Origin of the sequence: Duganella lactea (assembly GCF_009857505.1) — a bacterium.
Classification (GTDB): Bacteria; Pseudomonadota; Gammaproteobacteria; order Burkholderiales; family Burkholderiaceae_D; genus Rugamonas; species Rugamonas lactea.
Window position 1 is genome coordinate 1 of the sequence record NZ_WWCP01000013.1, and the last position, 57,671, is coordinate 57,671.

The window sequence follows — 57,671 nt, forward strand, 5'->3', positions numbered from 1 at the left end:
TATCGAGCGCGGCGGCGGCGCCGGTGACGGCGCCGACTTCGCGCTGTTCCACGCCGGCGCCACGCTGATGGCGCTGCGCGCGGCGCACATCCAGGAGGCGCTGCCGTTCGCCCGGGTGCAGCGCACCGTCGGCACCGGCGCGCGCGTCGGCATGCTCGACGTGCCGCTGGCGGGCGGACGCCAGCAGGTGGTGTGGGTGTTCGACCTGGCGCTGCTGGTGAGCGGCGCGGCCACCATCGTCGGCGACCACAGCCAGGTGATGCTGGTGCGCCACGGCGACGCCCTGGTCGGCCTGCTGGTCGACGAGCTGCACTCGGTGCAGCCATTCGCCGCCGCCGACCTGAGCGCCTCGCCGCTGGTGGCCGGCGAGGCGGCGCTGGCGCCGCGGCTGATCCAGGCCAACCAGGGCGCGCTGCTGATCCAGGAAATCGACGTCGAACGGCTGTTCGCCCGGCTGCGGACGTAGCCGTCGCGCAACAGCGGCGCCGATTTCCACCGTTCGTCGCAAAAGGGTCGGCGCGGCGTCGCAAGTTCAGTAAAATCCTCCTGTCGCTGTGACCCAGCATTCGCCATCGCCACGAGGAATCCCCATGCGCCGCTCCCCCGCCGCCCTGCCGCTCGGCCTGATCATCTGCCTGATCGCCTGCCTGAGCGCCGGCCTGCTCGCCCCCCACGCCGCCGGCGCCGCCGACAGCGAGCGCCAGGTGGCGCCGTTCATCGCCATCCACGCCAAGGGCGCGTTCGCCATGACGGTCGAGGTGGGCCGGCCGCAGTCGCTGCGCATCAGTGGCGAGGAGCGCTTCCTGGCCGCCGTGCAGACCACGGTGGTCGACAACGAGCTGCGGATCACGCTGCCGGAAAAAACCTATACCGGCACGCAAAAGGACCCGCGCATCACCATCAGCGTGCCATCGCTGAGCCGGGTCAAGGTGGAGGGCGCCGGCGAGACCGTGCTGCACCAGCTGCGCGGCGAGCGGGTCGACATCGGCTACCTGGGCGCCGGCCGCCTGGCCGCCGACGGCAAGGTCAAGTACCTGCGCCTGAACGCCAGGGGCGTCGGCGAGGTCGACGCCGGCCAGTTGCAGGCCGAGCGGGTCGACGTCAACTTCGAGGGCCTGGGCAACGTCAGCGTCCGCGCCAGCGTGCTGCTCAACGCGGTGGCCAAGGGCATCGGCAACCTGACCTACTACGGCCACCCGCCGACGGTCAACCAATCGGTGAGCGGGATCGGCAACGTCAAGGCCGGCGACTGAGCCGCCCGCGCCCGCGCCCCCACCTCCCCCACCCGCCACCGATGGCCGTCGCCAACGACCTCGCCCACTGGCGCGCGCAAATCTTCGCCCGGCTGCTGCTGGTGGTGTTCGTGCTGGGCCTGCTCACCGCCGTGCCCAGCGCGCTGCTGGCCGCCAGCGAGGGCCTGTGGTCGATCGCCGTGATCGACCTGGTGGCGCTGGTCTGGATCGGCGTCATCTGGCGCTGGCGCCGCCTGTCCTACACCACCCGCGTGGCGCACTTCATCAGCGTCGCCTACCTGGTCGGCGCGGCGCTGCTGCTCAAGGTCGGCCCGGTCAGCCAGATCTACCTGCTGGCGGTGCCGGTGCTGGCGGCGCTGCTGCTGGGCCTGCGCCCGGCGCTGTGGATGCTGGCGCTGTCCGGGCTGACGGTGATGGTGCTGGGCTACCAGGACCACCCGGTGCCGCCGTTGCCCGGCCTGCCCGACTACGCCTTCCTGCGCGCCGCCATCCTGTCGGTCAACTTCATGTTCATGACCGCCGTGCTGACGCTGTCGTGCGCGGTGCTGCTGCAGCACCTGGAGCGCTCGTTCGACCAGCTGTCGGCGCTCAACGCCGAGCAACGCCTGACCGCCGCCGCGCTGGCGCGCCTGAACGACATGGTGCTGATCGCCGAGGTCGCGCCGGGCGCCGGCCAGCACATCATCTTCGTCAACGACGCCTTCGAGCGCCGCAGCGGCTACGCGCGCGCCGAGGTGCTGGGGCGCGACCTGCGCCTGCTGCGCGGCCCCGCCACCGAGCAAAGCGTGATCGACGCCATCGACCAGGCGATGGCGCAACGCCAGACGGTGCGCGCCGAGCTGCTGAACTACAGCAAGAGCGGCGAGGCCTACTGGGTCGAGACCGAACTGGTGCCGCTGGCCGACGCCGGCGGCGTCAACACCCACTGGGTGGCGGTCGAGCGCGACATCACCGAACGCCGCAAGGCGGAACAGGCGATCCACCGGCTGGCCTTCTACGACGTGCTGACCGGCCTGCCCAACCGGCGCCTGCTGATGGACCGCATCAACCAATTACAGGCCGGCTGCGCCCGCAGCGGCGGCGCCGCCGCCGTCATGTTCATCGACCTCGACCGCTTCAAGACCATCAACGACGCCCGCGGCCACGCCACCGGCGACGCGCTGCTGTGCCAGGCCGCCAACCGCCTCGGCGCGCTGATGCGCCAGGCCGACACCGTCGCCCGCATCGGCGGCGACGAGTTCGTGGTGCTGCTGGCGCATCTGGCGCCCGGACCCGGCGAGGCCACGCGCGCGGCGCTGACGGTGGCCGAGAAAATCCGCGCCGCACTGGGCCGGGACTGCGCCATCGGCGGCCAGGTCTACAACTGCACCGCCAGCATCGGCGTCACGCTGCTGCCCAAGGCCGGCACGCCGGCGCAAAGCGCGCAAGACCTGCTGCGCGAAGCCGACACCGCCATGTACCGCGCCAAGTCGCAGGGCCGCAACGGCATCGCCTTCTTCGAGCACGCAATGCAGGCTGAGCTTGAGCAGCGGCTGACGCTGGAGCGCGACCTGGCCGCCGCGCTGGCCGCCGGCCATCTGCAGATGCACGTGCAGCCGCAGGTCGACCGCGCCGGCCGCCCGGTCGGCGGTGAACTGCTGATGCGCTGGCCGCGGGCCGACGGCGCCAGCGTGCCGCCGCACGTGTTCATCCCGGTGGCCGAAGAATCCGGCCTGATCGTCGCGCTCGGCGCGTGGGCGCTGCGCCAGGCCTGCGCGGCGGTGCTGCGGCTGCAGGCGGCCGGGCTGGCGATGCCGCTGTCGGTCAACGTCAGCCCGACCCAGTTCCGCCAGCCCGACTTCGTCGCCCAGGTGCGCCAGGTGCTGGCCGACACCGGCGCGCCGGCGCGGCTGCTGGTGCTGGAGGTGACCGAGGGACTGCTGATCGACAAGATGGACGACACCATCGGCCGCATGCACCAGCTGACGGCGCTGGGGCTGCGCTTCTCGATCGACGACTTCGGCACCGGCTACTCCAGCATGGCCTACCTGAAGAAAATGCCGCTGTACGAGCTGAAGATCGACCGCAGCTTCATCCAGGACACGCCGCACGACGCCAACAGCCGGGCGCTGGTGCAATCGATGCTGGCGATGGCCGGCCACCTCGGGCTGCGGGTGGTGGCCGAGGGCGTCGAGACGCGCGCCCAGGCCGACTTCCTGACGGCCCACGACTGCGCCTGCCTGCAAGGCTATCTGTACGCGCGGCCGATGCCGCTCGACGCGCTGATCGCGCTGCTGGGCCGCGTCAGTTCACTACCGTGACGCGCTTGCCGCTGAGATTGCGCTGGGCCGGATTGCCGTACACCGTCACCGCGCCCGAGCCGTTGGCGTAGGCCACCAGCGACTGCGTGACGGTGGCCGAGATGCCGCCCGAGCCATTGCTGCTCAGGTCCGCGCTCTGGCTGGTCAGGCCGGCCAGGTCGGCGCTGCCGGAGCCGTTCAGGCGCACCGTCATGCTGCGCACGTTGCCGCTGGCCTGGGCGCCGCCCGAGCCGCGCAGGTCCAGACTGAGCGCCTCGCCGTTGACGCGGCCCAGGTCCAGCCGGCCGGAGCCGTTCAGGCGCGCGCTGGCGCTGCCGCTTTCCAGCGCCGACGCGTTCAGGCCGCCGGAACCGTTGAGTCGCGCATCCAGCCGCGCCACCCGGCCGGCCAGGCGCACGCCGCGCGAACCGTTGAGCGACAACTCCAGCGGCGCGCCGTTCAGGCCATCGACCGTCAGCGACCCGGAACCGTTGGCGCTCAGATGGCGCAGCACCGGCGTGCTGTAGAGCACGCGCAGCGGCTGGCTGGTGCGGATGCTGCCATCGATCCACACCCGCAGCGTGCCGCCGCTGGCGTCGGTGCGCACCAGCGGCACGATATTGCTGTCGCCCTCGATCTGCAAGGCGGTCTGCTGGCCGACCCGCACCTCGACCTGCATCGGGCCGTTGACCTCGAAGCCGTCGAGCGTGGCCACCTGGCGCTGCTCGACCAGCGGCTGGCCATCGCCCTGCACCGCGTTGGCGCTGAAGCTGGAACGGTAGCCGCCGTCGCCGCCGTCCGGCACGACGATGACGGCGCAACCGGCGACGATGGAAAGAGTGGCGAGAGCGATCAGGGTGCGGCGCATGATGGTCAGTCCTGGAAGTGATAGTGTGGCCACTATAGCCAAACGACCAGCCGCGCGCGGCGTCGATGCGACCAACGGTCGAAAAGCGGGGCTGAAACGCGCAAACAGCGGTGTTACCATAGCGGCCATGAATACTTCCGACCTGCACGACCTGCGCGACCGCACGCGCCAGTTCGCCCGCGAACGCGACTGGGCGCCCTTCCACACGCCGAAAAACCTGGCCATGGCCCTGTCGGTCGAGGTGGCCGAAGTGGTCGAACACTTCCAGTGGCTGCCGACCGGCAACGAACTGAGCGACGCCGGCCGCGCCGCCGTGCGCCACGAGCTGGCCGACGTGCTGCTCTACCTGGTGCAGCTGGCCGACCGGCTGGAGGTCGACCTGCACGCCGCCGCCGTCGACAAGATGGCGCTCAACGCCATCAAGTATCCGGCCGAGCGCTGTCCGCCGCTGGTTCGCTGAGCTCCGGCGGCTCGGCCATATCGAGCTTTTCATGGGTGAAGGCGCGGCGGCGGGCCAGCTCGCGCGCCAGCGCACGGTCGGCGCGGTCGGCGGCGCGGTCGATCGCCACGTACAAATCCTCCTCGGTGTTCTCGATCACCACGGTCTTGCCGTGATCAAGGCTGATCTGAATCTTGCAGCGCTTGTCGCGGCCGCCGCGCGGGCCGTTGATGTCGGACAACCAGACCGCCAGCCGGCGCGTCAGCGCCCAGCCGACCGAGGTTTTCAGGCGGCGGTGGACATAGGCCCGCAGGCCCTCGGTCAGAACCAGACCGTTCGATTGTATGGCGATATGCATGATCAGCGCTCCTCTTCTCGGTGGATGACAGCACCAAGATAGGGACGCCGGACCGGCAAACAACTCGAATATTCCTGATTAACACATCGAATAAATCGATGGTTGCTCAGCGTGGCAAGCCGAGCGCCTGGCGCACCTGCGCCGCGATGATCGACCACGACGGCGACGCCGGCGCCACCTCGTCGTAATGGCTGCCACCCGGCAACACCAACACCTCGGCCGCGTCGCCGGCCGCCTGTGCGCGGCGGGCGTAATCCTGGCCCACGCGCAGCGGCGCGATGTCGTCATGCTCGCCGTGGATCAGCACCGTGCGCACGCCGGCCGGCAGCAGCTCGGCCGGCGAGGTGTCGCTGAAAATGTCGGGCCGCGCCGCGCTGGCCACGCCGGCCAGCTGCGCCATGTCGCGCTCGCAACTGGACTTGATCAGCGCCTGCTCGCGGCGCAGGTCGGCCAGCCCGCCCAGGCTGATCACCACCGGCACCGGCAGCGGATCGGCCACATACAAGGGACTGCCGCGCGGCAGCCTGGCGCGCGCGGCGGCCCACTGCGCCAGATGGCCGCCGGCCGAATGGCCGATCAACACCACCCGCGACAAATCGAGCCGGTGCTCCGGCGCCAGCGCGCGCAGGCGGTCCAGCGCGGTCGCCACGTCCTGATACATGCCGGGATAGCCGCCGCCCGGCTCGTCATAGCGGCGGTACTCGACATTCCACACCGCCACGCCCTGCGCCGCCAGCTCGCCGGCCATGGCGCGCATCTGCACGATGCCGCCGAACGCCTGGGTCCAGCAGCCGCCATGGATGATCACCGCCACAGGGAACGGCCCGGCGCCGGCCGGCAGGAACAGCTCGGCGAACTGCGACGGCGCCGCGCCATACGCCACATGGCGCGCCGGCGCCGGCCCGTTCAGGGCCAGATAGTCCTGCAAGGTCATCGGCGCGGCCGCGCCGGCGGCGCCGGCATTGCCCGCGATCGCCGCCGCCAGCAATGTCCTGCGTAGTTTTTTCAACATCCGGCCTCTCCCTCTATCAACAGTAACAGCAGTCCAGACAAACCGCCCGATGCCGCATGCTACACTTAAACCGGTGACGCTCGCCAGAGCGCCGCCGCGCTGGTGCGCCAGAGCTCCTCACCACCATCAATTCGCCAACATGAATCACCGCATCGCGCTTTCCATCGGCATCGCCAACTACAACGAACCCGTCCACCAGCTTGGAAACGCCGGCAACGACGCCGTGCTGATGGCCAAGACGCTGACGTCGCGCGGCTTCGACACCACGCTGTGTCCCGATCCGGATCAGCCCCAGTTGCTCGCGGCGCTCGACACCCTCGAGGCCAGGTGCGCGGCCCTGGCGCTGGAGGGCAAAGAGGTGTTTTGCGTGGTCTACTATGCCGGGCACGGGGTGGAAATGAACGGCAACGGCTATGTGATGCCGGCGGACTTTCCCGCCGAGCTGCAACCATCCACGCTGTCGCACTATGGCGTTTCTCTACTCAACATTCTGAGCAAAATGACCGCCGCCGCCGGCCCCAAGTTGCTGGTGCTGGACGCGTGCCGCGAATCGCTCGCGCACTGGAACAGCTTTGATATGAACCGGTTCGCCGAAAATGTGGCGGCGGACCGCAGCACATTCGGCGCCGCACTCGACGCCACCAATGTTGTTATCGCCTACTCGACCTCATCGGGCGCCATTGCCAGCGATGGCAAAGGGCAAAACAGCCACTATTGTGAACAGCTCGCGGAGCTGCTGCTGCGGCATGACCTGTCGATCACCGAGATGCTGACCGAGGTCGGGCAGCGCGTCATCATGCGCTCGGCCACGCGGCAACGGCCGTGGTACACCTCCAGCCTGCTAAAGCGCTACAAACTCAGCGACTTGCCGCACTATCAGCTGACGCAGGCGGTTCCGGTGAACACCGCGATCGATTACGCTGCGCGCATCCACGAGAGACAACTGGACATGACGGTGATCCTGCACAATCAGCGCCATGTCACGCTTGCCGATGAATTCGAGCGCCGGCGGCTGCTCAACGCGAAATCGGCCATCCAGGCCATCGCCGTGCATGGCGAGCAGCTGTTCGTCAAGACCGCCAACAACCAAGTGACCATATGGAGCGGCGACGGCAACGCTCCGGTCGTCATCAAGGTGCCGCGGGATGACACCTTCGGCATCGAAGTCTCTCCGCGGGGCACCGCATTTGCCATCTACGGCATGCGCTGCTTCCAGCTGTTTGTCCTCGACGACAGCCACTGGCGTTGCGCGCATCAGCTACAAGGCCCCAATATGAGCTACTACGGCGCCGTCTTCCCGAGCGAGCGCGAGGTGTTCATCTGCAACGGCAAGGGCGAGATCAGCCGTTTTGACGCCTCCGGGCCGACCACGCTGCGGCACGACATCACCACGGACATTCACGGGCCGATCTACGATTTGGCGGTGCTACCTGGCGCGCGGTTGCTTGCGGCCAGTTGCTGCGGTGGGCAGGTTCTGTATTTCAACCTGGCGACCCTCGCGCTGTCCGGGCGTACCACGCTCGGACGCGTTGGCGACAACCGTTCCGTCAATTATGCCGCGCTGCGCGAGATCGGCGCCAGCGACAGCGAGGCGCTGGCGATCCTGGACCGCCGCGACGTTCTGCTCGACGACAGTGGCACGGAATGGGAAGCGGAGGACGACAGCGCCAACAGCTATGAGGATAAACTGAAATACTGCGTCCGCATCGCGCATCTGGACCATAACCTGCTGTGCTGCGTCGCGGTCGCGGATGCGCGTGTTCTGGCGATCGGCTCCGAACATGGCTTTGTGTTTATGCTGGACATCCGCAACGGCGCCGTCTTCCAGACCCTCGACATCGGCGGCGGGCGCGGCACGAAGTTGCAGTGGCTATGCGCCGCTGCCAGCGGCGTCGCCGCGCTGTCGGCCGACGGCGTCATGCTGACGTACCACAGCGTGCCGGCATTCTGAAAAAAAAAGCCGCCCCGAAGGGCGGCCCAAAAAGATCCAAGCCCCCGCTTAGAACTTGTAGTTGGCGCGCGCGTAGTAGTAGCCGCCATTGATGCCGAACGGCGAGAACGTCGCCAGCACGTGCACCGCCGCGTTGTCGCCGGCCGCGCGCTGGTCCGCCAGCAAGGCCGGATTGACGCCATTCGGATACACGTTGAACAGATTGTTCGCCCCCACCGCCACCGACCAGGCGTTGCTGATCTTGTAGCCCACTTCCAGATCGGTGATGGCCTTCGGCTTGATCTCGGTCAGGTGGTACACCGAGCCATCCTCGCTGCCCCACTCCGACGACTTGCCGTAGATCGCCTCGCGCAGGTTGACGGTCCAGTTACCGATCTTCCACAGCGCGCCCAGGTTGGCGCGCAGTTTCGGCGACGCCGTCTCCAGGTCCGAGATCGCCGTTTTGTCGAGCAGCGTTTGCGGCAGCAGCTGCGCCGGCGCCTGGTTGACCTTGGTCACCTCCACCTTGTTGTAGTTGGCGGCGATCGACCAGTCCACCTTGCCGGCCTTGCCGTAGTTGCTGTTGATCGTGGTGACGAACTCCAGCCCGCGGCTGCGGGTGTTGACCGCGTTCGAGAAGATGTTGATGCCGGTCTGGCTGACCGTGTTATCGAGCACGTTGCCGTTGGCGCGGATCGCCGCGATCACCGCCGGCGAGTTGGTGCCGCCGCCGGAGCCGTACAGCGCGCCCGAACCGACGATGCGGTCGCGGATCTTGATCTGGTACAGGTCCAGCGTCATCTGCACATTGGCGGCCGGATTGAGCACCATGCCCACGCTGATGTTGGTCGAGCGTTCCGGCTTGAGGCCATCGACGCCCACCAGTTTGGCGCCGGCCGAATTCGGCGCCAGCTGCACGAAGGCCGACGTCGGGCCGACGTTGGTGGCCGAATAGTAGGACTCGGCCAGCGTCGGCGCGCGGAAGCCGTTGGAGAAGGTGCCGCGCAGCGCCGCCGCCGGCGAGAAGTCGTAACGGCTGGTCAGCTTGCCGACCTTGGCGTTGCCGAAATCGCTGAAGTGCTCATAGCGGCCGGCCAGGTCGACCGTCAGATCCTGCACCGGGCTGCCGGCGAAGTCGAGGTAAGCGGCCTGGTTGGTGCGGCGATGGCTGCCGGCGTCGGTCAGCGAGAAGCCCGGATACGACTGCGAACCCTCCTTGTAGCGCGACGCCTCGTCGCCGGCCTCGATCTCATACTTGTCGATGCGGTGCTCGATGCCGCCGGCGATATTGAGCGGCTTGGCCCAGCCGATATTGAACTCCTGGCTGGCCTCCAGCGTCGTGGTCAGCTGGCTGGCGATGAAGGCGCCGGCCTTGAACACGGTCGGCGTGTAGCCGGTATCGTTGAACAGCGACACGTTGCCCGAATCGGCGACGCCGATGCGCGACTTGTCGCGGCCATAGGTCGAGCTCAGGTCGACGTTCCAGCCACCCAGCTTGCTCTTGACGCCGACCGTCAGCGCCATATCCTCCTCGCGCATGGTCTCTTTCGGTGAGAAGCCGGTCGGGTAGATCTTCGGCAGGCGGCTCGGCAGGCGATAGTTCTCGAACGCGCGCGCCTCCTTGCGGCCGGCGGTGGCGATCGCGTACAGCTGGCTGTCCGGCGCGAAATCCCAGCCGAAGTTGGCCGCCATCACGTTCAGGTGATACTGGGCGTCGCCGGAAATGTGGTTCACATGCGGATAGTCGGGATGCTGGAACATGCCCGGATAGGCCGCCATATTGGCCGGGTTGACCACCCGCGGATCGAGGCCGCCGCGGTCGCTGTAGCCGTGGTACTTGGATTCCGCCGTCAGGCTCAGATAGGCGTCGGCGAACGGCTCGACGCCGATGTTGGCCGAGCCGCTCAGCGTGCGCCCGCCACCATCCACGTAGCCGCCGCCGGTGGCGGCGGCGGTGCCGCCACTGTTATTGGATTTGAGGATGATGTTGACCACGCCGGCGATCGCGTCCGAACCATATTGCGCCGCCGCGCCATCCTGCAGCACCTCGATATGATCGATGGCCGCCACCGGAATGTAGTTCAGGTCGGCCGCCGCGCCACCCTGGTACGGGCCACCCAGCACCGCCAGGTTCGAGGTGCCGTGACGGCGCTTGCCGTTGATCAGCACCAGCGTGTTGTTCGGGCTCAGGCCACGCAGGCGCGCCGACAGCGTCAGGTTGGCGGTGTCGCCACCGAAGGCCTGGGCGTTGAACGACGGCAGATTCTGCGCCAGCGCCTGGATCAGGTCCGGCTGGCCGGTGCGCTGCAGCGACGCCGCGTCCAGCACCTGGATCGGCGAGGCGCTGTTCTCCACTTTCAGGCCGCTGGTGCGGGTGCCGGTAACGATCACCGCGCCGGCGTTGGGCGTGGCGGCGTCCGCCGCCGGTTCGACATCTTCCGCCCAGGCGCCGAACGCCAGGGTGGACAACACGGCGGCAACGCCGATCTTGAGTGTGGCTTTTTGCATATTTTTAATCCCCATTTTTTAAAAGAAAAACCAAGTAAGCCCTCAACTGCCGATTATTTTTTCGCCGCGACCACTTCGATCTCCACCAGCCAGCCCGGATTGCTCAGCCCCGCCACCTGCACCACGGCGCGCGCCGGCAGGTTGGGCTGGGCGCCGCCGAAGTACTGCGTGTACGCCTCCATGAAGCCCTTGGTGTCGGCCTTGCCGCCATTGGCCGGATCGCCGACCAGGAACACCTGCATCTTCACCACGTCCGACATCTCCAGCTTCATGCCCTGCAGGATTTCCTTGATCTTTTTGAGCACCGTCTCCGACTGCGTCTTGGTGTCGCCGAAGGCCGCGATCGTGTCGCCCGCCACCTCCTTGTTGACTACCGCCGGCACCTGGCCGCTGATGAAATGGATGGTGGCGGTGGGCGGAATCGTCACCGCCAGCGCGATCGGAAAGTCCGAGTTGGGAATCTTGTGGCGCACGATGTCGCCCTTCGGTGCGGCGCCGGCGCTGCCAAAAGCGGCGCTGATCAACAAGGCTGCGAATACTTTTTTCATGCTGGCTCTCTCTCGGTGTTGTTGGTGTTTTTAAATGTTGTTTAGTGCTTGTTGGACATGGCGGTATCGCCAAAGCTCTCGACGCCCAGCGCCGTGCGCAGCGTGCCGACCTCGCTCTCACTCAGCGCGGCGGCCTTGTTGCCCCAGCTGCTGCGCACAAAGGTCAGCACGCTGGCGATATCGCGGTCGCTGAGCGAGCCGCTGAAGTCCGGCATGCCGCCGCGTCCCTTCAGCAGCACGCTGGCGACGTCGCCGCCCTGGCCCTGCACGAACTTGCTGCCGGCCAGCGCCGGGAAGGCGCCGGGGATGCCCTTGCCGCTGGCCTGATGGCAGGCCGCGCAGTTTTTCAGGAACAGCGCCTTGCCGTCGCCCGCCGCCTCCTGCGCCCGCACCGGCGATGTCGCCGCCGCCGCCAGCGCCGCCACCAGCAGTGCCGCCGCCTTGATCAACGTGTGCTTCATGCGCTGGCCCTCTCATGGATCTTGGCGATCTGCTGCCATGCCGATTCGATGGCGCCGGCCTGCCAGCCGGTCAGATAGCTCAGGTGCTCGCCGGCCAGCAGAATGCGGCCCTCGCCCTCCAGCAAGGTCGGGTAGGCGGCGGCGCGGGTCTTCTCGGTCCACTCGGCCCAGCCGCCCAGGTTGTACTGCACCCGGTGCCAGGCCACCGAGAAGGCGCTGTCGAAGTTCTCGGTGTACTGCGGGAAGATCTTCTGTCCCGCCGCCAGCGCGAACTCGGCGCGCTCCTTCGGCGACAAGGCGCTGACCTCGATCGCCTGCGTCTGATACTGGTAATAGCCGAGCAGCACGCCCTTCTGCTTCTGGAAGCCATAGGACGGCATCGAGATCGTGTTGATGCCTTTCAGGTCGGTCATATTGTGGCCGCCGTAGATGTGGTCATCCTCCTCCCAGAAGCGGCGCTTCATCTGCAGGCCGATCTTGCCCACCGGCGCATACGCCACCGAGGCCACCGCCTGCTTGAACTGGTCCGAGAAATCGGTGTCGATCCGGCGCAGCACCGACAGCGGAATGGTGCACAGGCAGTAGTCGGCGCTGATCGAGCCGCCCTTGCCGCTGCCGGTATCCTTGAAGGTGACGGTCACGCCCTCGGCGTTCTGGCGCAGCGTCTGCACCTCGGTCTTGTAGCGGATGTTGCGGCCGACGCGCTTCTCGAACGCCTTGGCGATGGCGTCCATGCCGCCCACCGGCTGGAACATGGTCGCCTGCATCGGAAAGTCGTGCACCGCGCTGTACACCGCGCCCAGTTTCGACGCCAGCAGATCCTTGAAGCCCAGCGGATCGGTGGCCACGCCCGGATTCATGCCGGCGCCCGGATTGGTGGCCCAGCCACGGCCGCTGCGGCCCTTGTATTTCAGGTCGCCGGCCGACAGCGCGCCCTCGTGCTGCAGATAGTCCAGCAGCAGGCGCTGATCATCGGCGGTCAGCTCCTGGTCCAGCGCATGGTTCTTGACCGACTTGGCCAGCAGCTCAGCCACGTTGCCGCGCATGTCGGCCTTAATTTCCTTGATGCGCACCCGCTTGCCGGCCAGCGGTCCGGCGTTTTCCGAATACGCGTAGGCGTGATCGTTTTCGTTGACCATCACCTCCAGCGGCACCTCGAACAGCTTGGTGTAGTGCAGCGTCGAACGGTGGAACAGCGGAATGCGCCACGGACCGTGATTGATGTACTGACCCTGGTCGAACGCACAGGTCTGCTTTTCGCCGCCCAACTCGGTCAGGCTGAAACCCTTGCGCGCCGTCTGGCAACGGCCGCCGGCAAAGGCGCGCGCTTCCAGAATCTGCACCTTGTAGCCCAGCTTCTCCAGCTCAAAGGCGGCGGTCATGCCGGCCAGGCCGGCGCCCAGGATCAGCACCTTCTTGCCCTTGCCGCTGCCGCTCAGCACCGGCGGCGCCGACGCGGTGGAGGCGATGCCCATGCCCCAGGCGTTCATGGTATTCAATAGCAAGCCGGTGCCGCCAACGGCCGCCGCCCGGTACAGAAAATCCCTTCTGGTAAATGACATAAACGATTTATACTGTTTTACATTCTGTTCCATCTTCTTCCTCACCAGTCTGCTCAATAACTCTTCTTTAGCAAGCGGCGTGCCACGGATGTGCAAAAAATAAACACTTTTCGGCAACTGCGGCAATCACGTAGGAACGCCATAAACGATATAAAACAATGTGTTTTCGTGCGCCATGAAAAACCCGTCCGCGCGCCCGGCGCCGGGGCGCGGGCGACAAACTTTATTCAATGACGGGAAACCGACGAAAAAAAAGCGCCGCACCTTAACGATGCAGCGCACAAAGGTGGAACGTCAGTTAAGCGACGAAACTGGCGTAGCTCGGCGTGCTGCCGCGCGATGGTGCGGGGGCCGGGGCGGCCGCCACCAGTTGGCACGGATGGAACTGCATCGGCGTGGCCGGGTCCAGCAGGTACACGGTCTCCAGGCTGGCCGGATCGTAGGCCACCTTGACGCTCCAGCCACCACGCAGACGCGCGCGCTCAAACCAGCGTTCGCCGGCGGCGCGCGCGCAGGTGTACACGCCGCCGTGCAGCACGATACCCTCGGCCGTCACGCTGGCCTGCGCCACCGGCATCAGGCTGCAGCGGATCAGGTGTTCCGGATAGACCTTCAGGCCGCCGCCGCGATGCCGCACGCCCCAGTCCCACAGGCGGCGCGGCGTGGCGCCATCGGCGTTGGCCAGCGACTGCCGGTTGTTGTAGTACAGGATGCAGTCGATGACGATGCGGGTAAACTGGTTGATATCCAGCACACCATCGAGCCGGCATGGCGCGCCGGGCGCGTCCGGCGCCAGCAGGCCGAAACGCTTGTCCAGCAGCGCGCGCCAGTCGGACGGGCCATCCTCCACCGCCACGCAGCGCATATTGAAGTTGTTGAGCAGCGCGTCGCCGCTCCAGCCCCGCGTCAGCGCGGTGTTGGCGAACAGCGTCTCCGGCAAGTGCTGGCAGGGCCACAGCTCGGGCCCGATGGCGCGCCCGAACTGACCGGCGTAGCGCACCTTGTCGGCACCGCAGTGCGCCAGCGCCAGCATGGCGTGCTGCCACTGCGGCTCGCCCATGCCCACATACAGCCCGCACACCATGCGGCTGAAGCTGTCCGTCACCACGTACACCAAGGGCCGGCCGACCACCTGCTGGCGGTCCTCGCGCGACACCAGCCGCACGTCGGCGCGCACCGCGTCCAGATAGAAGCCGGCGCCGGGGCGGCCGGATGGCAAGGTGTCCGGGTTCAGCGCCGGCGCCACCGCCTGCCCCGCCAGCGTGGCAGGCGCCTGACGGCGCACCACTTCCGGCGGCCGGTCGTCGTCCTGATCGAGCCAGTAATTGAACTGACCGAAACTCGGCACCTCCTTCGCCACGCTGCCCGGCGTGGTGTGCACCCGGCCGGCGTCGTCGATACGACGCTCGATGAAGAAATCGTCCAGCATCTGCTGGTAGGCGGCCAGCCGCGAAAAGCGTTCGCCGCTGGCCGCGTGGCGCGCCGTGGCCACGCGGAACACGCGGCGGATCTCCTCGTCCGCGTTCAGGCCGGGACCGGCGTCGGCGTGGTTCTTGCGCGGGCGTCCGCGCTTGACGCCCGCCGACGCCCGCCGCACCTTGCCGCGCCCGCCCGAGTTGCCGTAGTCCGGCAGCAGCGCGTTGGGCGTCTGCCCGCGCTGCCAGTAGCGGCGCAGATAGCGGTAAATGGTGGGATGCGACACGCCATGCTCGGCGATCGCGTTGGCGATCAGCTGGCCGCGCAGGCGCGCCTCGTAGATGGCCGGCTCCTGCGCCACCAGCGGCGCGATGATGCGCCAGGCGCGCGCCCGCAGTTGCAGGTGCTTGGGCGGCAGCAGTTCCTGACTGACCACCATCAGATAGGGATCGGCCGGCAGCACGCGCGCGTGGCCGGCCAGGATATCGGCGTGCAGCACCGACAGTTGGATCATCTCGACATCCGCCGACAACGCCGCCACGTCGAAGACATAGGCGTGGCTTTGCCCTGGGGCGATCCACAGGATGCGGACGGTGCGCGGCGACGGATGCGTGTAGTGCAGCAGGTCGTTGCGCAGCAGCATCAGCGCGCCTTGAACTTGAATGCGGTCATTGGTTCTGCTCCCACGCTTGATTTTTTCGGTTTGAAGGCGCTGATGCCGCCGCCCTTTATCACGTACGTGCTGTCACATATGCAATAAGCGGGCCAGCGGCTTTCAGCGGGGAAAGCCGCTGGCTAGCAGTCGGCAAGCCTTGTTCTGGTGCGATCCAGCACCAGCGTGGGGATAGAAAAAGGGGCCTTGCGGCCCCTTGTTGGTGATTAGTACTTTTTGCCTTTCGGCTTGGCGCCCGGCGCCGGTTTCTTCGGCGGCGTATGCTTGGCCGATTCCGGCGGCATGCGGTCGACCTGGCTGATCTTCAGCTGCGCGCCGCCGACCCAGACCTTGCCCAGGCTCTTGAACATATCGTCCGGCATGCCGTCCGGCAGTTCCAGCATCGAGTGGTGCTCGAAGATCTCGATGCGGCCGATGTACTTCGCTTCCAGCCCGGTCTCGTTAGCGATGGCGCCGACGATGTTGGCCGGCGTGATCTCATTGGCGCGGCCCACCTCGACACGGAAGGCGCTCATCGGCACCGACAGCTTGCCCGGTTTTTCCTTTTTCTTCTTGGCCGGCGCGTCCTCCACCTCATCGGCAACGGCGGCGGCGCGCACGGTGCGGTCCAGCGGCGAGCCAGCCGGTTTTTCAGCGCGAACCGGTTTGTCGGCGCGCGCCGGCTTGGCGGCAGGGGCCGAAGCCGGGGAAGACGTCTGCGCCGGCGCCCCCTGGCCATCGACGCTGATGCGCAGCGCCTGGCCGGCCACGCGGATGCCGGCCATCATTTCCAGCGCCTCGCGGCTCAGCGAGTCCGGCATGTCCAGCACCGTGAAGTCGTCGAAGATCTCGATACGGCCGATGTTCTTCGAGTCGATGCCGCCCTCGTTGGCGATGGCGCCGACGATGTTGCCCGGCTTGACACCATGCTGGTAGCCGACTTCGATGCGGTAAGTGCGCATGCCCGGCTCGGAGTCACGCGCGATGCGCTCCTTCTTGGCGAAACGTTCGCCGCGCTCCGGACGCTCAAAGCGCTCGCCGCGCTCGAAGCGGTCGCCACGGTCACCACGATCCGGACGGTCGAAGTCCTGGCGTGCCGGACGTTCTTCCCACTGCGTCTGTTGTTTCTTGTCCAGCAACAGCGGCACGTCGCCGCGCGCCAGCTTGGCCAGCGCGGCGGCGATTTCCACCGCCGGCACATTGTGCTCCTGTTCAAAGTCCTCGATCAGCGACTGGAACAGTTCCAGGCCGCCCTCGGCCAGCGTATCGGTGATCTGCTGTTTGAACTTGGCGATCCGCACATCGTTGACCGCCTGGATGGTCGGCAGCTCCAGCTGGCTGATCGGCTGACGGGTCGAACGCTCGATCATCTTCAGCAAGCCTTTTTCGCGCGGCGTGATGAACAGGATCGCCTCGCCGCTGCGGCCGGCGCGGCCGGTGCGGCCGATGCGGTGGGTGTAGCTTTCCGGATCGTGCGGCACGTCGTAGTTGACCACGTGCGAAATGCGCTCGACGTCCAGGCCGCGGGCGGCAACATCGGTCGCCACCAGGATATCGATCTTGCCGTCCTTGAGCATCTGCACGGTGCGCTCGCGCTGTGCCTGCTGAATGTCGCCGTTGATGGCGGCCGCCGAGAAGCCGCGCGCCTGCAGTTTCTGCGCCAGCTCCTCGGTGCCCAGCTTGGTGCGCGAGAAGATGATCATGCCATCGAAGTTCTCGGCTTCCAGGATGCGGGTCAGCGCGTCGAGCTTGTGCATGCCGGACACCAGCCAGTAGCGCTGGCGGATATTCTCGTTGGTGCCGGTCTTGGCGGCGACCGTCACTTCCTTCGGCTGATTCAGGTAGGTGTTGGCGATGCGGCGGATGGCCGACGGCATGGTGGCCGAGAACAGCGCGGTCTGGCGCGACGCCGGCGTCTCTTGCAGGATGCGCTCGACGTCGTCGATGAAGCCCATGCGCAGCATTTCGTCGGCCTCGTCCAGCACCAGCGTTTTCAGCTTGGACAGGTCGAGCGAGCCTTTATCCAGGTGATCGATGACGCGGCCCGGCGTGCCGACCACGACGTGCACGCCGCGGCGCAGCGCCGACAGCTGCGGGCCGTAGCTCTGGCCGCCGTAGATCGGCAGCACGTGGAAGCCGGGAATGTGCTTGGCGTAGGTCTGAAACGCCTCGGCGACCTGGATCGCCAGTTCGCGCGTTGGCGCCAGCACCAGCGCCTGCGGCGCGGTCTGTTTGATATCGATGCGCGCCAGCACCGGCAGCGCGAAAGCGGCGGTCTTGCCGGTGCCGGTTTGGGCCTGGCCCAGCACGTCGCGGTTGTCCAGCAGCAGCGGAATGGTCGCCGCCTGAATCGGCGAAGGGGTCTCGTAACCGACGTCGCTCAGCGCTTTGAGCAGCGGCGCGCCCAGATTGAGGTCGGAAAACAGGGTAATAGGGGAAGTTGGGTCAGACATGGCGTCACTCAAAAAAATTGTTCGAATCGCCGAATTGCGAAAGAAATTTGTGCGTAGTTTACTCTGTCTGAGCGGAACAAGCGCTTTTTTGCATGAAATGCCCCACAAATGACCGAATCACAACGTCGTTCCGGCGCAGGCCGGAACCCATGCCGCGCGGGAATCACGACAGGCAAAAAAAAAGGAAGACGGAGTTGGAATCCGTCTTCCCTCTTGCGCCGCCCAGGCCCTGAGGGTCCGGGGCGGCGCGTCAAGCACCAGGCTTAATTACTTGCTGGCGGCGGGTGCCGAAGCGGCTGGCGCCGGGGTCGATGCCGAAGCCGATGCCGAAGCGGCGGCTTTTTCTTTCTTGTGGTGCTTCATTTTCTTGGCCGGCGCGCTGGCGGCAGGCGCGGCGGCGGCAGCGGCGGCTGGTGCCGACGCCGAGGCGGAGGCCGAAGCGGCGGGAGCCTGGGCGAAAGCAGCGGAAGCGAACAGGCCGGCGATCAGGGTAGCGATGACTTTTTTCATGATTCAATCCTTTAAATTAATTTATACAATTTATAACGTTAATTTACTGCTTACTTGACTGCTTACTTGACTGCTTACTTGGTTGCTGGTGCTGGCGCAGCGGCTGCTGGTGCGGCTTCTGCGGTTTTGGATTCTTTGGCTTTGTGGTGAGCCTTCTTCTTGGCGGCAGGTTTCGCTTCGGCTTTTTGCGTCACGGCCGGCTTGGTGTCAGCGGCGGCAGGGGTGGCGGCAGGCGTTTGTGCGAAGGCTGCGGTTGCGAACAGGCCGGCGATCAGAGAGGCGATTACTTTGTTCATGATGAATTCCTTTTCGAGGTTTCGGCATCGGGACAATCCCGTGTCGCATGAGCAAAAAACGCGGCGTCGAAATGTCGCGTTGACCGGAATTACAAATGCTTACAATCAACGCTTGTCGTCTTTCCGCAGCGCGGCCAAGGCGATTTTCTCCACCAGCCCCGGCGCGATCAATTTCAGCCAGCGTCCCAGCTTGCCCTTGGCCGACATCACCACCTCGCGCCGGCGCACCGCCATGCCGTCGATGATCAGCGCCGCGCACCGCTCCACCGACATGGCGCTATCTTCTTTCAGGCTGCTGTGTCCCAGCTGGCCGCCGGCCGCGTTGTAGCCGCGGTGACGGATCCGCGTCGCCACCACGCCCGGATAGGCGGTGGTCACACTGACGCCGGCTGGCTTCAATTCCGCGCGCAGCGCCTCGAAGAAGCCGCCCATGGCGAACTTGGTGGCGCTGTAGGCGGTGCGTCCCGGCACGCCCACCAGCCCGGCCAGCGACGACACCGCGACGACGCGCCCGCGCGACTGCTTCAAATAAGGAAGCGCCGCATGCGTGCACCACACGCTGCCCCACAGGTTAATCCGCATCAGCTCCTCGTACCAGGCCAGGTCCTCCACCTCCTCGAACAGCGCGTGCGCCGAGCGGCCGGCGTTGTTGATCAGCGCGGAGATGGCGCCGAAGCGGGCGACGGCGGCGGCGATCAGCGCCACACACTGCGCCTGCACCGAGACGTCGGTCGGCACCACCAGCGTCTGCGCGCCCGACGCCGCGCACTGCGCCGCCACCTGCTCCAGCATCGCCGCATTGCGCGCCGCCAGCACCAGCGCCACCCTGGCGCCATGCCGGCGCGCCAGTTGCCGCGCGATTTCCGCGCCGATGCCGTCCGAGGCGCCCGTGATGATGATCGTGTTCATGTCTCTCCTTTATTGTCGGTATGCAGTAAGATTACCGCCTTCCGCCCCCACTATGGAGTAAACATGCGTCTTCCCGTTCTCGCCCTCGCCGCCGGCATGGCCTTGCAGGCCCACGCCCAACCACCCGTGGTGGCCGAGGCGCCGCTGCGCGCCCACCTGTCGCTGCTGGCGGACGACCTGTTCGAAGGCCGCGGCACCGGCCAGCGCGGCGGCGACCTCACCGTGCGCTATCTGGAAACGCAGGCGGCGGTGCTCGGCCTCAAGCCGCTGGCCGACGGCACCTATCGCCAACTGGTGAAAGCCGAGGGCACCAAGCTGCTGCCGGGCAGTGTTGCCCGCTTCAGCGCCGCCGGCGGCAAAACGCTGACGCCGGCCATCGGCACCGAGATCCTGATCGGCACCATGAGCGGCAAGGAAGACGTCACCCTCGACGCGCCGCTGGTGTTCGTCGGCTACGGCGCCATCGCACCGGAAGAAAAATGGGACGACTACAAGGGCGTCGACGTCAAGGGCAAGATCCTGGTCATGATGGTCAACGACCCGCAGCCGACCGCCGAGGAACCGAACCGCTTCGCCGGCAAGGCCTACACCTACTACGGCCGCTGGATGTACAAGTATGAGGAGGCGCTGCGCCAGGGCGCCGCCGGCGCGCTGCTGATCCACACCACGCCGTCGGCCTCCTACGGCTGGAGCGTGCCGGCCACCAGCTTCGCGCACGAGCGCTTCCACCTGGCCGGCAGCGGCAACCAGCTCGAAGGCTGGCTGCAGGAAGACACGGCGCGCGCGCTGTTCGCCGCCGGCGGCTTCGATCTGGACCAGTTGCGCGCCAACGCCGAGCGCCGTGACTTCCGCCCGGTCGATCTGAAGCTGACCATGCACGCGCAAATGCAAAGCAAGATCCGCCAGATCGAGCAGTACAACGTGGTCGGCATCGTGCCGGGCGCCGATCCGAAACTCAAGTCGGAAGCGGTGATCTACTCGGCGCACTGGGACCACCTGGGGATCGACCCGGACCAGCAAGGCGACAACATCTGGAACGGCGCCATCGACAACGGTTCCGGCGTGGCCGCGCTGCTGGCCATGGCGCAGGCGGCGGTCAAGCAGCCGGCCAAACGCACGCAGATCTTCCTGTGGCCGGCCGGCGAGGAAACCGGCTTCCTCGGCAGCACCGCCTACATCCGCGATCCGGCCTGGCCGCTGAACAAGACCAGCGCCGACCTGAACCTCGATTCGATGAACTTCGTCGGCAAGACGCGCGACATCGGCGTCGCCGGCGCCGAGCGCAGCAGCCTGTACGAGGCGGCCGGCGTGGTGGCCAGCAAGATGGGCATGAAGCTGGCGCCGGCCATTCCCGACCTGTCGGGCGCCTACTTCCGCGCCGACCACTTCTCGTTCGCCAAGGCCGGCGTGCCGGCGTTCAACGTCGGCTCGGCGGTGTTCTCCGGCGACGGCCACTTCGACTTCGTGCAAGACCAGCGGAAAAACAGCGCGCGCCTGGTGGCGTTCAAGCAGGACTACCACCAGCCGAGCGACCAGTACCACGCCGACTGGGACCTGTCGGGCATGGTGCAGCAGGCGCAGTTCACGCTCAACCTGGGCTACGAGGTGGCCAACGCGCCCACCATGCAGACCTGGAAAGCCGGCGACGCCTTCGGCAAGGTCAAACGCTGACAGCCAACCCTTAATAAAATTCCACGCGGCAACGGTGCTTAACCGCCTATAATTCAGGCAGTGATCTTTAAGGACTGTTCCGTGTGGATTAATTTTTTGACCATGTTGCGCCGCGGCTGCTGGGCCGCCGCCCTGCTGCTGGCCTGGAGCGGCAACGCCGCCGCCGACGTCAACTTCAACGGCGGCGCCATCGGCAACTGTTCGCTCGCCGCCGCGACCAAAACCTACACCTGCCTCAGCATCCAACTGCCTGTCTGGAACGACAAGGTCATCATCGCCGACGGCTATACGGTGATCACCAACACCGGATTTGCCCCCACGTTCAACAACGGCCTGATCATGGGTAGAACCTCGGTGCTGCGCAGCGCCGGTCTGACCAGCATCGACCTGTCCAATGTCAACCCGGCCTCGGTCGACATCGGTGGCGGCACGCTCATCGCCGGCGGCAACCTCGCGCTCAACTCCAGCATGACGATCAACGGCTCGGTCAGCGCCGGCAGCCTCAACACCGGCTCGGCCGTGACCATCACCGGCTCGGTCAACGCCAGCGGCGTGGCCACCCTCGGCTCGAACATCCGGGTCAACGGCAATGTGACCGCCGGCGCGGTGACGACCAACTCGCCGGGCCGGATCGACGGCTCGATCACCTCCACCACCACCGTCTACATCGATTCCGGCATCACCGTCGGCGGCGACATCAGCGGCACCATCGTCACCACCAATTCGGGCGTGACACTGAACGGCTCGGTCAACGCCAGCCTGTCCTTCCTGCTCGGCTCGGGCAGCACCGTCAACGGCGATCTGAGCTCGCCCAGCATCGTGCTGGCGCCCGCCAATTCCAAGGTCACCGGCGACATCAACACCACCGGCATATTGAACATGGGCTCCGGCACCACCGTGACCGGCACCGTCAACGCCGGCGGCCTGCTGATGAACGCGGCCGGCGCCAACATCAATGGCAACGTCACCGTCAGCGGCGACGTCCTGATGCAGGCCGGCAGCAGTATCAACGGCGATCTGAGCGCGCGCAACGTCGTCACACAAAACAGCAATGCCAACATCTACGGCAACGCGGCCGTCAATACCATCTACCTCGACTACGACAACGTGGTGACCGGCTTCATCACCTGCACCGGCCTGTTAGGCAGTCAATGCAATTGCGTCCTCAGGCCGCTCTTCTACAACCATCCGCTGCAGTGCACCAGCGGGACCTCGGCGGTGCACCACTTCCAGATCAAGCACAGCGGCTTCGGCCTGACCTGCCAGCCGCAGACGGTGGAACTGAAGGCCTGCGCCAACGCCGCCTGCACCGCCACCGTCAGCACCACCACCAAGGTTACGCTGTCGCCGGGCGGCGGCGATGTCAACGTGACCGGCACCACCAACGCGCAGGTGCGCTACAGCACCGCCACCGGCAACGCCGGCGTCACGCTGTCGGCCACCGCTGCCGGCGTCAACAACGCCAACGTCTGCCAGAACACCGGCGCCAACAACGCCAGTTGCCAGATGGTGTTCAAGGACGAGGGCCTGGTGCTGAGCGCGCCCGACCATGTGGCGATGACGCCCAACGTCAAGCTCAGCGTGCAGGCGCTGAAGAACTCACCCCTGGGCAGCTGCGTGCCGCTGGTGCAGGGCGCCACCGTGCCGGTCAAGTTCAGCTGCGGCTACCTCAATCCGCTGCCGGCCAACGCCAACGCGGTCGGGGTGAGCGTCGCCGGCACCAACCTCAGCTGCGGCGGCGGCACCACCGACGTCAATCTCACCTTCGACAGCAACGGCGTGGCCACGCCGTCGCCATCGCTGCAATACAGTGAGGTCGGCGTGACCAGCCTGAGCGCCGCCTACGCCACCAACGGCCTGAGCGCCAGCGGCACGACCCAGTTCACCACCGCGCCGGCCAAGATCAAGCTCGAACCGATCCGCATCAACACGCCGGCCAATTTCTTTTCGGCGACCGCCTTTGCCAAGGCCAGCGAGCCATTCAAAGTACGCCTGACCGCCCTCAACTACAATGATGTGCCGACCAAAAACTTCGGCCGCGAGAGCCCGACGCCACAGAACTTCATGCTGCCGACGCCGGTGCTGATCAACCCCATCAACGGCAACGCCCCGCTCACCATCGGCAGCTACAAAGGCATCGCCAACGGCGTGGCCGACGCCACCGATGGCACGCCGGGACAATGGCGCTTCGACGACACCGGCACGCTGCGCGTCACGGTCAAGCTGGACGGCAGCAACGGCTACTACCTGGGCAACCCGACCACCGGCTTCAACCCGCAGCAGTCGGTCGACCTGACTTTCGTGCCCGACCATTTCGACGTCGCGCTGCTGGCCGGCACGCCGATGGACTGCGCCAGCACCGGCTTGAGCAACCCCTGCGCTGGCAGCAACGCCAACGGCAAGTTCGTTTACTCCAAGCAGCCGATCCCGCTGCTGATCAACGCCTACGTCGGCCTCAAGGACGCCAGCGGCGCCTACCTGTCGCCGCAGAACTATGTCGGCGCGGCGGCGCGCCCGATCGCGCTCAGCGCATGGAGCACGGCGACCCCGAGCGCCGCGGTCCCCAGCAGCGTCGGCGACTTCAACTGGACCAAGACCCCGCCCGCCACGCCGCCCTTCACCTTTGCCTACGACCCGGCCAGCAAGAAAACCGTCGGCACGCTGGCCGGCGCGGCAACCAACCTCCTGCCCAGCTACGACTTCGCCACCGCGCCGACGGCGCCGACCACGATCACCGTGCGCGCCACCGACAGCGACGGCGCCAGCTCGGCCGGCTTCGCCGAGCCGCCGATCACCGTGGTCAGCGGCCGGCTGGACATCGAAAGCGTCAGCGGCCCGCTGACCGGCACGGTGCCGGTGACCGCCAAGGCGCAGTACTGGAACGGCAGGGCCTACGTGTTCAACCCGCGCTTTGCGCCGGAAGACCCGAGCCAGCCGGCGGCGCAGTCGCAGGCGCTGACGGTGTCGCTGTCGCGCACCGACGCCGGCGTCAAGACCTACTACCTCCAGTACCGCAACTGCAAGAACGGGCTGTACAGCGGCAACGCGGCCCAGCCCTGCAACGCCAGCGCCATGCCCAAGCTGGCCACCGAGAGCATCACCTTCCGCAACGGCAAGGGCATCTTCCGCCTGACCCAGCCAACGCCGGCGCTGACCCGCAACGGCCTGGTCGAGGTGGCGCTGCACAACACCGCCTTCGACAACGACCCGGACAAGGACAAGGCGGAGCTGATCAAGTATCTGCCGAGCGGCTTCGGCACCGTCATCTTCGGCGTCTACCGCTCCGGCCCGCTGATCTATCTGCGCGAGGTGTACAACTGAAACGGCCGGGCTGCAAGCGCCGGCAAAACAGGTTACGATGGCCGCTTTCTGACCATCGCACAAGGACCAGCATGGAAACCAACTCCCAGTGGATCGAGATCGACAGCGCCGACGGCGCCTTCGGCGCCTACCTGTCGCTGCCGCGCGGCGGCAAGGGCCCCGGCATCGTGTTGCTGCAAGAAATCTTCGGCGTCAACCAGCACATCCGCAACGTCGCCGACCAGTACGCGGCCGACGGCTACGTGGTGCTGGCGCCGGACCTGTTCTGGCGCCACGGCGCCCGCATCGAGCTGGGTTACGATGAAGCCGGCTGGCAGCGCGCCGTCGAACTGATGCAGGCCACCGACTTCGCCAAGGCGCAGCAGGACATCGGAGCCACCCTGAAGGTGCTGCGCGGCCTGGACGGCGTGAGCGGCAAGGTCGCCGCGCTCGGCTACTGCTTCGGCGGCCGCCTGTCCTACCACACGGCCGCCAACGGCCTGGTCGATGCCGCCGTCGCCTACTACGGCGGCGGCATCCAGAACGCGCTGGAGCGCGCGCCGGAGATCAAGGTGCCGGTGCTGATGCACTTCGGCGCCAGGGACGACCATATCCCGAACGAAGCCGTGAAACGCATCGCCGAGACGTTCGAGCACAATGAGCAGGTGGAAATCCACGTCTACGACGACGCCGAGCACGGCTTCAACTGCAACCACCGCGCCTCCTACCAGCAGCGCGCCGCCGCCGCCGCGCACGGCAATACGCTGGTGTTCCTCAGCGAGCTGCTGTAAGCGGCAAGCAGGACGCAGGAGGCAGGACGGGGCCATGCGGCTGCGTTAGAATGGCGTGATCATCGACAAGAAAGCACGCCCATGGCCCGCCTCAAGCTGGATTTTCCGGACGACCTGTTTATTTTCTCCACCCAGCTGACGGTGCGGGTGACCGACATCAACGGCGCCAACCACCTCGGCAACGATTCGATGATCTCGATGATCTCGGAAGCGCGCGCGCGTTTCCTGTTCGAGTACGGGCTGCAGGAAACCGGCACCGACGGCCTGGGCATCATCGTCACCGACCTGGCCACCACCTACAAGGCCGAGGCGCACGCGCGCGACCAGCTGATCTTCGAGGTCGGCGTGATGGATTTCAACCAGTATGGCGGCGACATCGTGTTCCGCATCACCCGCCCGCGGGACGGCACGCTGGTGGCGCTGGCCAAGTACGGTTTCGTGTTCTTCAACTATCACCGCCGCGAGGTCACGCCGATGCCGCCGGAGTTCCTGGCCAAGTTCCCCAAAGTCAACCGCCTCGACTGAACTAACGCTGCGCCACCTTGGGCACGATGGTTTTGTTGAACCAGTCGTCCAGCATCTGTTTTTCGTAGCGCATCGGGTCGCTGTCGAAATAGCTGGTGCGGTTCCACTGGTAATTCATGCTGGCGATCTCCTCGTCGCCGCTGCGCAGCACCTGGCCGTTGTCCGCCAGCGTGTAGCGCAGATGCATGCGCGGCCAGTCGGCGCCGCCGGTCATGACGCGGATATCGTCGGCGCCGCGCTGCGGATACATGCGCCCGGCCAGATCGATGTCCAGCACCTCGATCTTCAGCGTCTGCCCGGCCGGCAGTTTTTTGTTGAGCGTGGCGAAATAGTCGCTGAAATCCTTCAACGTGCGTTCCCGCTCGACCGGGCTGAACGGCATATCGGTGTAATCGTCCGGCTTGACGTAGGTGACACTCACCTGCGCCAGCGCGGCGCTGGACGCCAGCAGCGCTAACAGCCCTGCCAGCACGGTTTGGGTGATCGGGCGCATCATGCCTCTCCTCGCGTGGATTCTATACAAGCAATATAGCCCTTTTCACCGATCGGCGCGCGCGTTGAATAAGTTTGTTACCAATCACCGCGGCGCCGTCACCGGCTAACGTGCGTCACCCTCCGGCAACACGACCGATAATCCACCTGTCCAGCCGCCAACGGGAGGAACCACCATGTTGAAAGCACTCTGCACCGCCATGGCCGCCTGCGGCCTTGCCGCATGCGGCGGCAGCTCCGGCTCCGGCGACACGGCCACGCCGCTGCCCACGCCCACCATCCCGGCGCCCACCGGCGGCCCCAGCTCACTGGCCACCGGCCTGCAAATCCCCTGGTCCATCGCCTTCCACGACGGCACGCCGCTGGTGAGCGAACGCGGCACGGCGCGCATTCAGGCCGTCGGCGCCAACGGCGCCCTGACCACCATCGCCACCATTGCCGGCGTCAGCGGCACCGGCGAAGGCGGCCTGCTGGGCATCGCGGTGCGCGACAACTACCTGTACGCCTACTTCACCGCCGGCGCCGAGAACCGTATAGAACGCTATCCGCTGAGCGGCACCGGCACCGGCGTGCGCCTGGGCGCGGCGCAGACGCTGCTGCGCGGCATTCCGTCCGGCAGCAACCACAACGGCGGCCGCATCGCCTTCGGCCCGGACGGCATGCTGTACGCCGCCACCGGGGATGCCGGCGCGTCCAGCCGTTCGCAAGATCTCGGTTCATTGGGCGGCAAGATCCTGCGCCTGACGCCGGACGGCCGCGTGCCGGCCGACAACCCGTTCAGCGGCTCGTATGTCTACAGCTATGGCCACCGCAATGTGCAGGGCCTGGCCTGGGCCGGCGACGGCAGCCTGTACGCCGCCGAATTCGGCCAGAACACCTGGGACGAGCTGAACCAGATCAAGGCCGGCGGCAACTACGGCTGGCCGGATGTCGAAGGCAAGGCCAACAACAGCAAATACATCGACCCGCTGCAACAATGGGCCACCTCGGACGCCAGCCCGAGCGGCATCGCCATCAGCGGCGGCAACCTCTACATCGCCAACCTGCGCGGCGAGCGGCTGCGCAAGGTGCCGCTGTCGGCCACCGGCACCGCGAGCGAGTTCTACGTCAAGGAATACGGGCGCCTGCGCGACGTGGCGGCAGCGCCCGATGGCCGGCTCTATGTGCTGACCAACAACACCGACGGCCGTGGCACACCGAAGAGCGGCGACGACCGCCTGCTCAGCGTGCCGGTACTGTAAGGAGCGGTTGGGCGGCTTATGTCAGCAGCGCCGGATTCGCCTGCGCCAGCTGGCGCGGCCGGTGCGACGCCTCGGCCGGCAGCTTGAAGGTGCCGACGGTGACGATCAGGTTGGTGGCCTGCTCTTCGAGCGACTGCGCGGCGGCGGCGGCCTGTTCGACCAGCGCCGCGTTTTGCTGAGTAACGCTGTCCATCTGCATCACCGCTTCGTTGATCTGCTCGATGCCGGCGGTTTGCTCGCGGCTGGCGGCGCTGATTTCGCCGATCAGGTCGCGCACATTGGCGATCGAGGCCACCACCGCGTGCATGGTGTTGCCGGCGCCCTCAACCAGCGCGCTGCCCTCGTTGATGCGCTCGACCGAATCGGTGATCAGCGTTTTGATTTCCTTGGCGGCGGCGGCGCTGCGCTGCGCCAGCGTGCGCACCTCGGTCGCGACGACGGCGAAGCCGCGCCCCTGCTCGCCCGCGCGCGCCGCCTCGACCGCCGCGTTCAAGGCCAGGATATTGGTCTGGAAGGCGATGCTGTCGATCACCGCGATGATCTCGACAATCTTGGCGGAGCTGCCCTGGATGCTGCTCATGTGGGCCACCACGTTCTGCACTTCCTGGCCGCCCTGTGCCGCCGCGCTGGCCGCGCGTGAGGCCATCTCGCTGGCGTGGTCGGCGTTCGCGGCGCTTTGCTTCACCGTCGAGGTCAGCTCTTCGAGGGAACTGGCGGTCTCTTCCAGCGAACTGGCCTGCTGCTCGGTGCGCGATGACAGGTCGAGGTTGCCGTTGGCGATTTCGCCCGAAGCGGTCGAGATCAGCTCGGAACCGCCGCGCACCTTCGACACGATGCCCAGCAAGCCGGCGTTCATCTCGCGCAGCGCGCCGAGCAGTTGGCCGACCTCGTCCTGCGAGGTGCTGTCGATACGGTGCGTCAGGTCGCCTTGCGCCACCGCGTGCGCCACTTCCACCGCGTAGTTCAGCGGCGCGCTGATCGAGCGGATCAGCCAGATCCCCAGTCCGGCCGTGCCGCCCAGGCCCATGACCACGGCGGCAATCGACAGCCACAGCGTGGTGGTATAGCGCTGCTGGCCTTCGATGAATTCTTGCTGGGCGACGTCAAGCTGCAACTGGACCAGATCGTTGAGCGGCACCCGCAGGCGCTCATAGGCGGTTTTGGAACGCTGCGCCAGCGACGTGACCAACGCCGTGTCGCCGGCCCGCACCGCCTTGACGCCGGGTTCGTAAATCTCCGCGTTGAGCGCGTCGATGGCCGCCTGGACCTGACGCATCAATTGCTGTTCGCGTTCGGTGAGCGAGGTCTTGGTGTACTCGCGCCAGGTCTCCTCGGTGCGCTGCATGGTGCCCCGCAACTCATCGGCCATGGCGGCCGGCGCACCGTCATGGATGGCGGCCAGCGACAGATACCATTGCGTGCGCAGCATGCTGCGCGCCGAGCTGTCGAGCCTGCCCAAGGCCACAACGCGGTCCTCATAAACCGATTTCAGCGATTGATTGCTGTGGTGGAGATTGACCAGGCTATAGCCGCCAAGGCTCAGCAGCAGGAACGAGATCAACAAAATCATCAGCAACAGGCGCTGTTTAATGGACATAGGGATGCACTCAAAGTTGAAAAAAATGATGGTCAAACCAACAAGCTTAGCGGTTTTCCCCGCAGCACGGTAGATGTTGAAAATAGACAACATTGTTCTACAAATAGAACAATCTCAACGATAGAATGAGGAAAACTGAAAATGACACCGACATGGAAGACCTGAATGATCTGGCGATATTCGCGGCCGTTGTAGAACACGGCAGTTTCTCGGCCGCCGCCCTCGCGCTGTCGACGCAAAAATCGCGTGTCAGCCGCCGCGTCGCCGGCCTGGAGCAGCGGCTCGGCGTGCGCCTGCTACAACGCTCCACCCGCGCGGTCCACGTCACCGATGTCGGCGCCGCGTTTTACGCCCAGTGCCAACGCATGACGCATGCCGCCCAGGCGGCGGTGGAAATCGCCGAGCAGGCCGGTACGCAGCCGGCGGGCCGGCTGCGCGTCAGTTCGCCCAGCGGCCTGGCGCATGTCTTTATTCTGCCGCTGCTGGCGCGTTTTCTGTGCGCCTATCCGAATGTGAAGCTTGAGCTGGAAATGTCGAACCGCCGGGTCGACGTCATCGGCGAGGGCTTTGACGTGGCGTTGCGGGCCCGCAGCGTGCTCGATGATTGCAATCTGGTGGTGCGCGCCTTTGGCGACGTGGAGCAGATCCTGGTCGCCAGCCCGGCGTTTATCCGCGCCCACGGCCCGCTGGATACGCCGGCGGCGCTGCATGGCAAACGCGGCCTCGGCCCCAAGGTCACCGACACCGACTCACCGTATTGGAAACTGTATTCGGCCGGCGGCGATCAAGTCGACATTGCCTATGTTCCGGCTTTATTTGCCAACGATATCCACATGGTGATGGCGGCCGCGACCGGTGGCGCCGGCATGGCGATCGTGCCCGCCAATCTGTGCGGCGAGGCGCTGCGCAGCGGGCAACTGGTGCGCCTGCTGCCGACGTACCAGGCCGCCGCCCACCAGATCCACGCCGTGTTCCCGTCACGCCGGGGCCTGGTGCCGGCGGTCAAGGCCTTCATCGATTTCCTCGCCGCCGAACTGCCCGGGATCATGCGCCGGAACAACGCCGATCTGCACGCTTTAGCGGCCGATGCCGTCTAACCCGCCAGCTCAGCCGTCCTGCGGCTGCGACGGCGTGTCCAGCGTCAGCTGGTAAAACGCCGCATCCAGCCAGCGACCGAACTTGAAGCCGACCTGCGGCAGCGTGCCGGAATGCGTGAAGCCAAGGCGCTGATGCAGGCCGACGCTGGCGCGGTTGGTGGCGTCGATGCAGCCGACCAGCACGTGCACCTGCGCGGCGCGCGCGCGCCGGATCAGCTCATCGAGCAGCAGCACGCCGAGTCCGCGCCCGCGCTGCGCCGGGTGGACGTACACGCTGTGCTCGACCGTGTACTTGTAGGCCGGGAAGGCGCGGAACGTTCCCCAACTGGCGAAGCCCAGCAACTGGCCGGCGGCGTCGACCGCGCCCACCACCGGAAAGCCATGCGCCCGCTTGGCGGCAAACCACGCCACCATCGCTGCCGGCGGGCGCGGCTTGTAGTCGTACAGCGCGGTCGAGTTGACGATCGCCTCGTTCAGAATGGCCAGGATGGCCTCGGCATGCTCGGCTTCGCTGCAATCGATCAGGCGCACGTCGTCGCGCGGCGGGGTGGAAGTCATGGGGTCCTCTGCGTGTGTAGGGTATGACGGGAATTCTCACCGATAGCGGCGCCGCCGTCAAAGTCACACGGCGCGCCCGCCGTTACAAAATTCATTGTTTTTAGATAGCAATATTGCCAAAAACGAAGTATTGTTGAGCGTGTACATCGGCGTGACACGAGACCAACGCCGCGCCGCCGCGATCGCCTGCGGCGTACAATCCATCGAACAAGGTGTTGTGCACAGCAGCGGGAATATTTATTGCCTGTTGTTAATGGCTTTAGGTAAGACTACAATCCACTGTCATTCAGCTGAAATATTTTGCGGAAACTGTTCATATGTCTTTTTTGTCTTCTGCCTCGCCCAAGCTCGCGCCGTGGAAAGTCCTGTTGGTCGACGACGAACCGGATATTCATGACATCACCAAACTGACGCTGAGCCGCTTCCGCCTCGACGGCCGCGCGCTGAGCTTCGTCCACGCCTACAGCGGCGCCGAGGCCAAGGAAGTGCTGGCGCGCGAGCAGGATGTGGCGCTGGTGTTCCTCGACGTGGTGATGGAAAAGGAAGACAGCGGCCTGGAAGTGGCGCGCTGGATGCGCGAGGATCTGGACAACCAGTTCACCCGCATCGTGCTGCGCACCGGCCAGCCGGGCCAGGCGCCGGAAGAACGGGTGATCGTCAACTACGACATCAACGACTACAAGGAAAAGACCGAGCTCGACCGCACCAAGCTGTTCACCACCACCTTCGCCGCGCTGCGCGCCTACCGCGACATCATGAAGGTGGAGGAAGCCCACCGCGCCCAGATCAACTACCGCGAGGGCCTGGAGCGCGTGATCGCCGCCTCCTCGCACATTTTCCGCCAGCGCAATCTGAAAGACTTCGCCAATGGCCTGCTGCAGCAGGTGGTGGCGCTGCTGCGCCTGGAGCACAGCATGCTGCTGCGCCTGCGCGGCGCCACCGCCATCAGCGGCGCCAATGACTACGAAATCCTGGCCCAGATCGGCGACGAGGACGGCACCCTGCTGACGCCCGAGCTGCTGGCCCAGCTGGACCAGGCCAAGCGCAACCAGATCTCGCGCGTGCAGGGCGACACCTATATCGGCTACTTCCCCAACGCCAGCGGCAAGGCCTCGCTGCTGGTGCTCAAGGGCGTGGAGGAAATTGCCGAAATCGACACCAAGCTGCTGGAGGTGTTCTGCTCCGGCGTCGCCATCGCCTTCGACAACATTCTGCTGAGCCAGGAAATCACCGACACCCAGGCCGAGCTGATCATGCGTCTCGGCGATGTCGTCGAATCGCGCTCCAACGAAGCCGGCAACCACGTGCGCCGCATGGCCGAGGTCTGCCATATGCTGGCGCAGCAAGCCGGCCTGCCGGAAGACGAGGTGGCGGTGCTGCGCCACGCCGCGCCGATGCACGACATCGGCAAGATCGCCACGCCGGACGCGGTGCTGCTCAAGCCGGGCAAGCTCGACGCCGCCGAATGGGAAATCATGAAGCAGCATCCGGCCGTCGGCCTGTCGATCCTGGACGGCTCGCAGCGCCCGATCCTGAAGGCGGCCGCCGTGATCGCCCACCAGCACCACGAGAAATTCGATGGCAGCGGCTATCCGCAGGGCCTGAAGGGCGAGGACATCCACCTGTACGCGCGCATCGTCGCCGTCGCCGACGTGTTCGACGCGCTGATGCACAAGCGCTGCTACAAGGAAGCCTGGCCGATCGAGAAAGTCATCGACCATCTGCGCGAGGTGTCGGGCCAGCACCTCGATCCGCTGTACGTGGACCTGCTGATCAAGCATATCGACAAGGCGCTGGCGATCAACGAACGCTTGCCGGACTAGACCGAAAAAGTGGCATAAGCATATTAGGATTTGTTCGTAGGAACTCTTTTCCCTTGCTCGTAAGATCGTGGACCGACGCCTCATCTCTCGCAAGGACATCCCATGCACCACTACCTGCTTCCCCCGCTGCTGGCGCTGGCCGCGCTGCCAGCCGCCCTCGCGCAAGCGCAAGCGCAAGCACAAGACACGCCAGCCAACGGCGACACCGCCACCATCGACCAGGTGACCGTGGTCGGCTCGCGCGCGCGCCACCGCACCGTGTTCGATTCCGCCGTGCCGATCGACCGCTTCGGCGCGCGCGAGGTGCAGAACGCGCTGTCCAGCGGCGAGGTGGGCGCGGCGCTGCAGGCGCTGGCGCCGTCGATCAATTTCCCGCGCATTGAATCGAGCGGCGCCGCCGACTCGGTGCGCGGCGTGCAGCTGCGCGGCCTGGCACCGGACCAGGTGCTGGTGCTGATCAACGGCAAGCGCCGCCACGCCAGCGCGGTGCTGGACACCGAGAGCAGCTTCGCCGGCACCGTGCCGGTGGACGTCAACGCGATTCCGCCGGGCGCCATCGACCACATCGAAATCCTGCGCGACGGCGCCGGCGCGCAATACGGCAGCGACGCCGTGGCCGGCGTCATCAACATCGTGCTGAAGCAGCAGCGCAGCGGCGGCTCGGCCTCGGTCAGCTACGGCGCCAACCACACCGACTTCCAGCCCACCCACACCACCAAGACCGACGGCCAGACCCGGATCGCCAACGCCGACTACGGCGTGCCGCTGGGCGACGCCGGCTTCTTGCGTTTCGGCGCCGAGAGCCGCAGCCGCAATCCAACCCAGCGCGCCGGCTTCAGCGACGCCGGCTGGACCTCGTGGAACTATACGCCAGCCGATCAGGCGCTGGACGGCAAGGTCGTGTTTAAATCCGGCGACTCGCGGTCGCACAACAACTACGCCTTCTACAACGCGCTACTGCCGCTGGGTGAGGGCGTGGACGCCTACTCGTTCGCCACCGCCAACCAGCGCCAGTCGGACGGCAGCGCCTACTTCCGCTATCCGGGCGATCCGTCGAACGTGGAAGCGGTGTATCCGAACGGCTACCGCCCGGTCACGCATGGCGACTCGACCGACGTCAGCGTCGTCGCCGGTGTGCGCTTCGCCAGCGCCGGCTGGCTATGGGACCTCGGCGCCCGCCACGGCGGCAACCAGTTCGACTACGGCGTCAGCCATTCGCTGAACGCCTCGCTGGGCGCGGCCAGCCCGACCAGCTTCCACCTGGCCTCGTTCGACTACCGGCAAAACGCGCTGAACGCCGACCTCACGCGCGCGCTGGACCTCGGCGTGCCGGTCAACCTGGCGCTCGGCGCCGAGTTCGTCCGCGAAACCTACACCAGCACGCCGGGCGACGCCGCCGCGTATGCCGCCGGGCCGTTCACCGCCGCGCCGCCGGGCGCGCAAGCCGGTCCCGGTCTGCGTCCGCAGGATGCGTTTGACGGCAGCCGCCACCTGAAGTCGGTCTATCTCGACATCGAAAGCGATCTCACCCGGCAACTGCTGGTGGGCGCCGCCGCGCGCTACTCGGACTACAGCGATTTCGGCGGCGCCAGCACCGGCAAGCTGTCGGCGCGCTACAAGTTCACCGACCAGTTCCTGCTGCGCGGCTCGCTGTCGAACAGCTTCCGCGCGCCGGCGCTGGTGCAGACCGGCTTCCGCTTCTCGACGCTCAACTTCAACAGCGACGGCAGCGGCCTGCAGACCGCCTCGCTGCTGCCGGCCAGCGATCCGCTGGCGCGCGCGTTTGGCGCGCGCGACCTGAAGCCGGAGAAATCCACCAATCTGTCGCTCGGCCTGGCGTGGAAGCCGGCGCGCAACACCAGCGTCACGCTGGACGGCTACCGCATCCGCATCAAGGACCGCATCACCCGCACCAGCGATCTGCAAAGCGAGGCCGCCACCGCCTACCTGGCCAGCGCCGGCCGCGGCGACATCCAGTCGGTGGCCTACCTGGCCAACCTGCTGGACACCAGCACCAGCGGCCTGGACGCGGTGCTGAACCACGACCTGGCCCTCACCGGCGGCAAGCTGAACTTGAGCGCCGCGCTGAATCTGAACCACACGCGCATCGACGCCGTGCACCAGAGCTCGGCCGCGCTGGCCAGCATCGATCCGGCGCTGACGGTGCTGACCGACACCAGCCTGTTCCGCATCCGCAACGCCTCGCCGAAGAACAAGCTGGTGCTGAGCGCCGACTGGCAGGCGGCGCAATGGGGCTTGCTGGCGCGCGCCACGCGCTTCGGCCCGCTGAAGGATTTCTCGTATGACGCCGACGCCGAAGTCATCGACGGTGTGCACGCGCAGCGCTTCGGCGCCGTGTGGACGCTGGACCTGGAGGCGCAATACCAAGCGACCGCGCAACTGACGCTGTCACTGGGCGCCGACAACCTGCTCGACCGCTACCCGCAGCGCGTGCGTGAAACCAACAACGCCACCTATGGCGGCGCCCTGCCCTACAACTTCATCAATCCGATCGGCGTCAACGGCGCCTACTTCTACGCCCGCGCGCGCTACACCTTCTAACCTCAAGGACCCCATGAAAAAACTGTTCACCGCCCTGGCCCTGAGCGCCGCCCTGAGCGCCCCGGCCTTCGCCGCCAAACACGCGCTGGTGCTGCAAACCGACTTCGGCACCTCCGACGGCGCCGTCTCCGCCATGCGCGGCGTGGCCTACGGCGTCGACGCCGACCTGACCGTGGCCGACCTGACCCACAACATTCCCGACTACGACATCTGGGTCGGCGGCTACCGCCTGTTCCAGACCGCCAACTACTGGCCGGAAGGCACGGTGTTCGTGTCGGTGATCGATCCGGGCGTGGGCACGAGCCGCAAGTCGGTGGTGCTGAAGACCAAGGCCGGCCGCTACTTCGTCGGCCCGGACAACGGCCAGTTCACGCTGATCGCCGAGCGCGACGGCGTGGCCGAGGTGCGCGAGATCGACGAAAGCATCAACCGCCGCGCCGGCTCGGGCGAGTCCTACACCTTCCATGGCCGCGACGTGTACGCCTATGTCGGCGCGCGCCTGGCCTCGGGCGCCATCAGCTTCGAGCAGGTCGGCCCGCTGCTGCCAAGCGACGCCGTGATCAAGATCGCCTACCAGAAGGCCGCGCTTAGCGACGGCAAGCTGCGCGGCATCATCCCGGTGCTGGACGTCAAGTACGGCAACGTCTGGACCAATATTCCAAAGGCGCTGTTTGAACAGCTGGGCGTGAAGGAGCACGAACGGGTGCGGGTGCGCTTCTTCCACAACAAGAAGCTGGTACATACCGTGGTGGCGCCCTACGAGCACACCTTTGGCGGCGTGGCCAAGGGCCAGCCGGTGGTGTATCTGAACAGCCTGCTCGACGTCGCGGTCGCCCTCAACCAGGGCAACTACGCCGCCAAAAACAAGATCGACTCGGGGGTGGAGTGGGAAGTGGAAGTGAGCAAAGCCGGCAAGTGATCAGACCCGGCCATCCTGCTTTTTCACCTGGCGTTCCAGCGCCGCTTTCAGCGACTTGAGCGCCTGGGTAACGGCCTCCACCTGCTTGGCGTCCTCGGCGCGCTGGGCCGCGTCGGAGGCGCCGCGCATCGCCGCGCCGGCCACCTCCGCCTCGGCCGACGACTGCTGCTCGGCATAGGCCTGGCGGGCTTCCTCATGGCCATCGGTGGCGGGTTCCCCGGCCGATGTCGCCGCTGCCGCCGAGCCCTGCTCATCGGCCGGCACGGCGGAAATATCCGGGAAACCGGTATCGGCGGCGGTCTTCAGCACGCCGGCGGCCTGCTTCAACTGGCTGGCCAATTGTTTCAATTGCTGCAACACCGCCTTGGCGTCCTTGCCGCCAAACAGCGCCAGCATCTTGCGCAGCGCCTCGATCTGCTTCTTGATTTCCTCCACCCGCTGGCGCGCCAGCGCCTTCTGGTCCTGATCGGCACGAGTCGACAGGCGGTCGATCACCTCGGCATTTTTGCGCGCGGTGTCCGTCTGCTTTTGCAGCAGATCCATATAGGCATCGGTGCTGACAGACAAATTGTTGGTGATGGAGAGCATGATGGCATCCTGCGAGTAAGCTTGGTCACTCATTACAGGCGACTGCAGCGGCCGTTTTGTTAAGCCACGCGGGGCCTCTGCCAAAAGTCCCGCCTGATCTTTTGATGGGTAAAAATCGGCTGTTTCATTGTTAGCATCGACTTCCCGACATGAAAGGATCTAGCATGAAGACCTCCCTCGCCCGTTTCGCCCTGAGCGCCGCCCTCCTCGGCGCCGCCTGCGCCGCCCATGCCAAACCGACCGTGGTGCTGGTGCACGGCGCCTTCGCCGACTCGTCCAGCTGGGACGGCGTGATCGCCAAACTGGAAAAAGACGGCTACACCGTCATCGGTGCCGCCAATCCGCTGCGCAGCGTCAAGAGCGACGCCGCCTCGGTGGCCTCGGTGGTCAACAGCGTGACCGGCCCGGTGGTGCTGGTCGGTCACTCGTATGGCGGTTCGGTGATCAGCGCGGCCGCGGCCGGCGCAACCAACGTCAAGGCGCTGGTCTATGTGGCCGCGTTCGCGCCGGACAGCGGCGAGACCGCGGTCGGCCTGTCGAACAAATTCCCCGGCAGCACGCTCGGCCCGGCGCTGGCGCCACCGGTCGCGCTGGCCGACGGCGGCAAGGACCTGTACATCCGGCAGGACAAGTTCCACCAGCAGTTCGCCGCCGACGTGCCGGCCGCCAAAGCGCGCCTGATGGCCGCCGGCCAGCGCCCGATCACCGACGCCGCGCTGAACGAGGCGGCGCCGGCGCCGGCCTGGAAAACCATCCCGTCGTGGTTCATTTATGGCAAGGCGGACAAGAATATTCCCGCCGCCTCGCAAGATTTCATGGCCAAGCGCGCCAACGCCAGGAAAACCGTGGTGATCGACGGCGCCTCGCACGTGGTGATGACCTCGCATCCAACCGAGGTGGCGACGCTGATCGAAGAAGCCGCCGCCACCGTCAAGTAAGCGCTCAACCGACGCTTATTTGCGCTTGACCTTGGGGAAGCGCAGCTTGTAGTGCAAGCCCATGCCAGGCGCGCTGACCACTTTCACCGTGCCGCCCAGCGCGCCCGTCACCAGGTTGTACAGGATGTGCGCGCCGAGCCCGCTGCCGCCGGCGCCACGCTTGGTGGTGAAGAACGGGTCGAACAGCTGCGCCAGCGTGCTGCTGTCCATGCCGACGCCGTCGTCGCTGTAGTCGAACTCGACAAAATCACCGTCCACCTTGCCGCCGATCTTGATCTTGCCCGACTGCCCCTCCTCAAAACCGTGCACCAGCGAGTTGACCACCATGTTGGTGACGATCTGCGAAATGGCGCCGGGGAAGCTGGCCATGTTGATCTGCTCGTCGCAGTCGATCTCGACCTGGATCGGCTTGCCCTTGAGCTTGGGCTGCAGCGACAGCAGCACCTCATCCAGATATTTGCGCAGGTTGAAGCTGCGGATATCGTCCGAGGACTGGTCCACCGCCACCTGCTTGAAGCTGCGCACCAGCGCGGCGGCGCGCTGGGTGTTGGTGGTCATGATCTTCAGCGACTGGTCGATGATCTCGAAGAACTGGTTCAGGCCGTCCTCATCCAGCGCGCCGTTGGCCAGGTCCTCGCGCGTCAGCTTCAGCTCTTCCACCAGATGGCTGGTGGCGGTGACGCAGATGCCCAGCGGCGTGTTGATTTCATGCGCCACACCGGCCACCAGCCGGCCCAGCGACGCCAGCTTTTCCTGCCGCACCAATTCGCCCTGCGCGTCCTTCAGCGAGGTCAGCGCGTTTTCCAGCGCGGCGTTCTGCTGCTCCAGCGTTTCCTTGGCCTGACGGATCTGGCGATCGGCCTGCATGCGGGCAATCGCCACCGCCACGTGGCTGGCCATGAAGGCCAGGATGTCGAGGTCGGCCTGGGTGTAGCGCACCGACTCGTCGTAGCTCTGCACGATGATCACGCCGTAGGCCTGGTCGCCCAGCAGCATCGGCGCGCCCATCCAGCTGGCGATGTCCACGCTGCCCAGCGGGTGCGCCATCTCGCCGCTGTCGACCAGCGCCTGCAGGCCGGCGCGGTCCAGCAGCATGGCCTGCTTGCGCTGCAGGATGTACGAGGACATGCCGACCCCGTAATCAAAACGCCGCACCGGCACTTGCGAGTCCTTCTCGTCGACAAAATAGGGGATGCTGACTTCCTGCGTGTCCGGGTGGTACAGCGCCATCAGGAAATTCTTGGCGGGCACCAGCTCGCTGATGATCTGGTGCAGGCGCATATTCAGGCGGCTGCCGCCGGTGGCGGTGGCCGACAGATTGGCCAGCTCATACAGCGCGCGCTGAATGTTCTCGGCGCGGCGCCGCTCGGCCACCTCGTGCTGCAGCTGGGCGGTGCGTTCCAGCACCGCGCGCTCCAGCCGGTCGACACTCTGCAAGCCCTGCAGCGCGCTCGACACGTGGGTGGCGATCAGCTTGAACAGCGCCTGGTCTTCCTCGCTGAAGGTGTGCTGCTTGTCATAGCTCTGGATCACCACCGCGCCCAGCACCTGATGGTTCTGGTCCAGCAGCGGGCAGCCCATCCAGTGCTCGGCGATGGTGCCGATGCCGAAGCCGGCATTGTCGGCGCGCTTGGAGCGGTGCTCGTCCGCCGTCATGGCGATGCTCTCGCGGGCGCGGATCACCGCCTCGGTCGGCGACTCCCCCGGCACCAGCTCGAACAGCTCGTCGCGGCTGGGCGGTTCGTCGAGCTCGTCGACGAAATAGACGAACCGCACCAGATTCGGCGGCCCATCCTGATGGCTCAGCGCGACAAAGAAGTTGGCCGCGTACATGATGCGGCCCAGCGCCGCGTGCACGGCCTGCAGAAATTCACTGATATCGGTGCAACTGCTGGACTTCTGACCGATTTCCAGCAGCACGGTTTGCACGGCTTCCAGCCGGGTGAGACGACTTTCCATCGATTTTCCTATGTGATGACCTTGCGATACATTCGCACAGGAAATACTAGCACTCCGGCGCGGCCGCGCCCACCTCATTTCACGGCTTTTTGTAGCCGTGGTCGATCCAGGCCCCGGCGCTGGTGGCGCTGAGCTTGAAGGTCGGGGCGACGCGCACCCGGGCCAGTTCCTCGCCGTACTGGTCGAAGGCGGTCAGCGTGGCGTAGGGATCGTCCTCGTCCGGCGTGATGTCGAGGCAGACCTTGACCGGGCCGTCGTCGGTGCCGACGGTCAGGTTCTTGTGCAGTTGGGCGTGCAGTTGCTGCTCGTGGCGGCGGATCACCTCGTTGGCGGTCTTGACCAGCGTGTTGAAGGCGTTGACGTCCAGCGGCTTGGGATTTTTCTTGTCGCGGCCCATGGTCCACGGACCGACCAGCGCCGGCTCCGGTTCGCCATCCTTGATCATCGCCACGGCCCAGCCGTCGTCATCGTCGTTCTTGATCACGCGCGCGGTCCAGCCATTGCCTTGCCACAGGCGATCCTCTTGCACCGGCGCATCGTCATCCGCATCGTCATCCGCATCGTGGTAGTCATTGCTCATACTTATGGTCGTGTCGAAAAAAAGAAGGGGATGGAATAATAAGCGGCTCGCCCCGTAACAACAATAGGAACCCGGCAACCATGCGCAAGATTCTCCCCGCCCTCCTGGCCGTCGCCTGCACCGGCGCCTGCGCCCAAAGCAATGTGCAGATTTACGGCCGCCTGAATGTCGGCCTGGAAAGCCTGCAAAACGACGGCACCCGTGTCGCGCGCCTGAGCAACAACCGCTCGGTGCTGGGTTTTAACGGCAGCGAGGACCTCGGTGGCGGCACCAAGGTCATTTTCCAGATCGAAGGCACGCTGTCGCCGGACACCGGCGCCGGCAGCCCGGCCGCGCGCGACACCCGCATCGGCCTGCAGGGCCAGGCCGGCACGCTGTTCGCCGGCAATTGGGTGACGCCATACAACGGCGCCACCGCCGGCCTCGATCCCTACTACCCGACCACCGCCGGCTACATGAGCATTATGGGCAACGGTTCCGGCGCCAGCGTCAGCAACACCAGCGACGTCGCGTCCTTCGACCGCCGCCAGCAAAACAGCCTGCACTACTGGACGCCGGTGTGGCACGGCCTGCAACTGCGCGTGGCGCAGGGCCTGAGCGAGGAACGACCGGCCAACGGCGCCAAGCCGTCGCTGACCTCGACCGCCGTGGTCTATGAGCAAGGACCGTGGTACGCCACCGCCGCCTACGAGCGCCACCACGAATACCAGGGACCGGGCCTGAACGACAGCGCCGCCAAGCTGGGCGCCGGCTACCGTTTCGGCGACACCCGCATCGCGCTGGTGGCCGAGAAGCTGCGCTACGAAACCGCCGCCGGCACGCTGGAGCGCAACGACCGCTACGTGTCGGTCACCCACCAATTGGGCCGGGGCGTGTTCAAGCTGAGCGCCGGGCACGCCGGCGACGGCACCGGCAGCGCGGCGGACGGCACCACCATCGGCTTCGTCCGCAAGGGCGCGGACACCGGCGCCACCCACGTCACCGCCGGCTACGACTACAACCTGTCCGCGCGCAGCACCGTGTACGCCTACTACAGCCACCTGCACAACCAGCGCAACGGCGTGGTCGACTTCGCCATCAATAGTCTCGGTGCACAGCCGGGCGCCACGCTGAAAGGCGTGGTGCTGGGGCTACGTCACAATTTCTGAGCACCCGCCGGCGGGCCGCTTGACGGTGGTGGCGTCCCGCTAGCAGGTGACGCAAGGCGTCCGCTCGGTGATCGGCGGTTTCGGCGGCGCGATGCGCGGATCGATGGCCGGTTCCGGCTGCTGATAACTGAACGGTGTAATGATGATAGGCGGTATCGCGGGCGGCGCCGAAGGCGGGCCCTTGGGGCCGCCGCCGGACAGGCGCCGGGCGCTGCGCTGGCGCCGCTTACACGCACGTGTCGAAGGGAGCGATTGCCCTTCGCTCATTGCAAGCCAAGCCATGTTCTTGCCCTCCTGATGGAAGTGGGATTATCAGTTTAGCCCACCGTATCTTTAAATCAAGGTCCACTTTCCCCTCATTGCAGGCACCGCTCGTCGGCGCCGGCATGCGTTCCATCCCGCCAATTTGCCGGTCTGTCGCAATCCGATGGCCCGTCACCGGCCGCGCCGCTACAGTTTAACCATGCCAAACGGCAAACCAACATCAACAAACGGGATAACGCCATGAATACCAAAGCCAAAAAACTGATCTTCGCCGCCTTGATCCTGCTGCTGGCGGTCGCCGCTTGCCAATCGATGTTTGGCGACGGCATGCACGTCAACATCGATGGCGACACCATCGACGGCCCGCTGGGCGCGCTACTGGCGGTGGTGTTCGGTGGCGCCGGCATGCTGCTGGCCGGCGTGATCATGGTCTGCGTGGCGCTGTTCCTGTGCGTGCTGTTCGCCAGCCTCGGCATCCTCGCCGTGTTCGGCGTGGGGCTGGTGGCGGTGGTGGCCGCCGCCGCGGTCTCGCCGCTGCTGCTGCCGCTGCTGGTGCCGATCGGCCTGTACTGGCTGCTGGTCAGCCGCCCACGCAAGCAACGCCGCGTGGCCACCACCGAACAAGCCGTGTAAATTTCAACCGGAAGCGGCCGGGACCTGATGCCCCGGCCGATCCGCCTCACTCTCCATGCGTTCCACCCGGTTGCGGCCGCCCCCCTTGGCGCGATACAAGGCCTGGTCGGCACGGCTCAGCGCCTGATCGCCGCCGGCGGTTTTCCCGCCCATGACCGCCACCCCGATGCTGACCGTGATGTGCAGCGCAACGCCATCGTCGAGCCGCATCGCCGTCTGTGCCACCCGCTGGCGCAGACGTTCGGCAAACACCACGCCCGCCTCCAGATCGGTCCCCGGCAGCAGGATGGCGAACTCCTCGCCGCCGATGCGGCCCAGCATGTCGATCTTGCGCTGGCTGTCGCGCATCAGTTGCGCCAACTGGCGCAGCACCACGTCACCGGCCGCGTGGCCATGTTCATCGTTGATACGCTTGAAGTGGTCGATATCCAGCAACAGCACCGCCGCCACCGATCCGATATCGCGCCGCAGGCGGCCCTGCTCCTGCTCCAGCCGGCCCATGAACTCGCGCCGGTTCGGCAGGCCGGTGAGGAAGTCGGTGGTGGCCAGCACGCGCAGTTCATCGTCCATGCGCCGGCGCTCGGTGATGTCCAGCGTCGAGACGATGACGAAGTTCAGGCTGTGCGTGTGGCCCGGCATCACCAGCAGCGTCAGTTCGTTCAGCCGCGCGACGCCGTCAAGCCGCTCGAAGCTGCCCTCGCAGGCGAACAGCTGCTGGCCCTGCGCCAGCGCCGCCAGCGCGCGCGCGAAATTCGGCATGGCGGCGGCGTCGAAGTTCTGCGCCAGCGACAGCGCGCCGAGCTCCTTGCGGCCGTCCGGCGCGGCCACCTGGGTCAGTGCGGCGGCGTTGACATCGACGATGCGCACCAGCGCGGCCAGTCGCCGCAGCTGGCTCGGATTGGCCTGCAGATAGGCGGCCAGGTCGTCGACGCCGGACTCCGCCAGTTCGGCCAGCGCGTTGCGCACCGCCGACCAGTCCTGCTCCCACAGCGCCACCGGCGCGTGGTCGTACAGGCTGCGGAAGCGCGCCTCGCCGGCGCGCAGCGCCGCCGCCGCCCGCGCCCGCTCGATGGCGATGGCGGCCAGCCGCGCGCCCTGTTCGATCAGCGCGATCTCCGCCACGCCGGGCAGGCGCGCTTCACGGTGGTAGAGGGCGAAGGTGCCCAGCACCGCGCCGCTGGTGCTGATGATCGGATCGGACCAGCAGGCCCCGAGCCGCGCCTGCAAGGCCTGGTCGCGATACGCGGCCCACGACGGCGCGCTGCGGATATCCTCGATGATCACGCGGCTGCGCGTCAGCACCGCCTCGCCGCAGGCGCCAATCCCGGCGCCGATCGGCTTGCCATGCACCGCCGCGTTGAAGAACGCCGGCAGGCTGGGCGCCGCCGCCACCAGCAGGTTTTCGCCGCTGTCGTCCAGCAGCAGAATGCTGCACAACAAATCCTCGTTGTCCGCCTCCACGCCCAGCGCCACCGCTTGCAGAATGGCGTACAGCGGCGCGCCGCTGGCCAGCAGCTCCAGCACATGGCGGCGCATTTGCTCGCGCCGCTCGATCTGGGTGCGCTCGGTGATGTCACGGAAGGACCAGATGCGCGCCGGCTCGCTGCCCAGCATCAGGCCGCGCCTGTGCTGCTCGATCACGCGGCCGTCCTTCAGCCGCAGCACCGCGCTTTGCTCGTGGCGCGCCGCGCCGTCCAGCCGCGGGCCGCCGTCCGGATCGCGCAGCTGCGCGACCATGTGGCCGGTCAGCACCGCGCCGTCGCCTTGCCAGTCCAGCTGTTCCGGCACGTTCCACAATTCGCGCAGACGGCGGTTGGAGTTGAGCACCTCACCGCGCAGATTGTCGACCAGGATGCCATCGACGGTGGAGTCCAGAATGCTGCGCAACATGGCCTGGCTGCGCTGAGCGCTGTCGGCCAGCACCATCAGCTTGTCCTGGCCCTGCTTCAGTTCCTCCGCCAGCGCGCGGCTGCGCTGCAGGCCCGCGCGCGCCTGTAGCCGGCCGCGCGCCAGCAGCCAGGTGAGCCACGCCAGCAGCACGCTGAACGCCACGCCGGAGGCGGCGATCTGCTGCGCCTTGTCGGTGCGCACCGTCACCGCGCCCGGCAACAGCGAGATGCGCAGCGTCCACGTGTGGTTGGCGATGCTGATCTGCTGCCGCGTCGAGCGCAGGCCGCCGTCGGCATGCGGCGCGCTGTCGTACATCGGCGCCTCATGTCCGGTGGCGTCGCCGTCGTAGATTTCCACGTCCAGCGCGGCGGCGCGCGGACCGCCCAGTCCCGCCATCAGATCGCCGATACGGAACGGCGCGTACACCCAGCCGCGCAGGGCGGCGCGGCGCTGCGCCAGCGTGTCGAGCGGGCGTGGATGAACGTACACCGGCAGCACCACCAGAAAGCCCGACTGCACCGGCTCCCCCGCCTCCTGCACCAGCCGGATCGTCGGGGTCATGACCGGCTGGGCGGAGTCGCGCGCCTGTTCCAGCGCGCCGCGCCGATGCGCCTCGGAAGCGGTGTCGTAGCCGAAGGCGCGGCGGTTGTTGTCGTTGAACGGTTCCAGGTAGACGATCGGCGCATACCAGGCACGCTCGCCGTCCGGCACGATGCGGTAGTCGGGGAAGCCCTCGCGCCGCACGGCCGCTTCATGCGCGGCCCGCTCGCCCGCGCCGACCAGTTGTATGTAGCCGATGCCGTGCACGCCGGGGAAGTGCCGGTGCAGGTCCTGGCCGGTCAGATAGGTGCGGAACTCGTCGCGGTCCACCACCTGCGAGCTGGCGAACAAACCCTGCACGCCGTACAGCGCCTGCACATAGGTCTGCATGCGCTGATCGAGACTGTTGACCAGCTCCCGCGCGCGGCTGTCAAAGTCGGCCTGCACGTCCTGCTCGGCGTCGGCCAGCGCGTCGCGCCACAGCACCGCCGTCACGCCCAGGCAGCCGCCCAGCACCAGCAGCGGCAGCACGCGCGGCGACAGCAGCTCCTGCACCAGGCGGCGCAACCGCAAACGGGCACCAGCGGCGGCGGACATTCAGGCCTCGGCGCCCACGAACTGGCGATAGCCGCGCGCGCGCAAGGCGCAGGCCGGGCAGGTGCCGCAGCCATAGCCCCAGTCGTGCAGCGCGCCGCGCTCGCCCAGGTAGCAGGTGTGGGTGCCCTCGCGGATCAGGTCCACCAGCGGCTGGCCGCCCAGTTCCTCGGCCAACTCCCAGGTCTGCTTTTTATCGCGCCACATCAGCGGCGTTTCCAGCTTGATGCGAGTGTCCATGCCCAAGTTGAGCGCGACCTGCAGCGCCTTCATGGTGTCGTCACGGCAGTCAGGGTAGCCGGAGAAGTCGGTTTCGCACATGCCGCCCACCAGCACCGTCAGGCCGCGGCGGTAGGCCACGGTGGCGGCCACCGTCATGAACAGCAGGTTGCGGCCGGGGACGAAGGTGTTCGGCAAACCGTTGGCCTGGGTTTCAATCGCGATGTCATGCGTCATGGCGGTCTGCGAGATGGCCGAGATCAGCGACAGGTCGATCATGTGGTCCTCGCCCAGCTTGGCGTCCCACGCGGCGGAATGGGCGCGCAGGCCCTGCAGCAGTTGCGGGCGCACCGTCAGTTCGACCGCGTGGCGCTGGCCATAATCGAAACCAATGGTTTCAACCCGTGCATAGTTTTTCAGCGCCCAGGCGAGGCACGTGGTGGAGTCCTGGCCTCCGCTAAACAGGACCAGGGCGGAATCGGTAGGCAGCATAGTTCTTTCCAGATGAAGCAATATTATTGGTACGCCATCTTTCAGGGCAATCCGGTAACATGCGTAAAACGCTCACCCCTATGGAATCTCATGTTACCGGCATCGCCAGCAAAAAAACGGACAGGATCACGAATTTTGGCACAAGTTGTCACAAAATGGGCCGTTGGCCTCTTTACGGCCCTGCTGGGGATGACCGCGCAGGCGGCGGACGGACTGCAATACGAGGTGCGCATCGAGGCGCCGGCCGAGGTGCGCGAACTGTTGCAGGACAACCTGGACCTGGTCCGTTATCGCGGCAACGAGCGCATCGACCGCGAACAACTGCAGCGGCTGGTGCGGGTGGCGCCGGAGCAGATCCGCACGCTGGTAGCCACCGATGGTTACTATTCGCCCGAGGTCAGCGCCACGCTGGACCGCGCATCGTCGGCCACGCCGGTGGTGCGGGTGCAAGTGACGCCGGGCGAGCCGGTGCGCGTGGGCGAGGTTGATCTGACCTTGCAGGGCTTCGCGCCCAATCCCGAACAGCCGGCCGACCGGCAGTTCGACATTGCCGCGCTAAAGGCCAGTTGGCCGCTGCGGCGCGGCGCGGTGTTCCGCCAGAGCGAGTGGGAGTCGGCCAAGCGTGCCATCCTGCGCTCGGTGGTGCAGACGCGCTATCCGCGCGCGCAACTGGTGGACAGCCGCGCCACGGTCGATCCGGAACAACGGCTGGCCAATCTGCAGGTGACCATCGACAGCGGCCCGGAGATGCGCTTCGGCGAGCTGCGCATCGAGGGCCTGAAGCGCTACCCGGCGTCGGTGGTCACCAATCTGAATCAGATTCATCCCGGCGACTACTACAGCGAGGCGGCCTTGCAGGCCTACCAATCGCGCCTGCAGGACACCGGCTACTTCGCCAGCGTGGAAGTCAGCGCCGACACCAGCGCCATCCTCACCGAGCAGCTCGACGCCGCCGCCATGACGCCGCAGCAGAACGCCGCCGCCAGCATGGCGCCGTTGCCGCTGCTGGTGCGCGTGGTTGAGAACAAGCGCAAGAACGTCAGCGCCGGCGTCGGTTATTCGACCAACACCGGCAACCGCGCGTCGCTGACGTATGACGATCTGTCGGTGTTCGGCCTGCGCTTGAAAAGCGCGCTGACGCTGGAAACCAAGAAGCAGACCGCCACCGGCAGCTTCTACTTCCCGGTCACGCCGGAGGGCTATAACGACAGCATCGGCGCCTCGTTTGAGCGCAGCGATATTTCGGGCGAGGTGACCAGCGTGGCCAGCCTGGCGGCCAAGCGCACCTGGGGCACGCCGCTGCTGGAACGCAATCTGACGCTGGAGCTGCTGACCGAGACCAAAACCGTGGGCGGCATCCCGTCCAGCCAGAGCAAGAGTTTGCCACTGACGTATGGCGTCACCTGGCGCAAGCTGGATAACCTGCTGTTCCCGACCAAGGGCTACGCGCTCAACGCGCAACTGGGCGGCGCGCTGCTGCCGGTGCTGACCGACGAGGCCTTCGTGCGGGGCTACCTGCGCGGCGTGACGTACCTGCCGCTGAGCGCGAACAGCAACGCGATCTTCCGCGGTGAGCTGGGCGGCCTGGCGTCGCGCAGCAAGAACGGCGTGCCGGCGGTGTATCTGTTCCGCGCCGGCGGCGACCAGTCGGTGCGCGGCTACGGCTATCAGGAGCTGGGCGTGCCGCTGGACGGCGCGATCACCGGCGGCCGCTATGTTGCCACCGCCAGCGCCGAGTATCAGTACTGGTTCAAGCCACAGTATGGCGCGGCGGTGTTCTACGACGCGGGTAACGCCGGCGACACGATCAGCGCGCTACATCCCAAGTCGGGTTATGGGGTTGGCGGCCGCTGGAAGAGTCCCGTGGGACCGATCAATGTCGACGTGGCGTATGGCCACGCGGTGCGTAAATATCGTTTGCACTTCTCGCTGGGATTCACCTTCTGATGGCTGATCAACAAGACACTCCTCAAACAGACAACGCTGCCCCGCAACCGCGCCGGCGCTGGCCGCGCCGCGTGGCGATCGGCTTCGGCGTGCTGATACTGCTGTTGGCCGGCGCCTTCTGGCTGCTAGGCCGCGAATCGACCTTGCAGCAGTTGGTGCAGCGCTTGTCCGCCGCCAGTGGCGGACAGATTACGGTGACGGGCGTCAGCGGTTCGCTGTATCACCGCATGCATATCGATAAGCTGGTGTACCGCTCGAAGGATAGCGTGGTGACGGCGGAGCAGATCGATATCAACTGGTCGCCGTTGCAGTATTTTTCGGAAGGGCTGACGATCAGCGAGCTGCATGCGCGCAGTCTGGTGGTGCAGAGTATGGGGCCGTCCGAGCCGGCCAGCATGCCGGCGTCGCTGGCGTCGCCGATCAAGCTGAGTATTGCCGATGGACGGCTGGACAAGCTGACCCTGAGCAGCGAGGCTGGCAGCGATGTCATTGAGCGTCTGCGCTTCCAGCTGGACGGCGACCGCAAAACATGGCGGCTGCAAAACGCCTCGGCGCACACCGCCTTCGGCGATATCAAGGCGGATGCGACCATCGCCGGCGACCAGCCGTTCGCGCTGAACGGCAAGGCGACGCTGGCGTATGGTGTCGCACCGGGCGCCGCGCAACTGGCTGTGCAGGCGGGCGGCGACCTGTCGCTGCTGTCGCTGAAACTGCAAGGCGCGGCGAATGGCGCGAGTGGCGAGGCGGCGTTGTCGCTGGCGCCGTTCGACAAGATCATCCTGCGCGCCATCGACCTGACCGGCCGCGATCTCGATCCCGCCAGCTTCGACGCCGCCTGGCCGCAGGCAAAGCTCAGCCTCAAACTGAACGCCGCCATCGCGCCGGACCAGAAGCTCTCCGGCCAGTTCGCGCTGCTCAACCAGGGCAAGGCGGCGCCGCTGGATCAGAAAGGACTGCCGCTGCAAACCTTCAGCGGCCGGCTCGATGGCACGCTGAGCTCCTCGGTGCTGGACAACGTGCTGCTGGACCTGGGCGCGGCCGGCAAATTCACCGGCGGCGGCAAGGTAGACCGCGGCGGTCCGGAAGCCGGCATCGACGCCGCCCAGTTCAAACTGCGCACCGAACGCCTGGACCTGAAGCACATCCACACCAGTCTCGACAAGACGGCCATCGCCGGCGACATCACCGCCACCAGCACGCCGACCAAGCAGACGCTGAGCGCCGCTTTAGTGGACAAAGGCCTGCGCCTCGACCTGCAAGCCACGCTGGCCGACGCGCTGCTGCAACTGCACCAGCTCCGCCTGCAAGCCAGGAAAGGCAGCATCACCGCCACCGGCCAGGCCAGCCTGAAAGACAAGCAGCAATTCAGCGCCAAACTGACGGTTGACCATTTCGATCCATCCGCGTTGGGCGCCGCTTATCCGATCGCCGACCTGAATGCCGGCATCAACGCCAAAGGCGCGCTGACGCCGGCCTGGCAAGTGGCGGCCGACTTCAACATCAAGGCCAGCAAATTGATGGGCCAGGCCTTGACCGGCAACGGCAAGCTGAATGCGGACGCCAAACATATCAGCGGTGTCGATGCGCATCTGTCGCTGGCGCAGAACACCGCTGACGTCAGCGGCAGTTTCGGCGCGCCGGGCGAGCAGTTGAAGTGGAAGATCGACGCGCGCCAGTTGTCCGCCGTGAACAGCGATTTGCTGGGCGCGATCAGCGCCACCGGCGTGGTCACCGGCAGCATGGAGGCGCCGCGCAGCAGCTTCGAGGCCGACGCGCGCGGCCTGGCTTTCGCTTCGGCCAAGCGGGCTTCGGACAGCCTGATACACGCTTCAGGCGATGTGGCGATGGTCAAAGGCACGCCGGAGTTGAAAATGACCGGCAGCATCCAGCGCGTGAACCCGGCCAGCTTTGGCGCGGCGCAAGCGGGCGCCATCAACGCCACTTTCAGCGGCGACGCGCGCCTGGCCGACGACTGGCGCGCGGCGCTGAACCTGGCGTTACAACCCTCCACCTTCGCCAATGCGCCGTTGTCGGGCTACGCGAAGCTGACCGCCACCAAGGGCGCGATCAGCAATACCGATATCGATTTTCATCTTGCCTCCAACAGCTTGCAGGCAAAGGGCAGCTTCGGCAGCGCGGCCGATAAGCTGGAGTGGAAACTCGACGCGCCGCAGCTTGGCGCGCTTGGGCCGCAGTTTGGCGGCGCGCTGCGCGCCAGCGGCACCGCGTCCGGCACCAGCGCCCGCCCCGCCATCGCGCTCACCCTCGACGGCAGCAATCTGCGCGCCCCCGGCCAGCAGCAGATCGGCGCCATCCGCGGCAGCGCCACGCTGGGCAACACGATCGCGATGGCGAGCGGCACGACGACAGCGCCACGCGGCAATGCACGCGGCACTGCGGCGGCGAGCGTGATGGCCGACGTGCCGCTGGTGAGCGACATCGAGATCACCCGCTACGTCTCACCCGGCCTCTCGCTCGACCGCGCGCGGCTGCAAACCAGCGGCACGCGCTCGGCCCACACCATCCAGCTAAGCGCCGCCAATCCGGACTTCGACGCCGCGCTGCGCGTCAAAGGCGGCTGGTCCGACGACACGTGGACCGGCGCCATCGACACCCTGCAAAACCGCGGCCGCTTCGCGTTCACGCTGGCCGCGCCGGCGCCGCTCAAGCTTAGCGCCGCGCCGGATACCGGCGTGGCCGGCCTGCTCAAGCCCGAGCAGATCGCCCTCGGCGGCACCGTGATCAATCTGCCCAGCGGCAGCATCCGCATCGACAATCTGGAGAAAAACGGCGCCACCTGGCGCAGCAACGGCCGCGCCGCCGGCGTGCCGGTCAACTATCTGGCGCAGCTGTCGACCGCCTGGCGCGACAACGTCCGCAGCGACATGACCATTGGCGCCGAATGGGGCCTCAATCTGCAAGCGGCCACGCGCACGCTGGCCGGCATGGTCCACGTCTACCGCGAACAGGGCGACCTGACCATCACCGGCGCCGACCTGCCGCAAGCGCTCGGCCTGCGCACGCTGGACGCGCGCGCCGACGTCAACGACGGCACGCTGCGCGTCCAGTTCAACGTGGACGGCACCCGCGCCGGCCAGGCGAAACTGGACGCCAGCGCGCAATTGAAAGACGGCCGCCTGGCCGACGACAGCAGCTTCACCCTGAGCGGCAGCGCCAACATGGGTTCCCTGGCCTGGCTGGCGCCACTGGCCGGCCAACCGGGTCTGGAAATCGATGGCGCCCTGCGCATGGATGTCAGCGGCGGCGGCACCATCGCCGCGCCGCAGCTGAGCGGTGATATCACCGGCGACAAGCTGGTGGTAAGCTGGCTCGATCAAGGCATCAAGCTGCGCAACGGCCAGTTGCAAGCGCGCCTGACCGGCGACCAGCTGCAACTGCAAAAACTGACCTTCGACGGCAACCAGGGCCGCGCGCAGGCCGATGGCTGGATACGTTACGCGGCCAATGAAGCGACCATGCAGCTCAATCTCAACGCCGACAAACTGGAAGTGCTGTCGCGGCCCGACCGCATTCTGGTCATCAGCGGCACCAGCAGCCTGGTACGCGACGCCAAACACTTCCAGCTGGACGGCAAGCTGCGCGCCGACCGCGCCCGCATCGAACTGGCCGGCGCCGACACGCCGACGCTGAGCGACGACGTGGTCATCGTCGGCAAGGACGTGCCGTCGGCGAAGGCGCCGCAAGGCCTGCCGCTCAATGTCGATCTCGAAGCGGACCTCGGCAACGACTTCAATCTGAAAGGCAAAGGCCTGGATGCGCAGCTGGCAGGATCGCTGCGCATCCGCGTCGCCGACCGCCGGCCGCCGCGCATCACCGGCAGCATCCGCGTGGTCAACGGCACCTATGCGGCGTATGGCCAGAAGCTGGCGATCGACCGCGGCGTGATCAACTTCACCGGCGCCTACGACAATCCGGGCCTGAACATCCTCGCCGTGCGCCGCCGTCCGGAAGGCGAGGCGCTGAGCGAAACCAATGTGGAAGCCGGGGTCGAGGTGCGCGGCACCGCGCTGGCGCCACAGGCCAAGCTAGTCTCCACGCCGGCCGTGTCGGACAGCGACAAACTGGCGTGGCTGGTACTGGGCCACGGCATCGACAACACCCAAGGCAACGACATGGCGCTGCTCAGCACTGCCGCCGGCGCGCTGTTCGGCGGTGGCGGCCAGGGCAAACTGGCCAACGCGCTGGGATTGGATGAACTGGGCGTCGGCCAGGCGGCCGGCACCTCGACCGCCGGCACGGGCGCCGGAACCGGCGCGGCCACCGGCTTGCAGAACACCGTGGTCACGGTCGGCAAGCGCATCTCGTCGCGCGCCTACCTGAGTTTTGAACAGGGCGCGAGCAGCGCGACCAGCCTGGTGAAGCTGAAGTACAAGCTCAATCCGCGCATCACGCTGCAGTTCCAGACCGGCACCAACAACGCGCTGGACGTGCTCTACACCTGGGCCTTCGACTAGCGCGGATGGTGGAATAACCGCATGATGGTCGCCCCTGGCAAAACCCAAGCATCCTATGTTATAGGCTGGCGTGGCGCACGTATTTGTCCAGCCACGCGTTGGTCTCGTACAACATGTGCAGAATGGATTCGCGGGCGCGGTAGGCGTGCGATTCGTTCGGCAGCATCACCAGCCGCGCCGTGCCGCCCAGCCCCTTGATCGCCTGGAACATGCGCTCGCTCTGCAGCGGGAAGGTGCCGGCGTTGCTGTCTTCCGCGCCGTGGATCAACAGCAGCGCATCCTTGATCTTGTCGGCGTTATTAAACGGCGACATCGCCTGATACACGGCCGGCGCCTGCCAGTACGGCCGCTCCTCGGCCTGGAAGCCGAACGGCGTCAGCGTGCGGTTGTAGGCGCCGCTGCGCGCGATGCCGGCGCGGAACAGGCGCGTATGCGCCAGCAGGTTGGCCGTCATGAAGGCGCCATACGAGTGGCCGCCGATGGCGATGCGATGGCGGTCGGCCACGCCGCGCCGCACCACCTCGTCCACCGCCGCCTCGGCCGACGCCACCAGCTGCGGCAGATAGGTATCGTTGGGTTCCTCGTCGCCGCTGCCGACGATCGGGAACGAGGGATTGTCCAGCACCGCGAAGCCCATCGCCAGGAAGGCCGCCGGCCCCCAGTAACTGACGGCGTTGAAGCGGTACGGCGAACCGCTGGTCTGGCTGGCCGCGCCGGCCGATTTGAACTCCTGCGGATAGGCCCACATCAGCAGCGGCAGCGGACCGTCGCGCGCGGCGTCATAGGCGGGTGGCAGCATCAGCGTGGCGGTCAGTTCGACACCGTCGGCGCGCGGGTAGCGGATCTGCTCTTTCACCACATCCTTCAGTTGCGGCGTGGGATGTGGATACTCGGTCAGCGCGGTCAGTTGTTCGCCTTCCGGCTTGCGCAAATCGCGCAGATAGTAATTCGGCCTTTCGGTCGGCGACTCGCGCGTGGTGAGCAGCAGCGTGCCATCGTCGTTCAGCACCGCCGCCACGTTCTCGAAATACGGCGCGGCGCTCTGGAACAGGCGTTCTTTCTTCCTGGTGGTCAGGCTCAGACGGTCGATGAACGGGCGGTCGCCTTCCGGCGTGGCACCGGCGCCATCCAGCAGCACCGTGGTACCGGGACCGATCAGCAGGCGCGGGAAGCCGTTGGCGTCGGCGCGCATCACCGGCGATCCGGGGCTGTTGTAGCGGTCCTCGTAGGAACCCGCATGGATCAGCTCCGGCGGCGTTGCCAGGTGTCCCGGCTCGATCATCCACTGCTTGTAGTCGCGCGTCTTGTGCCAACGCTCGTTGATCAGCGCCACATCGTCGCGCCCCCAGGCAATGCCGGCGTAGCGCATCGTCAGCCGCGCCATGACCAGCGGCGGTTCGCGGAACGGCGCCGCGTGCAGCATCACCAGGTCGCGGATGCCATCGACCACCTCGCGCGCCGGATCGCCGCCGTCCTGCGCCTCCGCCCACGCCAGGCTGGCCGGCGCGTCGGCGCGCCACGACACATGGCGCACGCCTTCGGATACGGCGTCATTCCCCGGCGGCAGTCCCTCTTCCAGCGGCAGGTTGGCCACCGTGTGCACCACATCGCCATACAGATCGCGCACCTCCAGCCGCTCGCCGAAGCTGGACGCCGGCACGATGTACGAATACGGCCGCGTGATGCTCTGCGTGAGGATGTACTGGCCGCCCGGCGCGATCGAGGTGCGCGAGAACTGCCCCGGCGCGCCCACCAGCCGCGTTTTGCCGTGCAGGTCCACCATCGCCATCTGTACCGTGATGTAGTACTCGAACAGACGCGCGTCGTCCTCGTTCTTCAGCAGATCCTGATAAGTGCGCAGCTGGCGCACCTGGCCGTCGGACGTGCTGTCCTGCTCTATCGGCCCGGCCGGAATGCCGCTCGATACCGGCGCCTTGCCGATGCCGGCCGGACGCCAGTGCACCAGCAGCGCGCTGCTGTCGGGCAACCAGTTGAAGCCGCGCGTGAGCACCGCCGACAAAGGCTGCGGCGACAGCTTGCGCGCCTTGCACTCGGCGATATCGACCACCCACAATTCCAACGCGCCGCGCGCGCCCTTCAGCGCCACATGCGAGAAGGCCAGATAGCGCTGATCCGGCGACCAGCTTAAATCCGACAGCCGCAAATTGCGCGGCAAGCCGCGTACGCGGCGCTCCTTGCGCGTGGCGACGTCGAGCAAGGACAGATCGGTGCCGAACGAAAAACGGGACGAGGAACAAGTGCGCGGATTGATGCGCAAACCGGCCAGCTTCAGCTCCGGCTGCGCCACTTCGGCGATGCCGGGCAACGACGGCGTTTGCACCACGGCGATGATGTCGCGCCGCGGGCTCAGGCTCAAGGCCGGCGTGCGCGCCGCGTCGACAATGGCCTGCAAGGGCACGGGCGGAAGACGATAGCCTCCCTGCTGCGTGCCGGCTTGCGGCGAGGCGGCCATCAGGCCCAGATTCAACGGCAGCACGGATAAAGGTTGGTTCATGGATGTCCTTTCGGTCCAGTTTGCTCATGCTAGCCGTGATTGTCAATCCGTGCCGTACAATCACGGTTTTCAGATTTCGCATTTGGACACATTATGGAAATGACCACACTCGTGTTGCTGTTGCTCGTACCGCTGGCGGTCTGGCGCATCTATTCGCGCCTGAAGGTAGTGCTGGGCAGGACCAAGTCCGAGCTGTGGCGCCACTACGCCACACTGGCGGTGATGGTGCTACTGCTGTTGGTGGTGGCGGTGCAGAACATCGGTAACTGGACCGCGATGGCGGCGCTGCTGGCCGGCGCCGTGGTGGGCGGCATGCTGGGGCAATTCAGCATGAAGCGCAGCCGCCTGGAGAACCGCGCCGAGGGCTTCTTTTACACGCAGGACCGCAAGCTTGGCCTGCTGGTCATTATGCTGTTCGTCAGCCGTTTGATCTACCGTTTGTTCGAGGCGTATCTGCACATGCACAACGGCCTGCCGCTCGATCCGGACTTCCTCGGCCAGCCGCTGACCGCGTGGCTGTTTGGTTTGCTGAGTGGCTTCTATGGCGTCTACGCCACACTGCTGATTCAGTGGCGCCGCACGCAAAAGCCGGTGCCGCGGCCTATCGATATTTTCGACATCAAGTAAGTGACCAATAGGTCAAAGCAAAGGGCCGCGACAAGGCGGCCCTTTCGGTGATTCAGCGGCTCGTTAATCAGGCGGCCTTCACCGCTTCCGTCTGACGACGTTGCAGCACAAAGATCGGCTGCGCCCACTGGGTATCCTTCTTCTTTTTGCTCGTGATGAGCGTCAGTTCGGAAGGATCGTAGACGTCCGTGTTGTGCGTCAGCGGCGTCGTCATCAGGTACTGGGCGTCGGTGTTCTTCAGGAACTCGCCGACCAGCTGGATGTTGCGGATATCCAGGTGGGCAAACGGTTCATCGATGAACACAAAGCCGCCGGAACCCTCTTCCGACTTCAGCAAACCAATCAGCAACACCAGCGATTTCATCACCTGCTGACCGCCCGACGCCTCGCCGTCATTCATGCCGATCACACCCTTGCCATCGAACTTGAAGCGCACGTGCAGGCCGGCCTGCGCCAGTTGCACATCATCGTTCTCCAGCCGCACCGGATCGGCGCTGACCTCGATGCCGGCCAGTTGCCCCAGCTCCTTGATGTTGGCGGCGTAGGTCTTGATGGTGTAGCGCAGACGCTCCATGTAGGCGCCGCGCGCGTTGCCGGTGGCCTCGATGGCGCGGTTGTTCTGGTAGCGGCGCTCCTCGGTCTCCGACTGGCGTGAGCTGAGCTGGTCGTTGAGACGCTGATACTGGTCGATCACGGTCGCATCCAGCTCCCAGTCGCTGCGCGACAGGCTGGCTTCCAGACTGTGGATACGCAGGTTGACCTGGTGCGCGTTCTGATGTTCCTTGACCAGCGCGGCGCGGCGCGCGGGACGACGCCAGCCTTGCGGCAGATGGCGCCAGCTCTTGCGCAGCGCCAGCAGCGCCTTGGCGTGTTCGGCACGCTGCTCCAGCGCGCGCTTGTGATTCAGGCGCATGCCGGCTTCCGCTTCGGACAAGGCGAAGCGCGCGTTCTGCCAGGTGGTGTCGGCGCGGGTGCGCGTGACCACGGCGGTCTTGATCAGGTTTTGCAGCTCACCCAGACGCGCACCCACTTCGCCACGCTCGGCGCGCAGCGGCACGGCGTTGCTCGCCGCATCGTCGAATTCCTCCGCGCGCGCGGCCAGTTCCTTGGCCGCGTCAACGCCGGCCAGGCGGGATTTCAGCGAGCTGATTTCGGTCGCCAGCTTGGAGACCTGCAGCGTCAGTTGATCTTCCTGCGCCTCCAGCGCCGGCAGCGAACGCTGGATCGCTTCCATCCGCTGACTGCGGCCGGCGGAGCCGAAGCGGTAGCGCGAGACTTCCACGAACAGCGAGCGACCACCACGACGTTCGCGGTGATACGCATCCGGCGTGATCCACTCTTCATGGCTGCCCAGCTTTGCGCCGATGTCCACACTGTCCACACGGGTGATGCGCGACAGCTGCTCCACCAGCCACGCCGGCACCTTGGCCGAGAAATTCACCACCGACATCAGGGAGTTGTCCTTGATGGTCGGCGCGTGCACCAGGTCCGGCACGATGAAGTGGCGATAGCGCTCCTTCTCCGCCAGACGGTAAGCGGCGGCGGCGTCGGATGATTTATCCAGCAGCACCACCGACGCATAGCCGGACAGCACACCCTCGATGGCGCCCTGCCATTTCGGATCGGTGACTTCGACGATATCCGACAACATGGCGTGGCCGATGCCGGCGTCGTTCAGCACCTTGCGCATGGCGCGTTGCGCTTCCGGTTCCGGCATCGCGGTCTTGCCCTGCAACGCGGAGATGGTCGACAGCTCGCCGGCGATCTTGGCGGCGATGGCGTCGCGCGCGGTGCGTTGGCGCGCCAGTTCGATTTCCTTTTCCTGCAGCGTCTTCGCCACTTCGGCCAGATCGGAACCGGAATCCGATGCCAGCTTCTCCAGGCGCGCCTTCTGTTCCAGCAGGCTTTCCAGTGGCTTGAGCTTGGTGTTGATCTGCGTCAGGCGCGATTGCAGCGCGGTCGATTCCTGCTCCAGCACCGTCTCATGCGCTTGCGCGTCCGACAGCGCCTTGGCCTGCGCGGCCAGCATGGCGCGCTTGTCGGCCAGTTGCGCGTCCGCCTGCAGCAGCGGCTTGCGCGCTTCGCGCAGCTGGCGGCTGATGGTGGCGTGCTTCTCGCGCGCTTCGTGATACTCCAGCGACGGCAGCACCTCCTCTTGCAGGTTGCGGCGCTCCTTGTTCAGGTCTTCCCACTGATGGTAGTTGGCCACGCGCAGGCGCAGCCCTTCCAGAT

Annotated in this window: 43 protein-coding genes (1 of these 43 running past the window's edge); 20 read left to right on the plus strand and 23 right to left on the minus strand. The window is 66.4% G+C overall.

Translation table 11 applies throughout. The features are described from left to right. From GTP44_RS12400 to GTP44_RS12410, 3 genes are all read left to right on the plus strand, one after another. Positions 1-466: chemotaxis protein CheW (locus tag GTP44_RS12400; RefSeq protein WP_202424065.1), on the plus strand; the 466-nt coding region annotated here is incomplete at its 5' end. A gap of 124 nt (positions 467-590) precedes the next feature. Further along, on the plus strand, positions 591-1,253 hold the full coding sequence (locus GTP44_RS12405) for a GIN domain-containing protein (RefSeq protein WP_161019687.1): 663 nt from the start codon (positions 591-593) through the stop codon (positions 1,251-1,253). A 41-nt stretch (positions 1,254-1,294) separates the two neighbouring features. Further along, on the plus strand, positions 1,295-3,553 hold the full coding sequence (locus GTP44_RS12410) for a putative bifunctional diguanylate cyclase/phosphodiesterase (protein ID WP_161019688.1): 2,259 nt from the start codon (positions 1,295-1,297) through the stop codon (positions 3,551-3,553). Here GTP44_RS12410 and GTP44_RS12415 read toward each other — a convergent pair. Next, on the minus strand, positions 3,537-4,400 hold the full coding sequence (locus tag GTP44_RS12415) for a head GIN domain-containing protein (protein ID WP_161019689.1): 864 nt from the start codon (positions 4,398-4,400) through the stop codon (positions 3,537-3,539). The genes GTP44_RS12410 and GTP44_RS12415 overlap by 17 nt on opposite strands. Before the next feature lie 127 nt (positions 4,401-4,527). Here GTP44_RS12415 and GTP44_RS12420 point away from each other — a divergent pair, with 127 nt between their 5' ends. Then, positions 4,528-4,860 carry a nucleotide pyrophosphohydrolase gene (locus tag GTP44_RS12420; protein ID WP_160991403.1) on the plus strand — a complete coding sequence of 111 codons (333 nt, stop codon included), beginning with the start codon at positions 4,528-4,530 and terminating at the stop codon, positions 4,858-4,860. Here the strand turns inward: GTP44_RS12420 and GTP44_RS12425 are convergent. Further along, entirely contained in the window at positions 4,820-5,197 is a 378-nt protein-coding gene (locus GTP44_RS12425; RefSeq protein ID WP_160991402.1) for an HPF/RaiA family ribosome-associated protein, read from the minus strand. The two genes, GTP44_RS12420 and GTP44_RS12425, sit on opposite strands and share 41 nt — an antisense overlap. A gap of 106 nt (positions 5,198-5,303) precedes the next feature. Further along, positions 5,304-6,209: an alpha/beta hydrolase gene (locus GTP44_RS12430; RefSeq protein WP_161019690.1), complete on the minus strand. Its 906-nt coding sequence runs from the start codon at positions 6,207-6,209 to the stop codon at positions 5,304-5,306. Between the two features lie 139 nt (positions 6,210-6,348). Here GTP44_RS12430 and GTP44_RS12435 point away from each other — a divergent pair, with 139 nt between their 5' ends. Next, entirely contained in the window at positions 6,349-8,160 is a 1,812-nt protein-coding gene (locus tag GTP44_RS12435; RefSeq protein WP_161019691.1) for a caspase family protein, read from the plus strand. A gap of 48 nt (positions 8,161-8,208) precedes the next feature. Here GTP44_RS12435 and GTP44_RS12440 read toward each other — a convergent pair whose 3' ends face one another. The 9 genes from GTP44_RS12440 to GTP44_RS12480 all read right to left on the minus strand — a co-directional run bounded on the left by GTP44_RS12440 (position 8,209) and on the right by GTP44_RS12480 (position 19,454). Continuing rightward, positions 8,209-10,647, minus strand: coding sequence for a TonB-dependent receptor plug domain-containing protein (locus GTP44_RS12440; protein ID WP_160991400.1), 2,439 nt, complete (start codon positions 10,645-10,647; stop codon positions 8,209-8,211). 53 nt (positions 10,648-10,700) lie between these two features. After that, positions 10,701-11,195: a RidA family protein gene (locus GTP44_RS12445; protein WP_160991399.1), complete on the minus strand. Its 495-nt coding sequence runs from the start codon at positions 11,193-11,195 to the stop codon at positions 10,701-10,703. A 41-nt stretch (positions 11,196-11,236) separates the two neighbouring features. Then, on the minus strand, positions 11,237-11,656 hold the full coding sequence (locus GTP44_RS12450) for a c-type cytochrome (protein WP_161019692.1): 420 nt from the start codon (positions 11,654-11,656) through the stop codon (positions 11,237-11,239). Beyond that, positions 11,653-13,218, minus strand: a complete 1,566-nt coding sequence (locus GTP44_RS12455) for a flavin monoamine oxidase family protein (RefSeq protein ID WP_229256894.1) — start codon at positions 13,216-13,218, stop codon at positions 11,653-11,655. Before GTP44_RS12455 ends, GTP44_RS12450 begins: the two co-directional genes overlap by 4 nt. A gap of 298 nt (positions 13,219-13,516) precedes the next feature. Then, positions 13,517-15,277, minus strand: a complete 1,761-nt coding sequence (locus GTP44_RS12460; RefSeq protein WP_161019694.1) for a TnsB C-terminal domain-containing protein — start codon at positions 15,275-15,277, stop codon at positions 13,517-13,519. 236 nt (positions 15,278-15,513) lie between these two features. Continuing rightward, a complete protein-coding gene (locus tag GTP44_RS12465) occupies positions 15,514-17,739 on the minus strand; it encodes a DEAD/DEAH box helicase (protein WP_161019695.1) in 2,226 nt (741 codons plus the stop codon). Between the two features lie 267 nt (positions 17,740-18,006). Further along, positions 18,007-18,249: a hypothetical protein gene (locus GTP44_RS12470; RefSeq protein ID WP_160991394.1), complete on the minus strand. Its 243-nt coding sequence runs from the start codon at positions 18,247-18,249 to the stop codon at positions 18,007-18,009. A gap of 74 nt (positions 18,250-18,323) precedes the next feature. Then, positions 18,324-18,545, minus strand: coding sequence for a hypothetical protein (locus tag GTP44_RS12475; protein WP_160991393.1), 222 nt, complete (start codon positions 18,543-18,545; stop codon positions 18,324-18,326). 105 nt (positions 18,546-18,650) lie between these two features. Next, on the minus strand, positions 18,651-19,454 hold the full coding sequence (locus GTP44_RS12480; RefSeq protein WP_161019696.1) for an SDR family oxidoreductase: 804 nt from the start codon (positions 19,452-19,454) through the stop codon (positions 18,651-18,653). A gap of 63 nt (positions 19,455-19,517) precedes the next feature. On the opposite strand from GTP44_RS12480, the gene GTP44_RS12485 reads away from it, so the two are divergent. The 4 genes from GTP44_RS12485 (at position 19,518) to GTP44_RS12500 (ending at position 25,741) form a co-directional block, all read left to right on the plus strand. After that, positions 19,518-21,125, plus strand: a complete 1,608-nt coding sequence (locus GTP44_RS12485) for a M28 family peptidase (protein ID WP_161019697.1) — start codon at positions 19,518-19,520, stop codon at positions 21,123-21,125. A gap of 102 nt (positions 21,126-21,227) precedes the next feature. Beyond that, positions 21,228-24,446 (plus strand): DUF6701 domain-containing protein, encoded by a 3,219-nt coding sequence (locus GTP44_RS12490; protein WP_229256899.1) that lies wholly within the window; start codon positions 21,228-21,230, stop codon positions 24,444-24,446. Between the two features lie 71 nt (positions 24,447-24,517). Then, positions 24,518-25,216: a dienelactone hydrolase family protein gene (locus tag GTP44_RS12495; protein WP_161019699.1), complete on the plus strand. Its 699-nt coding sequence runs from the start codon at positions 24,518-24,520 to the stop codon at positions 25,214-25,216. A gap of 81 nt (positions 25,217-25,297) precedes the next feature. Continuing rightward, the gene (locus GTP44_RS12500; RefSeq protein ID WP_160991388.1) at positions 25,298-25,741 is read left to right on the plus strand and encodes a thioesterase family protein; all 444 of its coding nucleotides are present in this window, start codon (positions 25,298-25,300) and stop codon (positions 25,739-25,741) included. Position 25,742: 1 nt separating this feature from the next. Here GTP44_RS12500 and GTP44_RS12505 read toward each other — a convergent pair whose 3' ends face one another. After that, positions 25,743-26,237, minus strand: coding sequence for a DUF3016 domain-containing protein (locus GTP44_RS12505; protein WP_308494345.1), 495 nt, complete (start codon positions 26,235-26,237; stop codon positions 25,743-25,745). A 172-nt stretch (positions 26,238-26,409) separates the two neighbouring features. Between GTP44_RS12505 and GTP44_RS12510 the strand changes: the two genes are divergently transcribed. Beyond that, a complete protein-coding gene (locus GTP44_RS12510) occupies positions 26,410-27,474 on the plus strand; it encodes a PQQ-dependent sugar dehydrogenase (RefSeq protein ID WP_161019700.1) in 1,065 nt (354 codons plus the stop codon). Positions 27,475-27,490: 16 nt separating this feature from the next. On the opposite strand, the gene GTP44_RS28030 is transcribed toward GTP44_RS12510, so the two are convergent. Further along, a complete protein-coding gene (locus GTP44_RS28030; protein ID WP_161019701.1) occupies positions 27,491-29,071 on the minus strand; it encodes a methyl-accepting chemotaxis protein in 1,581 nt (526 codons plus the stop codon). A gap of 152 nt (positions 29,072-29,223) precedes the next feature. Here GTP44_RS28030 and GTP44_RS12520 point away from each other — a divergent pair, with 152 nt between their 5' ends. Further along, the gene (locus GTP44_RS12520) at positions 29,224-30,168 is read left to right on the plus strand and encodes a LysR substrate-binding domain-containing protein (RefSeq protein ID WP_161019702.1); all 945 of its coding nucleotides are present in this window, start codon (positions 29,224-29,226) and stop codon (positions 30,166-30,168) included. Positions 30,169-30,177: 9 nt separating this feature from the next. Here GTP44_RS12520 and GTP44_RS12525 read toward each other — a convergent pair whose 3' ends face one another. Next, a complete protein-coding gene (locus GTP44_RS12525; RefSeq protein WP_161019703.1) occupies positions 30,178-30,726 on the minus strand; it encodes a GNAT family N-acetyltransferase in 549 nt (182 codons plus the stop codon). A 317-nt stretch (positions 30,727-31,043) separates the two neighbouring features. Here GTP44_RS12525 and GTP44_RS12530 point away from each other — a divergent pair, with 317 nt between their 5' ends. From GTP44_RS12530 to GTP44_RS12540, 3 genes are all read left to right on the plus strand, one after another. Further along, the gene (locus GTP44_RS12530; RefSeq protein WP_161019704.1) at positions 31,044-32,549 is read left to right on the plus strand and encodes a response regulator; all 1,506 of its coding nucleotides are present in this window, start codon (positions 31,044-31,046) and stop codon (positions 32,547-32,549) included. A gap of 102 nt (positions 32,550-32,651) precedes the next feature. After that, positions 32,652-35,111 carry a TonB-dependent receptor plug domain-containing protein gene (locus tag GTP44_RS12535; RefSeq protein WP_161019705.1) on the plus strand — a complete coding sequence of 820 codons (2,460 nt, stop codon included), beginning with the start codon at positions 32,652-32,654 and terminating at the stop codon, positions 35,109-35,111. Positions 35,112-35,124: 13 nt separating this feature from the next. Further along, positions 35,125-36,030, plus strand: a complete 906-nt coding sequence (locus GTP44_RS12540; RefSeq protein WP_160991382.1) for an SAM hydrolase/SAM-dependent halogenase family protein — start codon at positions 35,125-35,127, stop codon at positions 36,028-36,030. On the opposite strand, the gene GTP44_RS12545 is transcribed toward GTP44_RS12540, so the two are convergent. Further along, positions 36,031-36,651: a hypothetical protein gene (locus GTP44_RS12545; RefSeq protein ID WP_161019706.1), complete on the minus strand. Its 621-nt coding sequence runs from the start codon at positions 36,649-36,651 to the stop codon at positions 36,031-36,033. A 131-nt stretch (positions 36,652-36,782) separates the two neighbouring features. Here GTP44_RS12545 and GTP44_RS12550 point away from each other — a divergent pair, with 131 nt between their 5' ends. Beyond that, positions 36,783-37,556, plus strand: coding sequence for an alpha/beta fold hydrolase (locus tag GTP44_RS12550; RefSeq protein ID WP_161019707.1), 774 nt, complete (start codon positions 36,783-36,785; stop codon positions 37,554-37,556). Positions 37,557-37,571: 15 nt separating this feature from the next. Here the strand turns inward: GTP44_RS12550 and GTP44_RS12555 are convergent, their stop codons facing one another. Together GTP44_RS12555 and GTP44_RS12560 are read right to left on the minus strand one after the other, a co-directional pair. Beyond that, positions 37,572-39,515, minus strand: coding sequence for a GAF domain-containing sensor histidine kinase (locus tag GTP44_RS12555; RefSeq protein ID WP_161019708.1), 1,944 nt, complete (start codon positions 39,513-39,515; stop codon positions 37,572-37,574). A 79-nt stretch (positions 39,516-39,594) separates the two neighbouring features. After that, positions 39,595-40,095, minus strand: a complete 501-nt coding sequence (locus GTP44_RS12560; protein WP_161019709.1) for a hypothetical protein — start codon at positions 40,093-40,095, stop codon at positions 39,595-39,597. Positions 40,096-40,175: 80 nt separating this feature from the next. On the opposite strand from GTP44_RS12560, the gene GTP44_RS12565 reads away from it, so the two are divergent. After that, entirely contained in the window at positions 40,176-41,243 is a 1,068-nt protein-coding gene (locus GTP44_RS12565; protein WP_161019710.1) for a porin, read from the plus strand. Positions 41,244-41,282: 39 nt separating this feature from the next. On the opposite strand, the gene GTP44_RS12570 is transcribed toward GTP44_RS12565, so the two are convergent. Further along, a complete protein-coding gene (locus GTP44_RS12570; RefSeq protein ID WP_160991376.1) occupies positions 41,283-41,525 on the minus strand; it encodes a hypothetical protein in 243 nt (80 codons plus the stop codon). Positions 41,526-41,747: 222 nt separating this feature from the next. Between GTP44_RS12570 and GTP44_RS12575 the strand changes: the two genes are divergently transcribed. Further along, positions 41,748-42,140 carry a hypothetical protein gene (locus GTP44_RS12575; RefSeq protein WP_161019711.1) on the plus strand — a complete coding sequence of 131 codons (393 nt, stop codon included), beginning with the start codon at positions 41,748-41,750 and terminating at the stop codon, positions 42,138-42,140. A 3-nt stretch (positions 42,141-42,143) separates the two neighbouring features. On the opposite strand, the gene GTP44_RS12580 is transcribed toward GTP44_RS12575, so the two are convergent. Continuing rightward, positions 42,144-45,167 (minus strand): sensor domain-containing diguanylate cyclase, encoded by a 3,024-nt coding sequence (locus tag GTP44_RS12580; RefSeq protein WP_161019712.1) that lies wholly within the window; start codon positions 45,165-45,167, stop codon positions 42,144-42,146. Then, the gene (queC, locus tag GTP44_RS12585) at positions 45,168-45,875 is read right to left on the minus strand and encodes a 7-cyano-7-deazaguanine synthase QueC (protein WP_160991373.1); all 708 of its coding nucleotides are present in this window, start codon (positions 45,873-45,875) and stop codon (positions 45,168-45,170) included. Between the two features lie 189 nt (positions 45,876-46,064). Between queC and GTP44_RS12590 the strand changes: the two genes are divergently transcribed. After that, positions 46,065-47,822: an autotransporter assembly complex protein TamA gene (locus GTP44_RS12590; protein WP_229256900.1), complete on the plus strand. Its 1,758-nt coding sequence runs from the start codon at positions 46,065-46,067 to the stop codon at positions 47,820-47,822. Continuing rightward, positions 47,822-52,297 (plus strand): translocation/assembly module TamB domain-containing protein, encoded by a 4,476-nt coding sequence (locus tag GTP44_RS12595; RefSeq protein WP_161019714.1) that lies wholly within the window; start codon positions 47,822-47,824, stop codon positions 52,295-52,297. The genes GTP44_RS12590 and GTP44_RS12595 overlap by 1 nt, the downstream gene beginning before the upstream one ends. 58 nt (positions 52,298-52,355) lie before the next feature. Here GTP44_RS12595 and GTP44_RS12600 read toward each other — a convergent pair whose 3' ends face one another. Then, the gene (locus tag GTP44_RS12600) at positions 52,356-54,812 is read right to left on the minus strand and encodes an alpha/beta hydrolase family protein (protein ID WP_161019715.1); all 2,457 of its coding nucleotides are present in this window, start codon (positions 54,810-54,812) and stop codon (positions 52,356-52,358) included. A 93-nt stretch (positions 54,813-54,905) separates the two neighbouring features. Here GTP44_RS12600 and GTP44_RS12605 point away from each other — a divergent pair, with 93 nt between their 5' ends. After that, complete coding sequence (locus tag GTP44_RS12605; protein WP_160991369.1) at positions 54,906-55,439, plus strand: CcdC protein domain-containing protein; 534 nt, start codon at positions 54,906-54,908, stop codon at positions 55,437-55,439. Between the two features lie 67 nt (positions 55,440-55,506). Here the strand turns inward: GTP44_RS12605 and GTP44_RS12610 are convergent, their stop codons facing one another. Continuing rightward, a protein-coding gene (locus GTP44_RS12610) for an ATP-binding protein (protein ID WP_161019716.1) crosses the window boundary here: on the minus strand, positions 55,507-57,671 show its 3' portion. It continues 667 nt past the right edge of the window; 2,165 of the gene's 2,832 nt are visible here — the last part of the coding sequence; the start codon falls outside the window, past its right edge; the stop codon is at positions 55,507-55,509.

Coding starts and splice junctions, on each gene's coding strand:
- GTP44_RS12405 (WP_161019687.1), top strand. CDS start 591: ATGCGCCGCTCCCCCGCCGCCCTGCCGCTCGGCCTGATCATCTGCCTG.
- GTP44_RS12410 (WP_161019688.1), top strand. CDS start 1,295: ATGGCCGTCGCCAACGACCTCGCCCACTGGCGCGCGCAAATCTTCGCC.
- GTP44_RS12415 (WP_161019689.1), bottom strand. CDS start 4,400: ATGCGCCGCACCCTGATCGCTCTCGCCACTCTTTCCATCGTCGCCGGT.
- GTP44_RS12420 (WP_160991403.1), top strand. CDS start 4,528: ATGAATACTTCCGACCTGCACGACCTGCGCGACCGCACGCGCCAGTTC.
- GTP44_RS12425 (WP_160991402.1), bottom strand. CDS start 5,197: ATGCATATCGCCATACAATCGAACGGTCTGGTTCTGACCGAGGGCCTG.
- GTP44_RS12430 (WP_161019690.1), bottom strand. CDS start 6,209: ATGTTGAAAAAACTACGCAGGACATTGCTGGCGGCGGCGATCGCGGGC.
- GTP44_RS12435 (WP_161019691.1), top strand. CDS start 6,349: ATGAATCACCGCATCGCGCTTTCCATCGGCATCGCCAACTACAACGAA.
- GTP44_RS12440 (WP_160991400.1), bottom strand. CDS start 10,647: ATGCAAAAAGCCACACTCAAGATCGGCGTTGCCGCCGTGTTGTCCACC.
- GTP44_RS12445 (WP_160991399.1), bottom strand. CDS start 11,195: ATGAAAAAAGTATTCGCAGCCTTGTTGATCAGCGCCGCTTTTGGCAGC.
- GTP44_RS12450 (WP_161019692.1), bottom strand. CDS start 11,656: ATGAAGCACACGTTGATCAAGGCGGCGGCACTGCTGGTGGCGGCGCTG.
- GTP44_RS12455 (WP_229256894.1), bottom strand. CDS start 13,218: ATGTCATTTACCAGAAGGGATTTTCTGTACCGGGCGGCGGCCGTTGGC.
- GTP44_RS12460 (WP_161019694.1), bottom strand. CDS start 15,277: ATGCTGCTGCGCAACGACCTGCTGCACTACACGCATCCGTCGCCGCGC.
- GTP44_RS12465 (WP_161019695.1), bottom strand. CDS start 17,739: ATGTCTGACCCAACTTCCCCTATTACCCTGTTTTCCGACCTCAATCTG.
- GTP44_RS12470 (WP_160991394.1), bottom strand. CDS start 18,249: ATGAAAAAAGTCATCGCTACCCTGATCGCCGGCCTGTTCGCTTCCGCT.
- GTP44_RS12475 (WP_160991393.1), bottom strand. CDS start 18,545: ATGAACAAAGTAATCGCCTCTCTGATCGCCGGCCTGTTCGCAACCGCA.
- GTP44_RS12480 (WP_161019696.1), bottom strand. CDS start 19,454: ATGAACACGATCATCATCACGGGCGCCTCGGACGGCATCGGCGCGGAA.
- GTP44_RS12485 (WP_161019697.1), top strand. CDS start 19,518: ATGCGTCTTCCCGTTCTCGCCCTCGCCGCCGGCATGGCCTTGCAGGCC.
- GTP44_RS12490 (WP_229256899.1), top strand. CDS start 21,228: ATGTTGCGCCGCGGCTGCTGGGCCGCCGCCCTGCTGCTGGCCTGGAGC.
- GTP44_RS12495 (WP_161019699.1), top strand. CDS start 24,518: ATGGAAACCAACTCCCAGTGGATCGAGATCGACAGCGCCGACGGCGCC.
- GTP44_RS12500 (WP_160991388.1), top strand. CDS start 25,298: ATGGCCCGCCTCAAGCTGGATTTTCCGGACGACCTGTTTATTTTCTCC.
- GTP44_RS12505 (WP_308494345.1), bottom strand. CDS start 26,237: ATGATGCGCCCGATCACCCAAACCGTGCTGGCAGGGCTGTTAGCGCTG.
- GTP44_RS12510 (WP_161019700.1), top strand. CDS start 26,410: ATGTTGAAAGCACTCTGCACCGCCATGGCCGCCTGCGGCCTTGCCGCA.
- GTP44_RS28030 (WP_161019701.1), bottom strand. CDS start 29,071: ATGTCCATTAAACAGCGCCTGTTGCTGATGATTTTGTTGATCTCGTTC.
- GTP44_RS12520 (WP_161019702.1), top strand. CDS start 29,224: ATGGAAGACCTGAATGATCTGGCGATATTCGCGGCCGTTGTAGAACAC.
- GTP44_RS12525 (WP_161019703.1), bottom strand. CDS start 30,726: ATGACTTCCACCCCGCCGCGCGACGACGTGCGCCTGATCGATTGCAGC.
- GTP44_RS12530 (WP_161019704.1), top strand. CDS start 31,044: ATGTCTTTTTTGTCTTCTGCCTCGCCCAAGCTCGCGCCGTGGAAAGTC.
- GTP44_RS12535 (WP_161019705.1), top strand. CDS start 32,652: ATGCACCACTACCTGCTTCCCCCGCTGCTGGCGCTGGCCGCGCTGCCA.
- GTP44_RS12540 (WP_160991382.1), top strand. CDS start 35,125: ATGAAAAAACTGTTCACCGCCCTGGCCCTGAGCGCCGCCCTGAGCGCC.
- GTP44_RS12545 (WP_161019706.1), bottom strand. CDS start 36,651: ATGAGTGACCAAGCTTACTCGCAGGATGCCATCATGCTCTCCATCACC.
- GTP44_RS12550 (WP_161019707.1), top strand. CDS start 36,783: ATGAAGACCTCCCTCGCCCGTTTCGCCCTGAGCGCCGCCCTCCTCGGC.
- GTP44_RS12555 (WP_161019708.1), bottom strand. CDS start 39,515: ATGGAAAGTCGTCTCACCCGGCTGGAAGCCGTGCAAACCGTGCTGCTG.
- GTP44_RS12560 (WP_161019709.1), bottom strand. CDS start 40,095: ATGAGCAATGACTACCACGATGCGGATGACGATGCGGATGACGATGCG.
- GTP44_RS12565 (WP_161019710.1), top strand. CDS start 40,176: ATGCGCAAGATTCTCCCCGCCCTCCTGGCCGTCGCCTGCACCGGCGCC.
- GTP44_RS12570 (WP_160991376.1), bottom strand. CDS start 41,525: ATGGCTTGGCTTGCAATGAGCGAAGGGCAATCGCTCCCTTCGACACGT.
- GTP44_RS12575 (WP_161019711.1), top strand. CDS start 41,748: ATGAATACCAAAGCCAAAAAACTGATCTTCGCCGCCTTGATCCTGCTG.
- GTP44_RS12580 (WP_161019712.1), bottom strand. CDS start 45,167: ATGTCCGCCGCCGCTGGTGCCCGTTTGCGGTTGCGCCGCCTGGTGCAG.
- queC (WP_160991373.1), bottom strand. CDS start 45,875: ATGCTGCCTACCGATTCCGCCCTGGTCCTGTTTAGCGGAGGCCAGGAC.
- GTP44_RS12590 (WP_229256900.1), top strand. CDS start 46,065: ATGACCGCGCAGGCGGCGGACGGACTGCAATACGAGGTGCGCATCGAG.
- GTP44_RS12595 (WP_161019714.1), top strand. CDS start 47,822: ATGGCTGATCAACAAGACACTCCTCAAACAGACAACGCTGCCCCGCAA.
- GTP44_RS12600 (WP_161019715.1), bottom strand. CDS start 54,812: ATGAACCAACCTTTATCCGTGCTGCCGTTGAATCTGGGCCTGATGGCC.
- GTP44_RS12605 (WP_160991369.1), top strand. CDS start 54,906: ATGGAAATGACCACACTCGTGTTGCTGTTGCTCGTACCGCTGGCGGTC.